At 43.1% G+C, this 57,671-nt stretch carries 56 protein-coding genes, 1 tRNA gene and 4 pseudogenes (1 of these 61 running past the window's edge); 53 read left to right on the top strand and 8 right to left on the bottom strand.

Features of this window, described 5'->3' with window-relative positions; translation table 11 throughout:
• The 4 genes from J2S25_RS15330 to rsmI all read left to right on the top strand — a co-directional run.
• Nucleotides 1–411 carry the final stretch of a PSP1 domain-containing protein gene (locus J2S25_RS15330; RefSeq protein WP_044391055.1) on the top strand. The gene continues 420 nt to the left of window position 1, outside the view, so only the last 411 of its 831 coding nucleotides appear in the window; its start codon lies beyond the left edge, outside the window; it ends in the stop codon at nt 409–411.
• Nucleotides 412–424: 13 nt separating this feature from the next.
• A complete protein-coding gene (gene yabA, locus J2S25_RS15325; RefSeq protein ID WP_044391056.1) occupies nt 425–793 on the top strand; it encodes a DNA replication initiation control protein YabA in 369 nt (122 codons plus the stop codon).
• Between the two features lie 148 nt (nt 794–941).
• Nucleotides 942–1,730 carry a tRNA1(Val) (adenine(37)-N6)-methyltransferase gene (locus J2S25_RS15320; RefSeq protein ID WP_044391058.1) on the top strand — a complete coding sequence of 263 codons (789 nt, stop codon included), beginning with the start codon at nt 942–944 and terminating at the stop codon, nt 1,728–1,730.
• Nucleotides 1,708–2,589 carry a 16S rRNA (cytidine(1402)-2'-O)-methyltransferase gene (gene rsmI, locus J2S25_RS15315; RefSeq protein WP_044391060.1) on the top strand — a complete coding sequence of 294 codons (882 nt, stop codon included), beginning with the start codon at nt 1,708–1,710 and terminating at the stop codon, nt 2,587–2,589. Before J2S25_RS15320 ends, rsmI begins: the two co-directional genes overlap by 23 nt.
• A 52-nt stretch (nt 2,590–2,641) precedes the next feature.
• Here the strand turns inward: rsmI and abrB are convergent, their stop codons facing one another.
• On the bottom strand, nt 2,642–2,929 hold the full coding sequence (gene abrB / locus J2S25_RS15310) for a transition state genes transcriptional regulator AbrB (protein ID WP_044391062.1): 288 nt from the start codon (nt 2,927–2,929) through the stop codon (nt 2,642–2,644).
• A 309-nt stretch (nt 2,930–3,238) separates the two neighbouring features.
• Between abrB and metG the strand changes: the two genes are divergently transcribed.
• The 26 genes from metG (at nt 3,239) to J2S25_RS15180 (ending at nt 28,528) form a co-directional block, all read left to right on the top strand.
• Entirely contained in the window at nt 3,239–5,188 is a 1,950-nt protein-coding gene (metG, locus tag J2S25_RS15305; RefSeq protein WP_044391063.1) for a methionine--tRNA ligase, read from the top strand.
• A gap of 262 nt (nt 5,189–5,450) precedes the next feature.
• The gene (locus J2S25_RS15300; protein ID WP_044391064.1) at nt 5,451–6,218 is read left to right on the top strand and encodes a TatD family hydrolase; all 768 of its coding nucleotides are present in this window, start codon (nt 5,451–5,453) and stop codon (nt 6,216–6,218) included.
• Between the two features lie 238 nt (nt 6,219–6,456).
• Entirely contained in the window at nt 6,457–7,641 is a 1,185-nt protein-coding gene (locus J2S25_RS15295; RefSeq protein WP_307192302.1) for a resuscitation-promoting factor, read from the top strand.
• A 179-nt stretch (nt 7,642–7,820) separates the two neighbouring features.
• Nucleotides 7,821–8,375, top strand: a complete 555-nt coding sequence (gene rnmV, locus J2S25_RS15290; RefSeq protein WP_044391066.1) for a ribonuclease M5 — start codon at nt 7,821–7,823, stop codon at nt 8,373–8,375.
• Between the two features lies 1 nt (nt 8,376).
• Nucleotides 8,377–9,258 carry a 16S rRNA (adenine(1518)-N(6)/adenine(1519)-N(6))-dimethyltransferase RsmA gene (rsmA, locus tag J2S25_RS15285; protein WP_307192299.1) on the top strand — a complete coding sequence of 294 codons (882 nt, stop codon included), beginning with the start codon at nt 8,377–8,379 and terminating at the stop codon, nt 9,256–9,258.
• A gap of 170 nt (nt 9,259–9,428) precedes the next feature.
• The gene (gene yabG / locus J2S25_RS15280; protein WP_307192301.1) at nt 9,429–10,295 is read left to right on the top strand and encodes a sporulation peptidase YabG; all 867 of its coding nucleotides are present in this window, start codon (nt 9,429–9,431) and stop codon (nt 10,293–10,295) included.
• Nucleotides 10,296–10,491: 196 nt separating this feature from the next.
• Nucleotides 10,492–10,755 carry a biofilm formation stimulator Veg gene (gene veg, locus J2S25_RS15275; protein WP_023613322.1) on the top strand — a complete coding sequence of 88 codons (264 nt, stop codon included), beginning with the start codon at nt 10,492–10,494 and terminating at the stop codon, nt 10,753–10,755.
• A gap of 155 nt (nt 10,756–10,910) precedes the next feature.
• On the top strand, nt 10,911–11,090 hold the full coding sequence (locus J2S25_RS15270) for a small, acid-soluble spore protein, alpha/beta type (RefSeq protein WP_044391069.1): 180 nt from the start codon (nt 10,911–10,913) through the stop codon (nt 11,088–11,090).
• A 335-nt stretch (nt 11,091–11,425) separates the two neighbouring features.
• On the top strand, nt 11,426–12,295 hold the full coding sequence (gene ispE, locus J2S25_RS15265) for a 4-(cytidine 5'-diphospho)-2-C-methyl-D-erythritol kinase (protein WP_044391070.1): 870 nt from the start codon (nt 11,426–11,428) through the stop codon (nt 12,293–12,295).
• A 55-nt stretch (nt 12,296–12,350) separates the two neighbouring features.
• A complete protein-coding gene (gene purR / locus J2S25_RS15260) occupies nt 12,351–13,175 on the top strand; it encodes a pur operon repressor (protein WP_307192298.1) in 825 nt (274 codons plus the stop codon).
• 31 nt (nt 13,176–13,206) lie between these two features.
• A complete protein-coding gene (locus J2S25_RS15255; protein ID WP_307192297.1) occupies nt 13,207–13,581 on the top strand; it encodes a RidA family protein in 375 nt (124 codons plus the stop codon).
• A 232-nt stretch (nt 13,582–13,813) separates the two neighbouring features.
• Nucleotides 13,814–14,104 carry a septation regulator SpoVG gene (gene spoVG / locus J2S25_RS15250; RefSeq protein WP_044391077.1) on the top strand — a complete coding sequence of 97 codons (291 nt, stop codon included), beginning with the start codon at nt 13,814–13,816 and terminating at the stop codon, nt 14,102–14,104.
• Nucleotides 14,105–14,321: 217 nt separating this feature from the next.
• A complete protein-coding gene (gene glmU / locus J2S25_RS15245; RefSeq protein ID WP_307192296.1) occupies nt 14,322–15,698 on the top strand; it encodes a bifunctional UDP-N-acetylglucosamine diphosphorylase/glucosamine-1-phosphate N-acetyltransferase GlmU in 1,377 nt (458 codons plus the stop codon).
• Between the two features lie 19 nt (nt 15,699–15,717).
• Complete coding sequence (locus J2S25_RS15240) at nt 15,718–16,674, top strand: ribose-phosphate diphosphokinase (protein ID WP_044391081.1); 957 nt, start codon at nt 15,718–15,720, stop codon at nt 16,672–16,674.
• A 121-nt stretch (nt 16,675–16,795) separates the two neighbouring features.
• Entirely contained in the window at nt 16,796–17,428 is a 633-nt protein-coding gene (locus J2S25_RS15235; RefSeq protein ID WP_044391083.1) for a 50S ribosomal protein L25/general stress protein Ctc, read from the top strand.
• Between the two features lie 137 nt (nt 17,429–17,565).
• On the top strand, nt 17,566–18,126 hold the full coding sequence (pth, locus tag J2S25_RS15230) for an aminoacyl-tRNA hydrolase (protein ID WP_044391085.1): 561 nt from the start codon (nt 17,566–17,568) through the stop codon (nt 18,124–18,126).
• A 134-nt stretch (nt 18,127–18,260) separates the two neighbouring features.
• Entirely contained in the window at nt 18,261–18,491 is a 231-nt protein-coding gene (fin, locus tag J2S25_RS15225; protein ID WP_044391087.1) for an anti-sigma-F factor Fin, read from the top strand.
• Nucleotides 18,492–18,618: 127 nt separating this feature from the next.
• Nucleotides 18,619–22,155 (top strand): transcription-repair coupling factor, encoded by a 3,537-nt coding sequence (mfd, locus tag J2S25_RS15220; RefSeq protein ID WP_044391088.1) that lies wholly within the window; start codon nt 18,619–18,621, stop codon nt 22,153–22,155.
• A gap of 265 nt (nt 22,156–22,420) precedes the next feature.
• Nucleotides 22,421–22,957, top strand: a complete 537-nt coding sequence (spoVT, locus tag J2S25_RS15215) for a stage V sporulation protein T (protein ID WP_044391090.1) — start codon at nt 22,421–22,423, stop codon at nt 22,955–22,957.
• A 167-nt stretch (nt 22,958–23,124) separates the two neighbouring features.
• Nucleotides 23,125–24,729, top strand: a complete 1,605-nt coding sequence (locus J2S25_RS15210) for a putative polysaccharide biosynthesis protein (protein ID WP_044391092.1) — start codon at nt 23,125–23,127, stop codon at nt 24,727–24,729.
• 30 nt (nt 24,730–24,759) lie between these two features.
• Nucleotides 24,760–26,223: a bifunctional methyltransferase/pyrophosphohydrolase YabN gene (yabN, locus tag J2S25_RS15205; protein WP_044391094.1), complete on the top strand. Its 1,464-nt coding sequence runs from the start codon at nt 24,760–24,762 to the stop codon at nt 26,221–26,223.
• A gap of 39 nt (nt 26,224–26,262) precedes the next feature.
• The gene (locus J2S25_RS15200) at nt 26,263–26,535 is read left to right on the top strand and encodes an RNA-binding S4 domain-containing protein (RefSeq protein ID WP_044391095.1); all 273 of its coding nucleotides are present in this window, start codon (nt 26,263–26,265) and stop codon (nt 26,533–26,535) included.
• Nucleotides 26,536–26,621: 86 nt separating this feature from the next.
• Nucleotides 26,622–26,924 carry a sporulation protein YabP gene (gene yabP, locus J2S25_RS15195; protein WP_044391096.1) on the top strand — a complete coding sequence of 101 codons (303 nt, stop codon included), beginning with the start codon at nt 26,622–26,624 and terminating at the stop codon, nt 26,922–26,924.
• Nucleotides 26,921–27,556, top strand: coding sequence for a spore cortex biosynthesis protein YabQ (gene yabQ / locus J2S25_RS15190; RefSeq protein ID WP_044391097.1), 636 nt, complete (start codon nt 26,921–26,923; stop codon nt 27,554–27,556). The genes yabP and yabQ overlap by 4 nt, the downstream gene beginning before the upstream one ends.
• Nucleotides 27,557–27,599: 43 nt before the next feature.
• Nucleotides 27,600–27,998, top strand: a complete 399-nt coding sequence (locus J2S25_RS15185; protein WP_044391099.1) for an FtsB family cell division protein — start codon at nt 27,600–27,602, stop codon at nt 27,996–27,998.
• A gap of 74 nt (nt 27,999–28,072) precedes the next feature.
• Nucleotides 28,073–28,528, top strand: coding sequence for a S1 domain-containing RNA-binding protein (locus tag J2S25_RS15180; protein WP_044391100.1), 456 nt, complete (start codon nt 28,073–28,075; stop codon nt 28,526–28,528).
• Nucleotides 28,529–28,719: 191 nt separating this feature from the next.
• Here the strand turns inward: J2S25_RS15180 and J2S25_RS15175 are convergent.
• The 5 genes and pseudogenes from J2S25_RS15175 to J2S25_RS15165 form a co-directional block, all read right to left on the bottom strand.
• Nucleotides 28,720–29,390, bottom strand: a pseudogene (locus tag J2S25_RS15175) (IS630 family transposase).
• Nucleotides 29,387–29,557 carry a helix-turn-helix domain-containing protein gene (locus J2S25_RS15170; protein WP_128721481.1) on the bottom strand — a complete coding sequence of 57 codons (171 nt, stop codon included), beginning with the start codon at nt 29,555–29,557 and terminating at the stop codon, nt 29,387–29,389. Before J2S25_RS15170 ends, J2S25_RS15175 begins: the two are co-directional and overlap by 4 nt.
• 367 nt (nt 29,558–29,924) lie before the next feature.
• Nucleotides 29,925–30,200 carry a hypothetical protein gene (locus tag J2S25_RS20070; RefSeq protein WP_369293530.1) on the bottom strand — a complete coding sequence of 92 codons (276 nt, stop codon included), beginning with the start codon at nt 30,198–30,200 and terminating at the stop codon, nt 29,925–29,927.
• A gap of 43 nt (nt 30,201–30,243) precedes the next feature.
• Nucleotides 30,244–30,555 (bottom strand): annotated as a pseudogene (locus J2S25_RS20065) (replication initiation protein); the annotation flags it as partial.
• Nucleotides 30,556–30,671: 116 nt separating this feature from the next.
• A pseudogene (locus J2S25_RS15165) lies at nt 30,672–31,584 on the bottom strand (IS1595 family transposase).
• Between the two features lie 772 nt (nt 31,585–32,356).
• On the opposite strand from J2S25_RS15165, the gene J2S25_RS15160 reads away from it, so the two are divergent.
• The 3 genes and pseudogenes from J2S25_RS15160 to J2S25_RS15150 all read left to right on the top strand — a co-directional run.
• Nucleotides 32,357–33,508 carry a hypothetical protein gene (locus tag J2S25_RS15160; RefSeq protein WP_307192295.1) on the top strand — a complete coding sequence of 384 codons (1,152 nt, stop codon included), beginning with the start codon at nt 32,357–32,359 and terminating at the stop codon, nt 33,506–33,508.
• Nucleotides 33,508–34,329: a multinuclear nonheme iron-dependent oxidase gene (locus J2S25_RS15155; protein ID WP_307192294.1), complete on the top strand. Its 822-nt coding sequence runs from the start codon at nt 33,508–33,510 to the stop codon at nt 34,327–34,329. Before J2S25_RS15160 ends, J2S25_RS15155 begins: the two co-directional genes overlap by 1 nt.
• Before the next feature lie 22 nt (nt 34,330–34,351).
• Nucleotides 34,352–34,550, top strand: a pseudogene (locus J2S25_RS15150) (recombinase family protein); the annotation flags it as partial.
• Nucleotides 34,551–34,616: 66 nt separating this feature from the next.
• Here J2S25_RS15150 and J2S25_RS15145 read toward each other — a convergent pair.
• Nucleotides 34,617–34,901, bottom strand: a complete 285-nt coding sequence (locus J2S25_RS15145; protein WP_307192293.1) for a hypothetical protein — start codon at nt 34,899–34,901, stop codon at nt 34,617–34,619.
• Between the two features lie 551 nt (nt 34,902–35,452).
• On the opposite strand from J2S25_RS15145, the gene J2S25_RS15140 reads away from it, so the two are divergent.
• Nucleotides 35,453–36,313, top strand: a complete 861-nt coding sequence (locus J2S25_RS15140; protein WP_052806964.1) for a LysM peptidoglycan-binding domain-containing protein — start codon at nt 35,453–35,455, stop codon at nt 36,311–36,313.
• A 265-nt stretch (nt 36,314–36,578) separates the two neighbouring features.
• On the opposite strand, the gene J2S25_RS15135 is transcribed toward J2S25_RS15140, so the two are convergent.
• Nucleotides 36,579–36,652, bottom strand: a tRNA-Met gene (locus J2S25_RS15135).
• Nucleotides 36,653–36,926: 274 nt separating this feature from the next.
• On the opposite strand from J2S25_RS15135, the gene spoIIE reads away from it, so the two are divergent.
• The 19 genes from spoIIE (at nt 36,927) to lysS (ending at nt 56,898) form a co-directional block, all read left to right on the top strand.
• Nucleotides 36,927–39,401, top strand: coding sequence for a stage II sporulation protein E (spoIIE, locus tag J2S25_RS15130; protein ID WP_044391957.1), 2,475 nt, complete (start codon nt 36,927–36,929; stop codon nt 39,399–39,401).
• 48 nt (nt 39,402–39,449) lie between these two features.
• On the top strand, nt 39,450–40,253 hold the full coding sequence (locus J2S25_RS15125) for a vWA domain-containing protein (RefSeq protein WP_084221730.1): 804 nt from the start codon (nt 39,450–39,452) through the stop codon (nt 40,251–40,253).
• Nucleotides 40,222–41,247: a serine/threonine protein kinase PrkT gene (gene prkT / locus J2S25_RS15120; RefSeq protein WP_044391960.1), complete on the top strand. Its 1,026-nt coding sequence runs from the start codon at nt 40,222–40,224 to the stop codon at nt 41,245–41,247. Before J2S25_RS15125 ends, prkT begins: the two co-directional genes overlap by 32 nt.
• Nucleotides 41,248–41,412: 165 nt before the next feature.
• Nucleotides 41,413–42,804, top strand: coding sequence for a tRNA lysidine(34) synthetase TilS (tilS, locus tag J2S25_RS15115; protein ID WP_307192292.1), 1,392 nt, complete (start codon nt 41,413–41,415; stop codon nt 42,802–42,804).
• Nucleotides 42,805–42,831: 27 nt separating this feature from the next.
• Complete coding sequence (gene hpt / locus J2S25_RS15110) at nt 42,832–43,371, top strand: hypoxanthine phosphoribosyltransferase (RefSeq protein WP_198528165.1); 540 nt, start codon at nt 42,832–42,834, stop codon at nt 43,369–43,371.
• A gap of 117 nt (nt 43,372–43,488) precedes the next feature.
• Nucleotides 43,489–45,459, top strand: a complete 1,971-nt coding sequence (gene ftsH / locus J2S25_RS15105; protein WP_044391964.1) for an ATP-dependent zinc metalloprotease FtsH — start codon at nt 43,489–43,491, stop codon at nt 45,457–45,459.
• 155 nt (nt 45,460–45,614) lie between these two features.
• Nucleotides 45,615–46,391: a type III pantothenate kinase gene (locus tag J2S25_RS15100; RefSeq protein WP_044391965.1), complete on the top strand. Its 777-nt coding sequence runs from the start codon at nt 45,615–45,617 to the stop codon at nt 46,389–46,391.
• A 46-nt stretch (nt 46,392–46,437) separates the two neighbouring features.
• On the top strand, nt 46,438–47,316 hold the full coding sequence (gene hslO / locus J2S25_RS15095; protein ID WP_044391967.1) for an Hsp33 family molecular chaperone HslO: 879 nt from the start codon (nt 46,438–46,440) through the stop codon (nt 47,314–47,316).
• Nucleotides 47,317–47,337: 21 nt separating this feature from the next.
• Nucleotides 47,338–48,222: a peptidyl-prolyl cis-trans isomerase gene (locus J2S25_RS15090; RefSeq protein WP_044391968.1), complete on the top strand. Its 885-nt coding sequence runs from the start codon at nt 47,338–47,340 to the stop codon at nt 48,220–48,222.
• A gap of 144 nt (nt 48,223–48,366) precedes the next feature.
• The gene (gene cysK / locus J2S25_RS15085; RefSeq protein ID WP_044391969.1) at nt 48,367–49,296 is read left to right on the top strand and encodes a cysteine synthase A; all 930 of its coding nucleotides are present in this window, start codon (nt 48,367–48,369) and stop codon (nt 49,294–49,296) included.
• A gap of 115 nt (nt 49,297–49,411) precedes the next feature.
• Nucleotides 49,412–50,848 carry an anthranilate synthase component I family protein gene (locus J2S25_RS15080; RefSeq protein ID WP_128721498.1) on the top strand — a complete coding sequence of 479 codons (1,437 nt, stop codon included), beginning with the start codon at nt 49,412–49,414 and terminating at the stop codon, nt 50,846–50,848.
• Nucleotides 50,845–51,435: an aminodeoxychorismate/anthranilate synthase component II gene (gene pabA / locus J2S25_RS15075; RefSeq protein ID WP_044391971.1), complete on the top strand. Its 591-nt coding sequence runs from the start codon at nt 50,845–50,847 to the stop codon at nt 51,433–51,435. Before J2S25_RS15080 ends, pabA begins: the two co-directional genes overlap by 4 nt.
• A complete protein-coding gene (gene pabC / locus J2S25_RS15070) occupies nt 51,435–52,310 on the top strand; it encodes an aminodeoxychorismate lyase (RefSeq protein ID WP_044391973.1) in 876 nt (291 codons plus the stop codon). The genes pabA and pabC overlap by 1 nt, the downstream gene beginning before the upstream one ends.
• Complete coding sequence (gene folP, locus J2S25_RS15065; RefSeq protein ID WP_044391975.1) at nt 52,307–53,146, top strand: dihydropteroate synthase; 840 nt, start codon at nt 52,307–52,309, stop codon at nt 53,144–53,146. Before pabC ends, folP begins: the two co-directional genes overlap by 4 nt.
• Nucleotides 53,139–53,498, top strand: a complete 360-nt coding sequence (gene folB, locus J2S25_RS15060) for a dihydroneopterin aldolase (protein ID WP_044391977.1) — start codon at nt 53,139–53,141, stop codon at nt 53,496–53,498. The genes folP and folB overlap by 8 nt, the downstream gene beginning before the upstream one ends.
• Nucleotides 53,499–53,500: 2 nt before the next feature.
• Nucleotides 53,501–54,028 (top strand): 2-amino-4-hydroxy-6-hydroxymethyldihydropteridine diphosphokinase, encoded by a 528-nt coding sequence (gene folK, locus J2S25_RS15055; RefSeq protein ID WP_044391979.1) that lies wholly within the window; start codon nt 53,501–53,503, stop codon nt 54,026–54,028.
• On the top strand, nt 53,980–54,183 hold the full coding sequence (locus J2S25_RS15050; RefSeq protein ID WP_044391981.1) for a helix-turn-helix domain-containing protein: 204 nt from the start codon (nt 53,980–53,982) through the stop codon (nt 54,181–54,183). The genes folK and J2S25_RS15050 overlap by 49 nt, the downstream gene beginning before the upstream one ends.
• Before the next feature lie 42 nt (nt 54,184–54,225).
• Nucleotides 54,226–55,227 (top strand): tRNA dihydrouridine synthase DusB, encoded by a 1,002-nt coding sequence (gene dusB, locus J2S25_RS15045; RefSeq protein ID WP_044391983.1) that lies wholly within the window; start codon nt 54,226–54,228, stop codon nt 55,225–55,227.
• Between the two features lie 186 nt (nt 55,228–55,413).
• Nucleotides 55,414–56,898, top strand: coding sequence for a lysine--tRNA ligase (gene lysS, locus J2S25_RS15040; RefSeq protein WP_044391985.1), 1,485 nt, complete (start codon nt 55,414–55,416; stop codon nt 56,896–56,898).
• Nucleotides 56,899–57,671: the final 773 nt, after the last annotated feature.

The raw sequence follows: 57,671 nt of genomic DNA, 5'->3' as shown, positions 1-57,671 counted from the left end.
ATTGAGCTTCGCCAAATTGGTGTCAGGGATGAAGCTAAAATGCTTGGCGGTATCGGGCCATGCGGCAGAATGCTGTGCTGCTCTACGTACCTTGGAGACTTTGAACCTGTTTCTATTAAGATGGCCAAGGATCAAAACCTCTCACTCAATCCAACAAAGATTTCCGGTCTTTGCGGCAGGCTGATGTGTTGTTTGAAATATGAGAACGATGAATATGAAACAGCAAAAGAACTGCTGCCAGACCTTGGTGAAACAATTGTAACACCGAATGGTCGCGGAAAAGTCGTCGGATTGAATATCCTGGAACGAGTAATGCAAGTCAGCATTCCTGGACAGGAACGCGTTCTGGAATATACACTAGAGGAAATACAGGAAGCAGGAGCTGTATCGTTGCAATCATCCACAGATTAATGAGGTGGAACAGGTGGATAAAAAAAATATTTTTGACACAGTTAGCAATATGGAAGAGCAGATTGGTGATTTATACCGTCAACTTGGGGAGTTTAAACAGCATCTAGCAGAGGTTCTGGAAGAGAATAATGCATTAAAGCTGGAAAATGAGCATATAAGACGCCGTCTGGATCAAACCATTGGAAAAACAGATCCAAATAGTAAGAAAACCGATGAGGACAGCAATCAGCCACAGGCTGACAAAAACGTAGTTGACATCGGAGAAGGCTATGACAATCTCGCCCGCTTGTACCAGGAAGGTTTCCATATCTGCAACCTGCATTTTGGCAGCCCACGGAAAGAGGATTGCTTGTTCTGCCTGTCCTTTCTTAATAAAAAATAATTGGCAGCCTTCCTTTATAGGGAAGGCTATTTTTACAGAATAAGAAAGTATAAAATTCATTTCGAGAATTGTCTAGCTCCAGCGCTTGTCGGGGCTGAATAAGGCGCTTGCGCTTTTTTTATCAGTTCGTTTTGGAGGAACAAATTACATGCTAAGCTTACGAGAAGATGAAAGATTGGATTATCTGCTAGCGGAGAACTTGCGGATCATTCAGAGCCCGAATGTGTTCTCTTTTTCCCTTGACGCTGTGCTACTTGCCAGGTTTGTCTGGGTCCCCATTCAAAAGGGGAAGATTGTCGATCTTTGCAGCGGGAACGGGGTTATTCCGCTATTTTTAAGCGCGAGGACAAAAGGCTCGATTATAGGGGTGGAGATTCAGGAGCGACTGTACGATATGGCAGTCCGCAGCATTCAATACAATAAATTAGCGGACCGTCTACATATGATGCACGGAGATCTGAAGGATGCGCCAAAACAACTTGGCTATGAAAAATATGATGTCGTTACTTGCAATCCTCCTTATTTTCCGACGCCTTCAAGAGAAGAGATCAATATCAATGAGCATTTGGCAATTGCACGTCATGAAATTCTCTGCACACTGGAGGACGCGATTCGATCGGCAAGCCAGCTCGTAAAACAGGGTGGGAAAGTTGCGTTTGTCAACCGTCCAGGAAGACTGATCGATATGATCGAGCTCATGAGGAAATATCGCTTGGAACCGAAACGTATTCAATTCGTCTATCCAAAGGCAGGGAAGGAAGCGAATATGCTGTTAATCGAAGCAATAAAGGATGGCAGTCCAGAGCTTAAGATTTTGGAACCGATGTTTGTTTATGATGAAAATAATCAGTATACCCCAACGATGAAAGAGATGTTGTATGGCAGCAATCAAGTTAATGAAACGGGTGGTTTAGATGATTCAGCAAAAAAGCTTTGAGCGGGAGAAGGAAAAAGGAATATTGTATCTGGTACCAACCCCAATCGGCAACCTGGAGGACATGACCTTCAGAGCGATCAGACTCATGAAGGAAGCGGATCTAATTGCAGCCGAGGATACTAGGAATACGAAAAAGCTGTGTAATTACTTTGAGATCGAAACCCCTGTTACCAGCTATCATGAACATAATAAAGAAAGCAGTGGCCATAAACTGATCGAAAAACTGAAGGAGGGAGCGAAAATTGCCTTGGTAAGCGATGCAGGGATGCCAACGATTTCCGATCCGGGTACGGAGCTTGTAGCTGAGGTGATTGCTGCAGGGCTGACTGTCGTCCCGCTTCCAGGAGCAAATGCAGCGCTTACCGCATTAATTGCCTCAGGGATCCAGCCGCAGCCATTCTATTACTACGGCTTTCTTGAGCGAAACAAAAAGGATAAAAGAAAGGAGCTCGAACAATTAGCCAAACAGGCTGCCACGCTAATCCTGTATGAATCACCACATAGATTAAAAGAGACTCTGGCATTTATGTTGGAAGGCCTGGGTGACCGCAGAATTGTACTTTGCCGGGAACTGACAAAAAAATACGAAGAATTTTTGAGAGGGACAATTTCTGAAGCGATAGAGTGGGCAGAGTCGGGTGAGGTGCGCGGTGAGTTTGTCTTGATAGTTGAGGGGGCCTCTGCTGACTCACTAGAGCTTGAAGAAACTCTGTGGTGGGAAAGATTAAGCGTGACGGAACATGTCGAACACTATATTTCAAACGAAAATAAGAATTCCAAGGATGCCATCAAGCAAACCGCTGTGGATCGCGGCCTGCAAAAACGCGAAGTTTACCAGGCATACCATATAGAAAAATAAACATGCAAAAAGGCCGTGGATGCTATCTACGGCCTGGGGTGTATATACTGAATTAAGCTTCTACACGTTCGAAGCTATCCTGAATTTCTTTAAGGAGCTGCTCAGCACCTTCACGGCTTAAGATCAGCTTGCCGCCAGCCAATGTGATGTTGTTATCAGAAACTTCACCAGTGATATGGCAGGTCATGTTTGGTTTGTATTTCTTCAGGATGATGCGGTCATCGTCAACATAGATCTCCAAAGCATCCTTTTCTGCGATGCCAAGAGTCCTTCTTAATTCGATTGGAATAACCACGCGTCCGAGCTCATCAACTTTACGTACAATACCTGTAGATTTCATTTTGTCTAATCTCCTCTCATTTTCCCATATACGAAGTTCGTCATTTTTCGACAAATTTCTCTTATTGGTTATATAATACCAGCGATTCCAATAACCGTCAATTAAATTGTTTATCTTTTAAAAGAGAAAGAATAATTATTTTTTGTGACCAGGTATAAGTAGTTCTGATGATTGGTTATGATTCTATTATGCAAAAACTAGCAAATTTCCTTTTCGTGCTTCGGGAAAGTGGTAGGAATCCCATTGCAATAACTGGTATAATAACTACTATTAGAAATGAACTAGCAGTTTTAGTTAAGGAGGATCCTCATGGAAGAGAAACGGAAAACTTTTTATCTTACAACCCCGATTTATTATCCAAGCGGCAATTTACATATTGGCCACGCTTATACAACAGTGGCCGGTGATGCGATGGCGCGCTATAAGAGGTTGCGCGGATATGATGTGATGTATTTAACAGGAACGGATGAGCACGGTCAAAAGATTCAGCGCAATGCCGAGGCAAGTGGCGTAACCCCGCAGCAATACGTCGATAAAATCGTAGCCGGAATCCAAGGTCTTTGGGACAAATTGGATATATCTTATAATGATTTTATCCGAACAACCCAGGACCGCCATAAGCAAATTGTCGAAAAGATTTTTGCCCAGCTATTGGAGCAGGGTGACATTTATCTCGATCAATATGAAGGCTGGTATTGCACACCATGTGAATCCTTTTATACAGACAGGCAGCTTGTAGACGGCAATTGTCCTGACTGTGGCCGGCCTGTGGAAAAGGTGAAGGAAGAATCGTATTTTTTCAAAATGAGCAAATACGCAGACAGGCTGCTTCAATACTATGAAGACAATCCAGAATTCATCCAGCCAGAATCCCGCAAAAATGAAATGATCAATAACTTCATTAAGCCAGGATTGGAAGATTTGGCTGTGTCACGGACAACTTTTGACTGGGGCATAAAGGTTCCGGGGGATCCAAAGCATGTGATCTATGTTTGGGTGGATGCGCTATCTAACTATATCACGGCGCTCGGCTATGGAACTGATGATGATTCCAAGTACCTGAACTATTGGCCGGCGGATGTTCATCTTGTTGGAAAGGAAATTGTCCGCTTCCATACGATTTACTGGCCAATCATGCTGTTGGCACTTGACCTCCCGCTTCCTAAAAAGGTTTTTGCCCACGGCTGGCTTTTGATGAAGGACGGAAAAATGTCGAAATCCAAAGGGAATGTAGTAGACCCTGTCACATTAATTGACCGCTATGGTCTGGATGCACTCCGTTATTACTTGCTTCGTGAAGTACCATTCGGTTCGGATGGGGTATTCACCCCTGAAGGTTTTGTCGAAAGAATCAACTTCGATCTTGCCAATGACCTGGGGAACCTGCTAAATAGAACAGTGGCAATGATCGATAAGTATTTCGATGGGGAGCTTCCTGCTTACCGTGGATCGAATGGGGAATTTGCAACGCAGCTTTTAGAAGTGAACAAAGCGACGGTCCTTAAGTATGAAGAAGCAATGGAGAAGATGGAGTTTTCCGTCGCGCTTACGACGGTATGGCAATTGGTCAGCCGCTGCAATAAGTTCATCGATGAGACACAGCCTTGGGTGCTGGCGAAGGATGAAGAAAAGAAAGCCGCACTGGCAGATGTTTTGTTCCATCTTGCGGAATCCTTGCGAAGGGTGGCGATCCTGTTGAAGCCGTTCTTGACAAGAACTCCCGAGAAAATTTTCACTCAGCTGAATGTTGAATCCGAATCTCTTCAGACTTGGGAAAGCCTTGAGGAGTTTGGACAGATTCCGGCTGGCACAAAGGTAGTTCATGGGGAACCAATATTCCCTCGGCTTGATCTGAAGGAAGAAATCGAATTCATCAAGCAAAAAATGCAGGGTTCTGCCCCAGACCCTGTGAAAGAAGACAAACCGGAACTTCCGGAAGAAATCACGATTGATGACTTTATGAAGGTAGATCTTCGGGTCGCTCAGGTTGTTCAAGCGGAACCTGTTAAAAAAGCTGATAAGCTGCTGAAGCTTCAACTGGATCTTGGTTATGAAAAGCGTCAGGTCGTCTCGGGTATCGCAAAGTATTTTAAACCGGAAGACCTTGTCGGCAAAAAAGTAATTTGTGTAACCAATCTTAAGCCGGTCAAATTGCGTGGGGAGCTTTCTGAAGGAATGATCCTTGCAGGAGAAAAAGATGGCGTCATGTCACTCGCATCCGTCGATGATTCCCTAGCGATAGGAGCAAAAATTAAATAAAAAAAGAAAAACCTGAGAATGTTTCATTTGTAACATTTTCAGGTTTTTTAATGATTTTTTTACAGAGGATAGTTTAACAGAGATAGCCAGCAAACAATGTAAACGGAATCAAAAATTTGACTTGGGCATGAGAAAAAAGTTATGATATCGACACAACTTTAGCAAAATAAACGGAACGTGGCATTGCTTCTATTCTCTTTTCCAGGTAGATGGATTAGTGTAAACCTGCATGCCAAGTCCAAGCCAGTAAAGGAGTTAACTCATGCTTTTTGATACCCATGTACACTTAAACGCAGAACAATATGACGAAGATCTTCAGGAGGTCATTGACCGGGCGCTCGCTGAGGGTGTTACCAATATGGTCGTTGTCGGTTTTGATGAGGGGACCATTAAAAAAGCGATGGAGCTCGCTGAAAACTATGACTTTCTTTATGCTAGCGTAGGATGGCATCCTGTCGATGCAATTGATATGACGGAGGAGCATCTGACCTGGCTGAAAGAACTTGCGAGCCACCCTAAAGTGGTCGCTCTCGGGGAAATGGGACTTGATTATCATTGGGACAAGTCACCAAAGGATATCCAGAAAGAGGTATTTCGCAAGCAAATCAGGCTGGCAAAAGAAGTGAAGCTTCCGATCATCATACATAATCGTGACGCAACCGCCGACATCATGACGATTTTAAAAGAAGAGAACGCCGAAGAAGTTGGCGGAATCATGCATTGCTATAGCGGCAGCGTAGAAACGGCACTGGAATGCATCGATATGAACTTCTATATTTCACTTGGGGGACCAGTAACGTTTAAAAACGCGAAAAAACCAAAGGAAGTCGCAGAGGCGATCCCGATGGAGCGTCTATTGATAGAAACCGATTGCCCTTACTTAACGCCGCATCCTTTTCGCGGCAAACGTAACGAACCAGCCTATGTAAAATTGGTTGCCGAACAAATTGCAGAATTAAAAGGGCTAACACTCGCGGAAGTTGCGGGTGAAACGGCGGAAAATGCAAAAAAATTATTCGGCATAAAGTGATAGAGAATGCTGTCGATTAAACAGCAAGGTTGTCCAAAACTTTTCTGTTTCTAAAAAGTTCTACATGTCTCACCCTCGTCATAGGATAACCGTGTCGATAACTCTTGCTTTTCTTTTTATGGTATATCTTGCATAATAGGGACTACGTTTGGGCAGGAGTGTCTGGGTTGACAAGTCGGCAACAACATCTTTATAATCACTCCGAGAAGAGGAGGCGTTTTTCATCGTGATTAATAGTATGAAAAACCTGTTTTCCAAGACTTTGAGTAAGAAGAGGCTAGTGTTATTTTCTGCTAGTTTCCTAGTTTTTGCTGCTGCAATTGGGATCTTCCTGTATGAAGGGACCAAAAAGACAGTCGCATTGACATTGGATGGCGAAGAACGAGTCATTAAAACACATGCTAATACGATCGAGGATCTATTTAATGATCTCAATATTTCACTACGCTCAGAGGATTACTTATCGCTGGCGGCGCATACCGAGGTAAAGAATAACCTTTCGGTTGTGTGGAAGCCGGCAAAACAGGTAGAAGTAATACAGGATCAGGAGACAAAGAAGTATTGGACAGCAGCCGATACAGTCGCGGATTTCCTGAAAGAACAAAGTATCGTTATCAAGGAGCACGACAAGTTAAGCCCAAACCCAGACGCTAAGATAAAGCAAGATGCGAAGATTGCCATTCAAAGAGCTTTCCCGCTTAAGGTTGTCGTAGGCGGAAAAGAGCAAGATGTATGGTCGACTTCGACTACGGTCGCTGACTTTTTATCACAGCAAGGAATCACACTGAACAAAATGGACCGTGTTGAGCCTGCATTAAAGCAAACAGTCACAAAAGATGCCGTGATTAATGTCATTCGAGTTGAAAAAGTCACCGATGTAGTGGAAGAACCAATTAGCTATGCTGTCATTACCAAGAACGACAGCCAACTGGAAAAAGGGAAACAAAAAGTCGTGTCAGAAGGCCAGGAAGGTTTGCTCACCAAGGAATATGAAGTCGTCCTGGAAAACGGCAAGGAAGTATCAAGAAAACTGATCACCGAAAAGAAAGTGAAAGAAAAACAAGATAAGATTGTGGCTATGGGAACAAAGGTTATCACTGCTCAAGTTTCCCGCGGTTCAAGTGAATCGTCTGCGAGGGAATTCTATGTTTCCTCTACAGCCTATACTGCAAACTGCAATGGCTGTTCCGGCTACACGGCTACGGGAATCAATCTTAAGGCAAACCCAAATGTAAAAGTCATTGCTGTAGATCCAAGGGTCATTCCTTTAGGGTCAAAGGTATATGTTGAAGGCTATGGCTATGCCATCGCTGCCGACAAGGGATCAGCGATTAAGGGAAACAAAATCGATGTCTTCTTTGCTTCCCTATCAGATGCTTACCGTTGGGGACGAAAGACAATCAAAATCAAAATTCTAAAGTAATGGCCGAATGCAGGGGAACCTACCTCTGCATTTTTGTTTTTTCCATCCATGTTTAAGGTATAATAAGAAAAGCATTTACCCTTATATAGACGATTATATTTCAAAAATGTTTCATTTATTTCAAAGAAATTTTTTCTTTTTTTAAAAATCTAAGAAAGCAATATCGTAACGGAGGAAATATGAGATTAAAAGAAATCATCGTAGTCGAGGGCAAGGATGATACAACGGCGATTCGGCGTGCCGTCGACGCAGATACAATTGAAACAAATGGCTCTGCTATTAATGCAGAAACAATTGAACGAATCCGGAATGCCCACGAAAAAAGGGGAGTCATCATTTTCACCGATCCTGACTATCCTGGTGAAAAAATCCGCAAAACGATTTCAGAGCAGATTTCCGGCTGCAAGCATGCATTCATTCCAAAGGAAATGGCTAAGCCGAAATCAGGGCGAGGTCTAGGGGTTGAACATGCATTGCCACAGGTGATTCGCGAAGCTCTTAAGGATGCACAGGTGATGGATGAGGAGGCTGTCGAGGAAATTACCAAGGAAGATTTGATTGTTGCCGGCTTGATCGGCGGACCTGGATCAAAGCAAAGGCGGGAGAAGCTTGGCAGGCTGCTGAAGATCGGGTATACAAACGGCAAGCAGCTGCACAAGCGCCTGATGATGTTTCAGGTGAGAAGACAGGATTTCGCAGACGCTCTTGCTGAGATCCTCAAGGAGGAACAATAACATGCGTAAGGATATTGCAACCCCTGTAAGAACGAAGGAAATACTTGATAAATACGGCTTTTCTTTTAAAAAGAGCCTTGGACAGAACTTCCTGATCGATACGAATATCCTAAACCGGATAGTCGACCATGCGGAATTAACAGCTAGCAGCGGAGCAATTGAAATTGGCCCTGGAATAGGCGCATTGACCGAGCAGCTGGCTAAAAGGGCAGAAAAGGTGATCGCTTTTGAAATCGACCAGCGGCTGCTACCAATCCTGGAGGATACATTGTCTCCTTACCCCAATGTGAAAATCATCCATCATGATGTGTTGAAAGCAGATGTCCGAGCGGTTATCGAACAGGAATTGGACCTGGACAAAGATATCATGGTAGTCGCCAATCTTCCTTATTATGTTACAACGCCAATCCTAATGAAGCTGCTTGAGGAAAAGCTGCCGATCAGGGGAATTGTCTGTATGATGCAAAAAGAAGTAGGAGACAGAATCTCGGCCAAGCCGGGCACGAAAGAATACGGCTCGCTTTCGATTGCTGTCCAGTATTACACGAAGGCGGAGACGGTGATGATTGTACCGAAAACAGTGTTCATGCCGCAGCCAAACGTTGACTCGGCGGTTGTCCGGTTGACATTGCATGAGGAGCCTCCTGTAAAAGTAAAGGATGAAGCTTTTTTCTTCTTCGTCACCCGGTCCAGTTTTGCTCAGCGCAGAAAGACGATCCTAAATAACCTGACAAGTCAGCTTCCGGATGGAAAACAGAAGAAAGACAAGATACAAGCAGCGCTTCAGCAAGCTGGAGTGGAAGAATCGCGCCGGGGAGAAACGCTGTCGATTGCAGAATTCGCACAATTGAGCAATGCACTGTATCCATTTTTTCAAGAATAAAACGTTGCAGGTCAGGAATATATCTAGATTAAAGGGAATATATCTAAAATCTAAGGAATAAATCAGCAGAACTCCGAAGCGCAAAAAGCACAGGTCTATAGGTGTTTGCATAGTTTATGAAAGAAAACCACTTAGCGCAGCCTGTGTGCGGGGCAATTGGAGTGAGGATGATGGATATTAACCTCATGGATATCGTCGGCAGGGTTTCGCATCAATGCGATATTATGTTCCGGGTAATCGATATCAGAGAAAATAATGTGATCTTATATGGGGAGGATTTTCGGTTGATCGCGGATGCGCCCTATGATGATCTGGTCAAAATTGATCCGGGGATGCGAATGAGGCTGACCGAGGAATTCCGCTCCTTGGAGGAACAATCGTATAAGCTATTTCGGCAGGATGTTGATTTATTGCAGCAAAAAAAAGAGTATGAGGTTTCCGAGGGGTATAGCAAGTCCTATAACTACTTTCAGATGCCAGGAAAGGTTCTTCATGTTGATGGAGATCCCAATTATTTAAAGAAGTGTCTGACATTATATGAGAAGGTCGGAGTTCCGGTTTCCGGTTTCCATTGCAGCGAAAAAGAAATGCCGGATAAAGTCGGAATGCTGATTGATTATTATCGGCCAGATATCCTGGTCATCACCGGACATGATGCTTATTCAAAGGCAAAAGGCTCGGTGGATGATCTCAATGCATACCGCCACTCGAAGCATTTTGTCCAGACGGTAAGAGAGGCACGAAAGAAAATCCCTCACCGGGACCAGCTCGTCATCTTTGCCGGTGCATGCCAGTCGCATTTCGAATCGCTGATCCATGCTGGAGCCAATTTTGCCAGTTCCCCCTCCAGAGTCAATATCCATGCTCTTGACCCGGTTTATATCGTGGCAAAAATCAGCTTTACCCCATTCATGGAACGGATCAATGTCTGGGATGTGCTGCGAAATACCTTAACGGGGGACAAAGGACTTGGCGGTATTGAAACAAAGGGAGTATTAAGGACAGGGATGCCATATAAAAGGAGCGCGTCGGACTGATTTGCTTATCGTCCGACGTTTTTGAATTTTTGGTACATATTTTCCTGCAAGAAAGGATACTTTATTATTGTTGGATTTTAGAAGAAAAACAAGAAAAAAATCTATTGACTTTTAAATTTAATTACTGTTATAATTTATGTTTTTATTTGACTAAATGATGTCAGCGTGTTATACTTTACACAGTGAGGTGGACCGAATGCCAAAAACATTATCGGATATCAAAAAAGCACTTGATTCAAACTTGGGGAAAAGACTGATGCTAAAGGCCAACGGCGGGCGCAGGAAAACGATCGAACGCTCTGGTGTATTAGCGGAAACCTATCCTTCCGTTTTCGTCATCGAGCTTGATCAGGATGAAAATGCTTTTGAACGTGTTTCGTACAGCTACGCAGATGTTTTAACTGAAACGGTGGAAATTACCTTCTTTGAAGATACAACTGGATCAATAGCTTTGAGCTAATGTATGCTCAAATGCAGTACAGGCAGTGAACTTTCGGGTTAACTGCTTTTTATTTTGTCCATTTTCACAAGGCAATGGATAAATAAGGGGCACATGAAAATTGCTATTCTCAAAAATACTAACAATGCCGTGATGGACAAAAGGAGATGGTAGTATTGGGCAGAAGAAGAGGGGTTATGTCTGACAGGCTGAAGGAAGAGCTTGCAAAGGAGCTCGGCTTTTATGACGTCGTCCAGAAGGAAGGATGGGGCGGAATCAGGGCCAGGGACGCAGGCAATATGGTCAAACGGGCAATTGAGCTGGCTGAACAGCAGCTTGCGAACCAGAATCGCTGATTGTGATCGACATTCTTTGAAAACTACCGAATCACTATTCCTGACAGTGCAAATATCATTTTAAACCCATCACGGTGCCGGAGGCTTTTGCTCCGGCTTTTTGCATTTTATTCCGCGAATGAGCTCCTTTGTAATAGGACTGTATTCTCTAATGAGCAAATGATAATATAGAGGAATGTGTTTCTATTCGTTCAGAGTGTCTGGTTAGTAGGGCAATCGACCTCATAGCAAGCAGTTTAGCGCTTGTGAAGGAGAACAGGGCGTTTGCCGCTTTTCTGCGCTTTTTGTGATAAAATAGGACAAAATGTGGATTTAGGTAAAAGTAGGTGGAAGAAGTGAAGATTTTAGTGAAGGCGCCAGCAAAAATCAATTTGTCACTTGATGTTTTGCATAAACGTCCGGACGGTTACCATGAGGTCGAAATGGTAATGACGACGATTGACTTGGCTGACCGCATTGAACTTAGTTTGTTAGAGGAAGACAGGATCGTGATCCAGTCCCATAATCGATTTGTTCCGGATGACCAGCGGAATCTTGCCTATCAGGCAGCCTTCCTGTTAAAAAAGAAATTCCAGGTGAAAAAAGGTGTCGAGATCGGAATTGAAAAAACGATTCCGATTGCTGCTGGTCTTGCTGGTGGCAGCAGTGATGCAGCGGCGACCTTAAGGGGACTGAACAAGCTGTGGAAGCTTGGCCTATCATTGGACGAGCTGGCGGTGCTTGGCGCAGAAATTGGTTCAGATGTTTCTTTCTGTGTGTATGGAGGAACAGCACTTGCCACTGGCCGAGGGGAAATCATTAAAGCGCTGCCGGCACCACCGACATGCTGGGTTGTTTTGGCAAAGCCCTTTATTGGTGTATCAACAGCTGATGTGTATCGCCGGCTGAATCTGGAAAATATTGTGCATCCGCCTACAAAGCAAATGATCTCAGCGATTGAAGACGGAGATTTTAAAGGCGTTTGCAATAATGTCGGCAATGTACTGGAGAAGGTGACGCTTTCCCTATACCCTGAGGTCGCACAAATCAAAGATCAGATGAAGCGTTTCGGTGCAGATGCGGTGTTGATGAGCGGAAGCGGCCCAACTGTATTCAGTCTGGTGGCTCACGATTCGCGCATGCATCGAATTTATAACGGATTACGAGGCTTTTGTGACCAGGTTTTTGCGGTTAGGATGCTTGGGGAACGTCATACCCTTGATTAAATCCGTATAATAATGATATATTAACCTTAAACATTCGGATTTTGGAGGTTCTGGTATGAAATTTCGACGCAGCGAGCGTTTGATTGATATGACGGCCTATTTACTGGAGTATCCCCGTCAATTGGTGCCGTTAACCTATTTTGCGGAGAAGTATGGTTCAGCGAAGTCCTCGATCAGCGAAGATCTCGGAATCATCAAAGAAACATTTGAACAACGGGGAATTGGGATCCTTCAGACTGTGCCTGGTGCTGCTGGAGGAGTGAAATTTTACGTTCAAGTAAGTGAGAAAAAGGCAAGAGCCGTCATTGAGGAACTTTGTATCATCATGGCCACTCCTGACAGACTGCTTCCAGGCGGGTATCTGTTCATGAACGATATCATTGGCAATCCCGCTATTGTACAAGAGGTCGGACGGCTGCTGGCATCCGCTTTTGCTCGCAAAAACATTGAAGCGGTCATGACGGTGGCAACGAAGGGAATCCCGATCGCATATGCAGTTGCAAATCAATTGAATGTCCCGGTTGTCATCGTCAGAAGGGATAGTAAAGTAACAGAAGGTTCTACTGTCAGCATCAATTATGTTTCCGGGTCGTCCAAAAGGATCCAGACAATGGTATTATCGAAGCGTAGCCTTGCAGAAGGCTCTAAGGTACTAATTGTAGATGACTTTATGAAAGCGGGCGGTACCGTTAACGGTATGATTAACATGCTGGAGGAATTTAATGCAGAATTGGCGGGAATTGCTGTTTTAGTGGAATCGGAAAACATCGAAGAAAGACTTGTGGATGAGTATCTTTCCCTCGTTCGACTTTCCGACGTAGATGTAAAAGAAAGAAAAATCACTGTTAGTGAAGGAAATTACTTTTCCTATAAAGAATAATTGGTTAATAAAAAAATAATGAGGTGACAATATGAAAATTGTACAAACTTCAAATGCACCGGCAGCAATCGGACCATACTCTCAGGGAGTAGCAGTAAACAATCTCTTCTACAGCTCAGGACAAATTCCGTTAACCCCTGACGGCATAATGGTCGAAGGCGATATCCAGGCGCAAACTCACCAGGTTTTCCAAAATCTCCAGGCTGTACTGGAGGCTGCAGGAGCTTCGCTTGAAACAGTCGTAAAAGCAACAGTATTCATCAAGAATATGGATGAATTTGCTCAACTGAACGAGGTATATGCGGAGTATTTCAAAAACCATAAACCAGCTCGTTCCACAGTCGAAGTAGTAAGATTGCCAAAAGACGCCCTAGTGGAAATCGAAGTAGTAGCGCTCGTTAAGTAACGAGCGTTTTTCCTCGTTTGAGAACAGACGGAAAAGTGCGGCTTTATCAACTTGTCAATAGCCAAATAAACACTATTTTAAAAGAGAAACAAAATTGTAAGGGCTTACTCGATGAAAAAGTTCACAATTTAGCCATTTTTCCAAAAAAGTTTTTTAAATAAAGAAGGAGTTTTGATTTTAACGTGGAATTAGTTAACTAGAATTTTATCTATTTGTAAAGGTGGTGAACAGATTGGAAGTAACTGACGTAAGATTACGCCGCGTTAATACAGATGGACGGATGAGAGCGATCGCTTCCATCACGCTTGACAACGAGTTTGTTGTCCATGATATCAGGGTGATTGATGGAAACAACGGCCTGTTTGTAGCAATGCCAAGTAAGCGCACTCCTGATGGCGAGTTCCGTGATATTGCGCATCCGATCAACTCGGGTACACGCGGAAAGATTCAGGACGCTGTGTTGGCAGAATACCACAGATTAGGTGAATTGGAAATTGAATTCGAAGAAGCCGGTGCTTCCTAGAATATAAACGTTTATAACACCAAGAGCCTGCTGCATAAGTAAGGCTCTTTTTATTTACCCCGATTCCTCCCCGTTAAACCTGTTTTTCTCCGTCTCCTCCAGTAAATCGTTTACCCGCTAAAATGACAAATAATTGTACTTGTTCATCTATTCTTGAAATGACCGGCTATTTAAGATATATTCGTAATGGATAAAAAGGTAAATTGGAGGCCTGCTAATGTCTAATCGTTATGCAATCATTTTAGCAGCCGGTCAGGGAACAAGAATGAAGTCCAAATTGTATAAGGTGCTTCACCCTGTATGCGGCAAGCCAATGGTACAGCATGTTATCGACCAGGTGAAAAGTCTTGATATAAACGAAATCATTACCATTATCGGTCATGGTGCCGAAAAGGTGAAGGAGCAGCTAGGCGAGGATAGCCAGTATGCCCTGCAGGCAGAACAGTTGGGTACAGCTCATGCTGTTTTGCAAGCTAGAGAACTGCTTGCTGATAAGGAAGGGATCACCATTGTTGTCTGCGGCGATACACCGCTGATCAAGCGAGAAACAATGGAAGCCCTTTTCAAGCACCATGAAGAAACAAGCGCAAAGGCGACCATTTTGACCGCAAGAGCAGACGATCCTGCTGGCTACGGTCGTATCATCCGAAATGAAGATGGCTTTGTCGAGAAAATTGTCGAGCATAAGGATGCGAATGAGCACGAAAGAGCAATCAATGAAATCAACACTGGTACTTATTGCTTCGACAACAAGATGCTATTCGAAGCAATCCGAAATGTGTCGAATGATAATGTTCAGGGAGAATACTATCTTCCCGATGTCATCGAAATTTTGAAAAACCAGGGTGAAACTGTATCAGCATATGTTACGAATAACTTCGCGGAAACGCTAGGGGTAAATGATCGCGTCGCCCTTGCCGAGGCAGAGCGCACGATGAAAAAGCAAATCAATGAATTTCATATGCGCAATGGAGTGTCCATCATTGACCCTGATCATACATATATCGGACCAGATGTTACAATTGGACAGGACTCCGTTATTTTCCCAGGAACGACACTTTCCGGCAACACTAGCATCGGTTTCGAATGCCGGATTGGGCCTAATTCGGAAATTAGTAATTGCAAGGTTGGAAACAATACAGTAATCCGCCAATCAGCGGCGTTTGACAGCAGCATCGGTTCTGAAGTTGCAATTGGGCCTTTTGCGCATATCAGGCCAGACTCAAATATCGACGATGAAGTGAAAATCGGCAATTTTGTAGAGGTTAAAAAAGCGGTATTTGGCAAAAGAAGCAAGGCTTCCCACCTCAGCTATATTGGCGATGCAGAAGTTGGTGCGGATGTGAACATCGGCTGCGGTTCGATCACTGTGAATTATGACGGCAAAAACAAGTTCCTGACCAAGATTGAGGATGGCGTATTCATTGGCTGTAATGCAAATCTAGTCGCACCGGTGACAATTGGCAAAGGTGCATATGTTGCGGCAGGTTCAACAATCACGACAGATGTTCCCGGTGAAGCGCTGGCGATTGCCCGTGCCAGCCAAATTAACAAAGAAAATTATGTAGGGAAAATGAACAAAAAAAAGAAATAAGAGTCCTTGGAGGTCCCAAATGTCAAACCAATATCTTGATCCAAATTTGAAAGTCTTTTCACTTAACTCCAATATAGAATTAGCCGAGGAAATTGCCAAGGTTATCGGGGTCGAACTCGGAAAATGTTCTGTATCCCAATTCAGCGACGGAGAGATCCAGATCAATATCGAGGAGAGCATCCGCGGCTGTGATGTATATGTTATCCAGTCTACCAGCTCACCGGTAAATGAGAACATCATGGAATTGCTAATCATGATCGATGCGTTAAAGCGTGCGTCAGCAAAAACGATCAATATTGTAATGCCTTATTATGGCTATGCGCGGCAAGACCGGAAAGCGCGAGCTCGTGAGCCAATCACGGCGAAGCTTGTAGCGAACCTGCTAGAGACTGCAGGTGCCACCCGCGTGATTACCCTTGATCTTCATGCTCCGCAAATTCAGGGCTTCTTCGATATTCCTATCGATCACCTGATGGGTGTGCCAATTCTTGCGGACCATTTCAAAAGCAAAGAATTGAACGGAGACGTTGTCGTTGTATCTCCTGACCACGGTGGAGTTACTCGCGCAAGGAAGATGGCTGAAAGACTGAAAGCGCCAATCGCGATTATCGATAAGCGCCGTCCAAAGCCAAATGTCGCCGAAGTCATGAATATTGTTGGGAATATTGAGGGCAAGATTGCGATTTTGATTGACGATATTATTGATACTGCTGGAACGATTACATTGGCGGCAAACGCATTAGTTGAAAATGGCGCACAAGAAGTGTACGCTTGCTGTACGCACCCTGTGTTGTCGGGTCCTGCAATGGAGCGAATCGAAAACTCGAAGATTAAAGAACTGGTTGTGACAAATTCAATTGCGCTTGCTGAAGAAAAACGCATTGAAAAGATCCTCCAGCTGTCAGTTGCTCCGCTGATCGGGGAAGCGATTATCCGCGTCCATGAAGATCAATCGGTCAGCACCTTGTTTGATTGATGTATGAAAGGGGTAAAGGTTTTCTATTCTTGCGTTTTCTAAGGAAAACGTTTAGACCCTTCTTTTTTCGGGCATTTTTTATAGAGACAAGTACTTATAAAAAAGAAAGGGGACAAGAATTATGACTGCAATATTGAAAGCAAATGAACGCAAAAATGGTCAACAATCGGCCTTAAGGAAATTACGAGCGGAGGGCCATATTCCAGCCGTATTGTACGGAAGGAATACGGATAGCCAGTCGATTTCCGTGGACAGCATAGAATTTGTCAAGACGATTCGGGAAAACGGGAGAAATGGTGTTATTTCCCTTGATTTTGGCGACAGACAGCATCGCGTTATGCTGACGGATTATCAGGGAGATCCTATTAAAAATGAAATACTCCATGCTGATTTCCTTGTTGTCGACAAGAGTTCTAAGGTTCATGCAAGCGTCAGAATCAACCTGGTCGGCGAGGCGGCAGGTGTGAAGGATGGTGGGGTCATTCAGCAGCCGCTCCATGAGGTGAATATTACGTCTTCACCGGAAAATATACCGGAATCGATTGATGTCGATGTCTCGAACTTGAAGGTCGGCGAAAACCTGACACTCGCTGATATTAAATCAGGTAATTATGAAGTAGACGATGAGGAAAGTACGGTAGTCGTTTCCATCCTTCCTCCTAAGGTAGAGGAAGAAATCAACTCCGGTGAACAACAAGAACCGGGAAAGCCTGATAAGGAAGAAGGAAGAGAAACGGCAGCAAGCAAAGAATAAGAGTAGCAATAGACGTAGCCTTCAAATGGTTACGTCTTTTGCGATTTTCATCTACAGAAAAAGGGATGGTTTTTCTGGCAATTCCCACCGAAGGGGCAAGCTGAAAATCATAAGCCTTTTGGTTAGGAGTGTGGAAAATGAGGTTATTCGTGGGGCTTGGGAATCCAGGAAGACAATACGAGCAAACAAGGCATAATATCGGCTTCGAAGTCATTGATGAATTATCCAAACGCTGGAATATACCGTTAGATCAGGCAAAACATAAAGGGTTATATGGAAAAGGATTTGTCGGCGGAGAAAAGGTCATTCTTCTGAAGCCGTTAACCTATATGAATTTGTCGGGTGAGTCCATTAGGGCGATGATCGATTATTATTCAATCGATATCGAGGAGCTCCTGTTAATTTATGATGACTTGGATATGCCAGCAGGCAGGATTCGATTGCGTCCAAAGGGAAGTGCAGGAGGCCATAACGGAATTAAGTCTACCATCGCCCATACAGGAACACAGGAATTTAAAAGGATCAGGGTAGGCATTAGCCGTCCGACGAACGGAATGGCGATCACCGATTGGGTACTTGGACGTTTTTCCGAGGAGGAGAAGGAGCTGATGAAGGAAGCTGTGCTGAAATCAGCAGATGCTTGTGAATTATGGATCAAGAAACCCTTTTTGGAAGTAATGAATACGTTTAACCAGTGAAATGGTGCAAAAATCTATGGCGATCTTCTAATTCAGTAATATAATGTTAAAATAGAATCATACACTAGTCTAAGTGCATAAGTTCCTGCTAATAGGTCAATAATGTATAATGACTTAACTCGGGAGGGACGGGCATGGCTATACATTATCATTGCCGTCATTGCGGCACGAATATCGGTTCTTTGGACAGATTGTCTGTCTACAGTGAAAGCTTAGGGTTGCACAAGCTGACAGAGGAAGAACGTCAGGAGATGGTGTCTTACTCAGGAGACGGTGACATTCATATACAATCGATCTGTGAAGACTGTCAGGAAGCACTGGAACGTAATCCGGACTTCCATCAGCATGACTACCTAATTCACTGACAAGCTTTGGATTCTATCATCCAAAGCATTTTTCTGTTTACCCTTTTTCAAGTCTAAAAAGGCAATGGCTCTGATCAATAGTACAGTTATTAGAGTAAGATTTTTAACAAGAGAGGGAGAGGTTTGGATGCAAGGGCTTAAAGCTCTTTTTAGTCAACAGGATGATGTCCAATCTGTCATTTCCGGAATGGATGCAGGGCTTAAAGAACAGCTCGTTGCAGGTCTGTCCGGTTCGGCAAGGACTGTCTTTTTAGCGGCGATTTACGAACAGACAAAGCGTCCAGTCCTGATTGTGACACATAATTTATTGCAAGCTCAAAAGCTATATGATGACCTGGTGAATTTAGTAGGCGAAAAGGACGTGTATCTTTATCCAGCTAATGAGTTGATTGCTGCTGAGATCAGTATTTCCAGCCCCGAGCTAAAGGCGCAGCGGATCGAAGTGTTAAATCACTGGAGCAAAAAGAAAACAGGGATAGTGATTGTTCCGATGGCGGGTTTGAGAAAGATATTGCCGCCGAGGGAGCTTTGGTCAAGATTTCAGTTATCATTCAAGCTTGGGGATGAAGTAGAACTCGAATCGTTATGGAACCGCTTTGTCAGCATGGGTTATGTTAGGGCGGAAATGGTATCAGCGCCGGGCGAATTTAGTGTTCGAGGCGGAATCATTGATATTTATCCGCTTACATCCTCGGACCCGATCAGGATGGAGCTGTTTGACACGGAAGTAGATTCAATCAGAACGTTCTCGCTCGAGGATCAGCGTTCGAAAGAAAAAATGAAGGCTGTCGAAATCGGGCCAGCGACGGAAAATCTAGTGGAGCAGGAGCATCTGGATCGGCTAGTTTCGGGCCTTGAGGATGGTCTGGCAAAAAGCCTGCAAAAACTTAAAGATGACAAAGTGAAAACGCTGATGTTGCAGAATGTCGGCTATGAACTGGAACAGCTCCGCAATGGCCAAAAGCCGGATCAACTATTCAAATACTTATCGATTGCTTATGAAAAACCTAGGAGTTTACTAGATTACTTGCCGGCGAATGGTTTCCTGTTTATAGATGAAATCAGCAGGGTCCAGGAGATGAATGAATCACTCAGCAAGGAGGAGGCGGAGTGGTATACTAGCCTCCTTGGCGAAGGGCAAATTATCCATGATTTGAAAATTTCCCATCATCTTCCTGACTTGATGAGTAAAACGCAAAAGCCAATTGTCTATTTATCTTTATTTTTACGGCATGTACCAAACACAAGCCCGCAAAACATTATCAATATTTCCTGCAAACCGATGCAGAATTTTCATGGACAAATGAATGTGCTGAAAGGCGAAGTGGATCGCTGGCGCAAAGGAAATTATGCAGTCATTTTCCTTGGCTCGGATGCCGACAGGGTGAAGAAGCTCGAGCGCGTCCTCGAAGATTATGAGATTCATGCAGCAAAAGTGGGGAGCAAGCAGGAATTGCTTCCGGGCAAGGTGCAAATTACTCAGGGAAGTTTGAATACAGGCTTTGAATTTCCAATTCAGAAGATTGCCCTGATCACGGAAGAGGAGCTTTTCAATAAGAAAACAAAGAAACCAGCAAGACGGCAGAAGCTTTCGAATGCCGAGCGAATCAAAAGTTATTCGGAGCTGAAAATTGGTGATTATGTCGTCCATGTCAATCATGGAATCGGGAAATACCTTGGCATTGAAACGCTGGTCATCAATGGCGTCCATAAGGATTATCTCCATATTCGCTATCATGGGACAGATAAGCTGTATGTACCTGTCGAGCAAATAGACCTTGTTCAGAAGTATGTAGGCTCTGAGGGGAAAGAGCCGAAGATCTATAAGCTCGGCGGAAGCGATTGGAAACGTGTTAAGAGCAAGGTGCAATCCTCTGTTCAGGATATTGCGGATGATCTAATCAAGCTATATGCAGAGCGGGAGGCAAGTGTCGGCCATGCGTATTCACCGGACGGCGAGATGCAGCGGGATTTCGAAATATCGTTTCCTTATCAGGAAACAGAGGATCAACTCCGTTCCATCCAAGAAATCAAGCGGGATATGGAGCGGGAACGTCCGATGGATCGCCTGTTATGTGGGGATGTTGGCTACGGGAAAACAGAGGTGGCCATCAGGGCGGCATTCAAAGCGATTGCGGAAGGCAAGCAGGTGGCATTCCTTGTGCCGACGACGATCCTTGCGCAGCAGCATTATGAAACGCTTCGCGAACGGTTTCAAGACTTCCCGATCACTATCGGCGTGATGAGCAGATTTCGGACACGCAAGCAGCAAACGGAGACAATTAAGGGCTTGAAAGCTGGTAGTATTGATATTGTCGTCGGGACGCACAGGCTTTTATCAAAAGAAATCACTTATCGTGATCTCGGATTGCTGATCATTGATGAAGAACAGCGGTTCGGGGTTTCCCATAAAGAGAAGATTAAGCAGCTGAAAACAAACGTCGACGTCTTGACTTTGACGGCAACTCCGATCCCGAGAACCCTCCATATGTCGATGCTTGGTGTTAGAGACCTGTCCGTCATTGAAACGCCGCCAGAAAACCGTTTCCCGGTCCAGACCTATGTCATGGAATACAATGGGGAACTTGTTCGTGAAGCAATCGAACGCGAACTGGCGAGGGATGGACAAGTATACTTTCTATATAACTGGGTCGAGGACATTGAACGCAAAGCCGAAGAAATTTCGATGTTGGTTCCGGATGCACGCGTTACGTATGCTCACGGCCGGATGAATGAAAATGAGCTTGAATCGGTAATGCTTGGTTTCCTTGAGGGAGAGTACGATGTCCTCGTCAGCACGACGATTATTGAGACAGGTGTGGATATACCGAACGTAAACACCTTAATCGTTCATGACGCAGATCGAATGGGACTTTCCCAGCTTTACCAGCTGCGTGGAAGGGTTGGCCGCTCCAACAGGGTGGCCTATGCCTACTTTACGTACCGAAAAGACAAGATACTTACAGAAGTGGCGGAAAAACGCTTGCAGACGATCAAAGAGTTCACCGAACTAGGCTCCGGGTTTAAAATCGCGATGCGCGACCTGTCCATTCGAGGGGCCGGGAATCTGCTTGGTGCCCAGCAGCATGGTTTCATTGATTCAGTCGGTTTTGACTTGTATTCGCAAATGCTCAAGGAAGCTATCGAAGAACGCAAGCCTGAAAAAGAACAAATCCGCAAACCATCTATTGAAATCGATCTGGAGCTTGATGCCTATATCCCGGAAACTTTTATTTCTGATGGTCATCTTAAAATTGAGATGTATAAGCGTTTTCGTGCGATCGAGACTTTGAAAGATATTGATGAACTGAAAGAAGAAATCACCGATCGGTTCGGGGATTATCCTCAGGAGGTTGAAACTCTTTTCAAGGTGGCAGAGCTTAAAGTATATGCAATTACTGCAGGGGTGGAATCCATCAAACAGGGAAAGGATGTTGTGACGATTCTTTTAACTGAGGATGGCAGCACCCTGATTGACGGGCAGAAGGTGTTCAGGCTGAGCAGCCAGTACAGGAATGCAGTAGGTCTTGGAATGGATGGGGATAAGTTGAAGATAGTCATCCATACAAAATTACTGAAGGATCATCATTGGTTTGAGATTACTTTCAAGATGGTTCAAGGACTTCATGACTCCCAAAAAGAACAGGAACAGACAGGATCATGACGTGTGGAAAAATTTTGTAATATAAATGTAAAACAAGAAAGTGTTTCAATAAAGATAGACAAGGGTAAATTTCTGGTGTACGCAAAAATCGACTGGAAGGTTTATCCGTTTTTGGCACCTTTATCACTTCAAAGAAATTCACAATCAGAAGTGTATAGAACTTTCCATATGAAAGATACTAAGTTCAAATCTTGGTAAGGATGATTAAATAAGCCATTATCGTTACCAAAAAAATAATCATCAGATGAAAGTGAGGCAACATTGGATGAAAGCAACTGGTATTGTTCGTCGAATCGATGATTTAGGTCGTGTCGTTATTCCTAAAGAAATTAGAAGAACCCTTCGAATTCGTGAAGGAGATCCACTGGAAATTTTCGTAGATCGCGATGGGGAAGTAATTCTTAAGAAATATTCTCCCATCAGCGAATTGGGAGATTTTGCGAAGGAGTATGCAGAAGCGCTGTATGACAGTCTTGGCAATCCGGTATTAATTTGCGACCGAGATACTTATATCACAGTGGCTGGTGGTTCCAAGAAAGACTACTTGAATAAAAGCATTAGTGAACATGTTGAGAAGACAATGGAAGACCGTACTCCTTCGCTTGTGAACCAGCAATCTACCTTCGAGCTTGTAGAAGGGAACGAAGAGGCGATTTCTGCGTATACAATCGGTCCGATCATCGCAAACGGGGATCCAATAGGAGCAGTGATCATCTTCGCGAAAGAAGGATCCTTAGGAGAAGTTGAACAAAAGGCAGTGGAAACAGCAGCTGGCTTCCTTGCAAGACAAATGGAGCAATAACGGAGTTCTATCCCGCTTTTCTTATCATACCTGAATGGGCAGCTTTCTAAGCTGCCTGTTTTTTCATTTCGCAATTTTCCTTGTAGAGTGGTCTTTATCGCTTGGAGCTGGCATGTTCGTATTATGATATAATACGGTTGAAACTGATTATTGGAAGGAGCTGGGCGATGAAGCCCGTTGTAGATTCAATCGAATTAATGAAGGGCGCCATGATTTTGACCGTGGCAGCACTGGTTACCAAAATATTAAGCGCTGTTTACCGTGTCCCGTTCCAGAACATTGTCGGAGACATTGGTTTTTATATTTATCAGCAAGTCTATCCTTTTCTGGGCATCTTCACGGTTTTATCTACATATGGATTTCCTGTGATCATCTCTAAATTATACACAGAGGAGCAGGCAAGTGGTTATCATGGCAGGGCGGACAGGCTATTGGCCTTGTCGCTTTTGATTCTCGGTATGATGGGGGGACTGCTTTTTGCCTTTTTCTTTTTTGGCGCGTCTTGGATTTCCGGAAAAGTCGGAGATCCTGAATTAACGCCACTGTTCCAAGTTGTTGCAGTTCCGTTTTTGTTTTTCCCATTCATCTCGGTATTGCGGGGGTATTTTCAAGGGAAGGGAAATATGGTTCCGACAGCGATTTCCCAGGTTTCTGAACAATTCTTTCGCGTCACGACTATCCTGATCCTATCGGCAGTGTTTGTGCAGCACGGCCTATCCCTATATGTAACAGGAACCGCAGCAGTATTCGGATCAATAATCGGAGGACTTGTATCGGTGCTACTGCTAGGGTTTTTCTTTTTGAAAAATAGGGGCCAGGCCCCATTCAAGCATTTTTCTATTAAGGACATGCTTCATGATGCAGCATGGGCTGTAAAAGCACTTATGATACAGGGACTTGCCATCAGCGTCAGCGGTATGCTGTTGATCTTGTTTCAGCTAGCAGACTCGTTGAACCTGTATCATTCCTTGCTTGGTACAGGTTTGACGGCTATGGAAGCAAAGTCGGCAAAAGGGGTTTTTGACCGGGGACAGCCGCTTATCCAGCTTGGAGCTATTGTTGCAACCTCGATGTCATTGAGCCTTGTTCCAGCAATTTCTCTGGACAAAACAAACGCCCTTAAAGAAAGAATGCTCTCGAAGGTCCAGCTCGCGCTTCAGGTAAGCTTGGTTTTTGGCGCAGCAGCAGCGGTAGGATTGTCGAGCATCATCGCCCCGGTGAATCGGATGCTGTTTAGGAATTCCGATGGTTCAAATGTTCTCGCAGTACTGAGCCTGATGATCTTATTTGTCTCTGTTATATTGACGATTATGAGCATCCTCCAAGGGCTGGATCATCCGCTATTTCCGGCCGCAGCCGTGCTTTTTGGTTTTTTTCTAAAATATATCGCGAACCTTATTTTAATCCCGTATTTCGGGACGATGGGCGCTGCCTGGGCCACGCTGATAGCCATGCTCGCCGTTCTGCTCGTCTTGATGGCAAAATTACGGCGCGAATTGGGTGGCCCAGTTTTATCCATTCTGTTTATTAGCAAAGTCTTGCTATCTTCGGCTGTAATGGCTGTTTTTTTACGATTATTTTTATGGATAACAAATTTTGGTTATGCGTGGGTAGAACCGGATCGACTCGGAGCTATTTTCCAGGCAGTAAGCTCGGTGGCAATTGGGGCATTTATTTATTTTTTTGTACTGGTTAAAACAAAAGCTTTTCCTGAAGAGGAGCTGGCGTCACTGCCATTCGGAAGCCGGATTGTACAGCTTTTTACCAGGTAATGCCTAATGAAAAATAGGAGGAAGCGAGACATGAAGAAACAGATTGTCATTATCGGGCTTGGCGCTGGCGACCTTGATCAGCTGCCGCTTGGCGTATATAGAACGCTGCAACAGGAGAAGAACCTGTTTTTACGGACAAAGGAGCACCCGGTCGTTGCGGAGCTCGAGAAGGAGGGCATCCAGTTTCATTCGTTTGATGCGGTTTATGAGAAGCACGATCAGTTTGCGGCTGTTTATGAGGAAATCACGGAATTCTTGATGGCAGAAGCAAACAGGGCACCCGTAACGTATGTCGTTCCCGGACATCCTTTGATTGCGGAGCGAACCGTGCAGCTATTGCTTGAACGAGGTCCGAAACGTGAAATAGAGATCGCGATCGGTGGCGGTCAAAGCTTCCTTGATGCGATGTTCCAATCGCTGAAAATGGATCCGATCGATGGATTCCAACTGCTCGATGGCACGGCTCTTGTAAAAGAAGATCTGCTGCTTCGTAGCCATATTATCATCGGCCAGGTGTATGATTCGTTTGTTGCCTCTGACGTCAAGCTAACGCTGATGGAAAAATTGCCGGATGACTATGAGGTATATATCGTCACGGCAGCAGGTAGCAAGGAGGAAGTGGTAAAAAAAATACCATTGTATGAACTCGACCGGGAGATGGAAATCAGCAATCTGACATCGGTATATGTTCCTCCAGTGAAAGATGAGCAAATCCTCTACAAGAACTTTTCGAAGCTGCGGGGAATTATATCAGAACTGCGAGGACCAAACGGCTGTCCGTGGGATAAAAAGCAAACCCATCAATCCTTAAAGAAATACTTGATCGAAGAGTCCTACGAATTGCTTGAAGCCATTGACAATGAGGATATAGACCATATGATAGAGGAGTTGGGAGATGTACTTCTGCAGGTCATGCTTCATGCTCAGATTGGCGAAGATGATGGATATTTCTCGATTGACGATGTCATCGAAGGGTTAACGTCAAAAATGATCCGCAGGCACCCTCATGTTTTTGGCGGCAAGACAGTAGAAAATGAAGCAGATGTCCTGCGCAATTGGCAGGAAATCAAAAAGCAGGAAAAAGGCGGCGCAGTAAAATCAGTGCTTGAGGGTGCCGGCAAAGGACTGCCAAACTTATTGAGGGCATGTGAATTGCAAAAAGAAGCAGCGAAAGTTGGTTTTGATTGGAAGACAGTAGCCCCCATCCTCGATAAGATTAAGGAAGAAATCGAGGAGCTCTCAGCTGAAATGGGCGAGAATAGCCAGTTTGATGACATGGAATTAGAGTACGGCGACCTGCTCTTTGCGCTCGTAAACTTTGCAAGGCATTATAACATTAATCCTGAACAGGCATTACACAAGACAAACCAGAAATTTATTCGCCGTTTTGCTTTTCTCGAACAGAAAGCCGCTGAAAAGGGGCGGAAGCTTGAAGCCCATTCCCTGGAAGAGCTTGATGACTATTGGAATGAAGCGAAGAAACGCGGATTATAAGGTAATAAATACCAATTATTGAAAAGAGGTTTAATTGCATTGAGACTGGATAAATTTTTAAAAGTATCAAGATTGATCAAAAGAAGAACATTGGCAAAGGAAGTATCGGATCAAGGAAGAATTTCCGTCAACGGTGTTCCTGCAAAAGCGAGCACGAATGTAAAAGCCGGCGATGAGTTGGCGATCCGCTTCGGGCAGAAGACTGTTTCTGTCAAAATTGAGCGGATTCAGGAGAATTCTCGTAAGGAGGAAGCGGCAGAAATGTATACAATCCTTGGAGAAGACCGAATTCCCGGAGATGACCAAGAGTAATTTTGCTACATCGTAAGACTTGTTCTATTTTGACTGCTCCCATCATAAGCATGTACAAATGTGCATTATGATTGCGAGGGGTTAAGATGAACCAATATTATGAATCCAACCAAGCGAAAAGCAATTTGCCAGATCATGACTTAGTGATGAGGGGCAGACGGACATTAGAAATCACCGGAGTAAAGCAGGTAGAAAGCTTTGATAACGAAGAATTCCTGTTGGAGACAGTCATGGGATTTCTGGCAATTAAAGGTCAAAATTTACAAATGAAGAATTTGGATGTCGACAAGGGAATCGTCTCGATCAAGGGGAAAATCTTTGATCTGGTCTACCTAGATGAGCAGAATGGGGAGAAAGCTAAAGGATTCTTTAGCAAACTATTCCGATGACACTGTCGACCCAATTTTTGACGATGCTCGCCATGATTGGGATGGGCAGCCTATTCGGAGCTTCACTAGATACTCATAATCGCTTCCTGAAAAGATCAAAGCGGAAATCCTGGATCGTTTTCATCAATGACATCCTGTTTTGGGTATTCCAAAGTTTGTCGATTTTTTATGTGTTATTTTCCGTTAATTTAGGGGAATTGCGTTTTTATATCTTCCTGGCATTATTATGCGGCTTTGCGGCTTATCAAAGCTTGTTTAAGACAATGTACCTGAAACTGCTCGAGCAGACAATCACCGTTACGATCAATATGTATCTTTTCTTCGTCAAAGCTGTAATGATCCTCCTAGTTAAGCCGCTGCGAGTGCTTGTCACTACTGCTCTATCACTCGTACTCCTTATGGGGAGAGGGCTTTTTTCTCTGCTGAAATGGATTCTTTTCGTTACGTTATCGCTGCTGAAAAACCTCATTTTGAAGCCAGTTAAGATGATATTGCTGTTTTTTTGGAAACTTTTGCCGAAAACAGTTAAAAAAAGCGTCGAGAAGTTATATAATAAATGGGCAGGATTTCTAAATGTCGTAAAGAATTATGTTACTAAGCCGATAAAATGGATAAAGAACTTTAAGAAATAGATACCATAAAAGTGAAAAATACATGTTAGGGGGACTGCGGGGAATGAGTGTTATCAGGAAAAGGAATATAGCCAGGATGGAGAACCAATACGTACAGCAGCACAAAAAAGCGGGTATAGCACAAACAAGGAAGCGAAAACTGCTGTTTAGGCGCCTCGCAGTCTTTGCTCTATTCGTATCGATCATCTCCTATTTGATGATCTCCACCTTCGTATCCCAGACGGCTGCGCTGGAAAAGAAGCAGACGGACAAAGCGCAGCTAGAGCAAAAATTAATAAGCCTAAAGAAAAAGCAGAAAATTCTCGATGAGGAAATTGTCAAATTGAATGATGACGAATACATAGCGAAGCTTGCCCGCAAGGAATACTTCCTATCCGAAAAGAACGAAATCATCTTCAACCTTCCAAAAGAGAAAAAGAACTCCCAGGATTCGGCTTATTGACACTCTTTTTTGATATTCTGTATAATATAAAGTAAGTTTGATTTTTTATATCTTTAAGGAGGCAAAACTTTTTTATGTCAATCGAAGTAGGCAGCAAGCTACAGGGAAAGGTAACAGGTATTACAAATTTCGGGGCGTTTGTGGAACTGCCGGGAGGCTCAACTGGACTGGTCCATATCAGTGAGGTTGCAGACAATTATGTCAAGGATATCAATGACCACCTCAAAGTGGGCGACCAGGTTGAAGTAAAGGTAATCAATGTTGAAAAAGACGGGAAAATAGGTTTATCAATCAAAAAAGCGGTGGACCGTCCAGACCGACCAGAGCGGCCTGCAAGACCAGACCGACCAGACCGACCTTACTCTCAGCGTCCTCGCGGTGGCGGAAGAGGAAATGACACCCGAAATGTCCGTCCTGAAAATTTCGAGTCCAAAATGGCGAAATTTCTGAAGGATAGTGAAGACCGTTTGTCAACTCTGAAACGTGCTACCGAATCCAAGCGCGGTGGTAGAGGAGCCAGAAGAGGGTAACTTGCTGCTAAGTGACGATATATAATAGCAGGTAATATGCTATACCAAGACAAGTCGATTGCTGGCTTGTCTTTTGTCTTGTTTAGAAAATTATTTAGTTGTGGATTAAAATGAAATTTCTATATAGAATGCCAAAAAGAATCCCTATAAATGAATGCAAAGACGTTCTACAACGTTTGACAAATCTTTGCTTATCTCTTCAAGGAATGATTTGACGGCAACCCTAATTTTTTTACCGAAGAAAAGAAGACGTTATGGGTCACAGACTTTTTTAGCCAGCCCCACAGGCTTTCAACCAGATTTAGCTGCGGACTATATGGAGGAAAACAAATTTCAGTTTGTCCTTATTTTCATCAAGGAACGGCTGGATCATCTTTGCATAATGGATGCGGGCATTATCTAGAATCATGACGGTCTTTCCCGTCGGATAGGTGGCAAGGAAATTCTTCAGGAAGCCAAGGAAGACTTCGGCATCGTACTTGCCATGTTCCTCGAAGTAGACATCGCCTGTCTCATAGTCCAGGGTTGCGAGCAGTTTTGCCCCTTCGTGCTTCCCATACGTGGGAATGATCTTTTGCTCTCCCTTCGGAAACCAGGTTCTTCCGATTGCCTGGTAATCCCTGATCATGCATTCGTCCTCGAACACGATTCGATCAATTTCGCCATGAAGCAATTTTTTTAACTGGTCGAATTCCTGTTTGAATTCTTCCTGTTTTTTTGGGTCTGCCATCGCAAGAGAATAAGTCGGGCGGGTATTGCTAAAGCCAAGGCGGTGGAGCAGCCAGTTCGTTCCCCTTCCTGAATAAGTGACCTGAAACTCTTTTTCAATCCAGGCTGCAAGAAGGGACGCGGTCCAGTTCATTGCGGCAGTTGCCCTACCTCCGCAGGCGTCTTATCCCTGACTGTTTCATACACTTTCTGTTCCTGTTCAGGAGTTAGCATCGGACGTCTTCCAGTGGAACAACCCATATCAAGGCCAGCAAGACCGGATGTACGGTAGGCTTTCACATAGTCACCAATGGAAAACATTTCGTCAATCTATATATATTGTTCAACAAACTCTAATTTAACTGGAGCAATCCTTGAAATTCAATATGAACTTATATAGTTTATTTCTTTTCTTTTTTAGTTCTGTAAATCACATATTTTTCTATGCCATGTCCTATGAATCCAATTATAATCCCTAAAAGAAGACCACTAAAAACAGGGCTTGATAAGTGTTTAGACAAGTAGATTGAAAAAAATGATGATGCCAGTATACACCGAGATCTATTGAAACCGACATAAAATCGTGCAAAATAAGGATTCATAAAGTTCCATACGACTTGTCTCAAAACTCTTACCGTTGTAAATCCGAATTTTCCTGATACTCCCCCATAGAGGAGCTCATGTTTTTTTAATAAGGTATTTCAGTATATTCTTTGGCCTTTGCTGGATCTAGACGTCGTTCAATAACATTTTGAGCGAAAATTTTTTCTGTTTCACTTTTTGGGAAAATGTTGAATTTCACTTCAAACACGCTACATCCTTTCTTAATTGGACTGTATCTGACACTAATGTCTGTTAATTCGTTAGTTTTCTTCATAGCTTGTTCAATTACAAAACGTTTAAAATCAACCCATCGTGGCAAGGTGTCTTTTGAAATGCATAGGAGCTTTCTTAATTCATCTATTTCATATATGATTCCTGAATTATTTTCGTACGACTTTAATAATTCATACCACCGTACTGTACTGCCTTTTCCTAGTCATAATATACAAATAATTGTATTTAGTGAAGAAAGCTTTTAGCTGCAACAAGTATGGCTTCAAATCACTATCAAGTTCAACGTCTATTATCCCCTTACTTGGATATACACGGACTTTTCGATAACCAGCTCATTAGCACTTCACTTTCATCCTCTAGTGCTATCCAAAAACTCTTATCTCGAGCGCTCTCAGAGATTTTTTTATCTTTATGTAGTTCCCTCCATTTTCGCGGTCAATACCACATACATCGCAGTACTCCTGAATCGAAAATCGGTATTTTTTAAAATCTTCATACTTGTTGAGTTAATTGAAGAAACCTTTCTGCATCTGACTGCCTAATTTTTCTAATTTTCACTGTAATTACCACTGGGCTTGTACTGAATTATAAAATCTGATTATCCAACTAGCTCAGTATAGGTTACAGTGGTTGATGAAACACAACATTGAGCCAATCGGTTAAACAGTTCGTTTTTTATTGCTCGACGGTTGAATCGATAACAGAATTCATCCAGGTATGCTTGCAAATGTTTGGAATCCAACCCATGATAGGTCCCGCCAATAAAGGCTTTAGCATTGGAGATGACCGTATGAAGCCACTTTAGATGATCTGGGTTATCCACTGGATTAAAGAGTTTGGCTTCATGATTAAACCCTTCTTTCGCCAAAGCTTTATAAGATCGGTACTTATCACTTGTAATGGTTGATCCAGACTCGATGAACTTTTGTGCAAAGGTAACAAGTGTAACACCTTTAACGTCAGGAATCACTTGCATCTTAAGATATTTAGGATGACCTTTCTTATCAAGCGAGAGAGCAACAAGGACGGGGGTTTGATCCGTACCGCGCCCGCGCTTGCCGCCTTCTGTGGGCGCTCCGAAAAAAGCATCATCTAGCTCTACAATGCCAGCTAGGGTATACATGCTATCACGCTCTCCCATTGCTTTACGGACCTTATGTTGGATCGTCCAAGCGGTTTGATAGGCAACGCCAAGTTCATCAGTAAGGAACGTTGCAGAAACCCCACGCTTGTCATGAGCGATGAGGTAAATCGCCCAAAACCATTTTACAAGGTCTGTGCGAGTTTTCTCCAACACAGTACCTACAGTGACCGTTGTTTGATGGTGGCAATTCGTACACTCATACAAAGGAAGTTTACGGGTTTTGATTTCATAAGCCCGATCGTGCTGACCACTTTGGGCAACGGAATCCATCAGACCACTTCATCTTGTATAAATGCTGATGGCACGCATCTTCCGTTTGAAATGCTTTTTGAAACTGTATCAAATTCATAGATTCCTTTTTAGCCATCTAAATCACTCCTTAACCAATATTTGATTTCAGTATACCAAACATTCGTTCGTATGAAAAAAGGAAACTGAGCTAAATGGATAATCAGATTATAAAATAATAAATGCTAATTCAATTCAACTATGAAATATAGATATTTGAAATAACTCGTCCAATTAATCTTACTATTCTATTTATTAATAATTTTTTATATTTTATAAAAAATGCTTGATTAATAATATACTCTTTGTTAATATATTAAATATAGCCAAAAATTATAAAATATGGCTATAAATGCAGCTTTGAGAGGAGATAAAGGGCATGAAAGTTCAAACTTTCAAAAAGTCTTCTAAGAAGCAAGCAGCTGAAACTTGCTACAAATAAGATAGACTACTACATAAAGGCGTAAATACAGTTAGCTGTGTTCATGCCTTTCATATTGCCCTAAAAACAATGACGATTCTTAGTTCTGAAGAAATATTTAATATTTATGTTTCCGATCAATTAGATAAGTTTTCATTGGCATTATATGCAAATGTTCCCTCTTTATCTTCTTTACCTGAGGAAACCATAAAGAGAATTTATAAAGAATATTATAATTTTGATTGCGAATTTAGTTTTTACTTTTGGTTAGAAGTTATTAAACTTTTGAAAGAGAACAATTATACGAGGGTGTCAAGAGATGCTGCAGAACATTTACTTATGTCCTTTGAGGAGTCTAATTATGGAATCATAATATCAGGGAATAACACACATTATCTTTATATATCTTTAAAAGGTTATGGTGAATTATATGAATTTAAGTCAGTTGATGAATGCAAAAAATTTGCAAAGTCGCAAAGGGAGATTTTTGCAGTGTACGTTGCGTAAAAACAATTCTCAAAAGATAACTTTTCTTTATCTATTAGCTATACTATCGTCGGGACTATTCTATTCGTACGCTACGACATGGTTAATAGTAGAAGATCTGGCAACGGTTTTTCTAATCTTATTTTTAAGTTCTATAATTGATATGTTTGTATTTTTTGATGTGACTTTCTTCAAGAAGGTATCTAAAGTTTCCTCTCGGAACTTAACTCTTATTAGCATTGTTTTTTTAATTGCTACTCTCATATTTTCTAATAGTAACTCTCTTTTATTTTTAGTCATTTTATATGTATTTTGTACTCTCTCCTTCTCTTTCCATTTGCTTTCTTTTGAGCAAGAGTTATTACGTACAAAAAATAATATAAGATCTGGATTAATAAATATAACTTTACTGCGTAATTTCTCTAAGATTATCGGTTTTGCAATTGGTGCCTGGATATATAAAATGCAGCTACAAGAATATATTTTTATATTGCTTATTTCGTTTTTGTTCTTTTTATTTATAAACATTCAGCCCGAAGTAGAACAAAGTCAAAAAAAAATAAGCATTAAAGCACTTAAGGGGAAGGTATACATATTTGTTTTATCGTTACTGGGTACTACAGCTGTATTTTGGATTCCTCTATTTGTAGCCGAACTCACGGAAAAGAAACTACTTAATCTTTCAAGTATAGTGTTTACACTGCCTGGTATCGTTTCAGTTGCATATTTGAATTTAATAAGTAGAGAGAAATTTGATATAAGTTTAATGGCTAAAAATAAGCTACATATCTTATTTCTTATTTCCTTCGGTATTTTAAATTTTATAGAGGCTTACTTGATAATAAGAATCATACTATTTAGTTTTATAGTAGCGTTAGGAATCTCAATTAGTGTTGAAGTTAGGTCAAGGTTTATGAATGTTAATAACCATATTGATACAAAGGTAACTCTGCAAACTTACAATTTAATAAGTGCAGTATCCTTGTTAATATTCACTTTGCTGTCGATTTACTTCAATGAGTTTCCATTTTACTTATTAGGGTTAAATGTGGTAGCCTCACTTATTATTTTAACTCATCGAAAGGAGTTTATATAATGAAGGTTGGCTTGTGTTATAGAGATTTTATCCATGGGGAATGGATTGAAGAGATTTTTCCGAACATAGATTTTATTGAAATAATGCCGGACATAACTAATGTGAAAACAATGAATAAATTGGTTGAATTAAGTAAGAGCCACGAAGTAGAAATCGGATTTCATTGTTTAAAATCTTCATTAGGGTCTAAAGAAGGTATACATATTCCTTCCCTGGAAAACTATTATTATCAGTATAAATACTGTAATGCTGATTATTTTTCTGATCATGTTGCATTTTCACATATACAGGGACGTTATTTATCTACAGTAAATGCCATACCTTATTCGAATGAATATGTAGATATTCTTGTTAATAATCTCGAATCATTACAAGGTTATTTTGAAAATCTTATTTTAATTGAGAATATTACTCAAAATGAATTGAATAAAGAAAATCAGTTTTCAGAGGGAAGGTTTTTCAGTGAGGTAATGAAAAAAACGCCAGGCAATGTAAAGGTAATGTTTGATATTACTAATGCTTATGTGACGGCAATTAATAACAATATAGACTTTCTAACATACATTTCGGATTTTCCTTTTGAAGATATCGTATGTGTTCATGTATCCGGATATGAAAAATTACCAAACGGCAAGTTGAGAGACTCGCACTCTCAGACCCTTGATACTGAAATTATTGAAGCTACGAAATTAGTATTAGATAAATGTAAGCCCAAATATTTACTATTAGAGAGAGATTTTGGAGTTGAAACATTAAGGGACACCTTAGTGGATATAGATAAATTAAATGGAATAGCAACCGAACACCTTATCTTTAAGTAAAATAAAAGGTTTTTAAACAGGAATTAGAGTGAAAATTATAGATCTTCCTACTACAATGCAGGACGTTCCAAAAAGGTCAAGAATGGGTTATAGATATGTTCAACAAAATCATTATTGAGGTTTATACATCGATTGCAGAACAGGAAAGGTTGAACATTAAACAACGCCAGAAGGAAGGGATAGCTGTTGCTAAAGCTAAAGGGGGTCCTGCCGACAAACCGCATTTATCTTAATTTCGATGTGAGAACTATTGGAATTCCAATGGTCCTCACATCGTTTACATGTATTCAATGTAGAGGTGATGTATATTTTTGCTTTTTAAGATCGGTAATTTCTTCTAGTAATCTCCCAATCATAGTTTGATCATCAATGCCTTCCTTAAAGGCTCTACCTTCCAATCTGTATGTTTCTATAAATCTATAAACTTCTTCCTCCAAAACTTCGTATGCTCCACCGTTTTCAATGCTTTTAATATTCCCCTCACTTATCCAATGGCTTACCATTTCTGTGTCACATTTGAAACCATACGAGTGTAACAGAGCCGTTGTTTCTTTTAGGTTGAACGTATTCATGATTGTTGGATCCTCCTGATTAATGATGTTTTTTCAAGTCTTTTCTGCTTATTAAGAGAACCATTGATTACGGCCAAGGGTTTTTACCACCTCTGCCATCTTTTGTACCACTCATTGACAAATAATTTACCATCTGTTGACTCCCCGTTTACCATAAAAACTTTACGTAACCGTTAAAGGCGTGGCAATCGCTTCTATCGGCCGTTCCAATATTTTGAGCGTAGACAGGAGATAAATCTATGAGCATAAATGAGATAGTGAAAATGAGGAGCACAAGATATTTTTTCATACTCTCTGTCCTTTCTGGGATTCATTAGCTTTTTATTAGTGTGTGATAACCAGAGAGAAATATTCTAAATCTTTGTACTCCGGTTGATGGTATAAATCAAACCCGAACAGTAAAAACGGACTTTCTTTTCCTGTTAAAACCGTTATTCTTTCTAACTGGGGAGTCAAATAAATATCTTCACAGAGATTCTAAAAAAAAACCTCATATGATCACTTACCGTCGAATAAATATAAGGGATGCTATTAAGGGAAGGGGTTGTGTTATGCCAACTCATGTCGTGCAGCCAGGGGAAAGTTTATGGCAAATTGCACAAATATACCATACATCCATCCAAGAAATCATCAGGGTGAATACTATTCAAAATCCGAATATAATTTATCCAGGGACCGCACTGATTATTCCTGAAAGGACAGTAGGTGTTCACAATTATTACCTTCCGTTAGAAAATTCAAAGCCAAGAACAGAAAATATAACGCATATTGTAATTCACTTCATATCCAATGCAGCCAATAATCCGCAAAATCCTTACAATCTCCAAGATATTTACCGCATTTTTTTAAACAGTGGGGTTTCTTCCCATTACCTGATTGGGAGGAATGGGGAGATTTATCGATTTGTCGATGAAAATCGTGCTGCATTTCATGCCGGGAGGGGGAGCCTTCCGGGATTTCCACAACTCGATAACCGGTTAAATGAATCTTCAATTGGGATAGAATTAATGGCAATTGGAACCCGTAGAGAAATGTTGCCTTTTTTTCCATCCGAGACATACGATTTGATCTCTCCCTCAGATATTGGCTACACAGATGCACAGTATCGCTCATTAAACTTGCTTCTGGATGAAATCTTAAAGCGCCATCCATTAATAGTGAGAGAAAGACAGCATGTTGTTGGGCATGATGAGTACGCCCCTGGCAGGAGAACGGATCCAGGAAGGTTGTTTAATTGGTCACAATTAAAGGCCATAGGGCAGTTCGTTCACATTGTCAGAAAGGGTGATACATTGTGGTCAATCGCTCAAAGGTACGGCAGGACTATCGATGTGATATCCCGATGGAACAACATTGATACAAACGCTTATTTATATATCGGTCAAAGAATTTTAATTCCCGTTAGAGATTAAAAAGTCTTGCATTTTTAGTTTATATTCAGTTTTCAATTATCGATAGCATCTTAAGAAAGCCTGTATTCTTGCAGGTTCTTTTTTGTTCGGGCGGACTTCACCATAAAAAACCTCGTTCCTATTAAAGGAACGAGGTTTTTTAGCTTTGCTGTATGACCCTAGAAACTCCGAAACTTCCACTCCACCAGCAGATGCAAAAAGCATATCTTCTTTTGGAGTCTCCCGTTTCTGCGTTTCTAGGCAGTCGGCTATACTTTTTCGTCAGTAGCGGCGGAGGGGATCGAACCCCCGACCTTACGGGTATGAACCGTACGCTCTAGCCAGCTGAGCTACACCGCCATATCGATATTGTTTTTAAGGCACAAGAAATATAATACATAGATATTAAAATAGTGTCAATCAATATTTTCAAAAGAAAAAAATAAAACAGTTTAAGGACTGCGCGAAATTTCAACAAGATGCGAAACGAATCCGGGATATTTCGAGTGATTGCTTTATCCACGGGGAAATGCGTCGAACGAAACTTGTATGCTTGTCCTTATTTTTGACAAACTTCTGGATGACTCGCTTTTATAATAATCAGCAACAATAAAAAAAGTGGGGAGTGTAGTAAATGCAAAAGGTAGAAAGGAACTTGATAGAACCGATCGGTGAAATTCGCTTCGAGGAATCCCGATTCAGGCTGGCAAAAGGCATGTCGAAGCTGCAATCCAAGATCGAAACCGTTCTCTTGAAAAAAGGTTACTTATTTTTGATTATTGGATTCTTGCTTGGCCGTGCCTTGATACTGGAGCAATTGACTCCTTTTAGCCTGCCGTTTTTTGCCGCTGTATACCTCATCCGTAAAGACATTGCTCCAATCGCATTGTTTGGTTTGGTTGCTGGAGCTGCAACCCTATCATTTACAGCTGCCATTTTTACTTTTGGGTCCGTATTCTTATTCTTGCTGTTATACAAGCTGTCAAAAAAGTGGATCAAGAATAATCTGAAAGTGATGCCTTTCTATATATTTTTTACTATCTTAATAGCCAAAACGGTAAAAACTCTTGTTTTATCAGGAACGATAACCATGTATGAAGGGATGATGACAGCAGTTGAAGCAGGTTTGGGCCTGGTGTTAACGTTTATTTTCCTGCAAAGCATTCCATTGATGACTTCGGGCCTTCGCAAGCAAACTTTGAAAACAGAGGAAATTGTCTGTTTGATCATCATGCTGGCTTCCGTGATGACGGGGACCATTGGCTGGACGATTTATGGCTTATCCGTTGAACATGTCATGTCGCGTTATTTGATCCTCATTTTTTCATTTGTTGCCGGAGCGACGGTGGGATCGACAGTCGGTGTCGTAACAGGATTAATATTCAGTCTTGCAAACGTGTCTAGTTTTTACCATATGAGCCTGCTTGCCTTTTCAGGGCTGCTCGGCGGCTTGCTGAAAGAGGGAAAGAAGCCAGGGGTAGCCTTTGGACTGTTCATTGCCACACTTTTGATAGGCATGTATGGCGAGGGCGGAGGAGCTATTAGTCAGACATTGACTGAGTCAGCCGGAGCTGTCTTGCTCTTCTTCCTTACGCCTCTTTCCCTTACGTCACGGATCGCCAAACATATTCCCGGGACAGCGGAGTACTCAGCAGAACAGCAGCAGTATATGAGAAAGATGAGAGATGTGACAGCACAGCGTGTCGTCCAGTTCTCCAATGTATTTGAGGCATTGTCGAAAAGTTTCTCCGCTTTGCAAGTCAAGGATGAAACGGTTGAAACGGATCGTGAAATGGATTACTTCTTAAGCAATGTCACCGAAAAGACTTGTCAGACTTGCTTTAAGAAAGACCATTGCTGGACAAGGAACTTTAATACAACCTATGACTATATGAGTGAAATTATGCAGGAGATGGATCAAAATTCCGGGACGGTGCCGCAAAAACTGTCCCGGGAGTGGGACAAGCATTGCACGAGATCGAAGAAAGTTCTTGAAATTATGCAGCAGCAGCTGACCTATTTTCAGGCTAACCGGAAGCTGAAAAAGCAGGTTCAGGAAAGCAGGAGGCTTGTTGCTGATCAATTGCTCGGTGTATCGGAAGTAATGGGCGATTTTGCGAAAGAAATCCAGCGGGAGCGCGAGAACCACTCTAAGCAGGAAGAGCTGATCCTTGAGTCTCTTCAGGATTTTGGCATTCATATCGAGCAAGTGGAAATCTACAGTCTGGAACAGGGCAATGTCGACATCGATATGACGATCCCATATTGCCAAGGACTCGGGGAATGCGAAAAACTGATTGCACCGATGCTATCGGATATCCTAAAGGAAAATATCATCGTCAACTCGGAAGAATGTTCGACATTCCCGAACGGTTTTTGCCATGTGACATTCCGATCTGCCAAAGCGTTTGTCGTATCGACAGGAGTCGCGCATGCTGCTAAAGATGGGGACCTTGTTTCCGGAGACAGCTTTTCAATCATCGAACTAAGCGGCGGAAAGTTTGCGATTGCGATAAGCGACGGTATGGGCAATGGAGAAAGAGCGCATTCGGAGAGTAGAGATACATTGTTATTGCTGCAACAAATCCTGCAATCGGGAATTGAAGAGAAAGTGGCAATCAAGTCAGTGAACTCCATATTGTCGCTAAGAACAACAGATGAAATCTTCTCGACTCTCGACCTCGCTATGATTGACCTGCAAAATGCATCGACAAGGTTTCTGAAAATTAGTTCCACCCCGAGCTTCATCAAACGCGGTTCCAATGTATTGAAGGTTCAGGCGAGCAATTTGCCGATGGGCATACTTCATGAATTCGAAGTGGACGTCGTCGGCGAGCAGCTGAAGGCTGGAGACTTGTTAATCATGATGAGCGATGGTGTTTTCGAAGGGCCAAAACATGTCGAGAATTACGATTTATGGATGAAGCGGAAAATCAATGAGCTTCAGACAGATGATCCACAGGCGATCGCCGATTTAATTATGGAGGAAGTCATCCGTTCCCGCGGGGGATCAATTGAGGATGACATGACCGTCGTTGTCGCAAAGATCGATCACAATATCCCGAAATGGGCATCGATCCCGATGACTAATTATCAAAAAAGAGCTTAATCGCGCTTGCGCTTTTCTAATGTATATTTCTCCTCTGCTTCGTCTAAAATGGTAACAAATTTATTATTGGCTTTACTAGATTGTAATAGTAGAGCTAAAAGTGAGGGGAACCGTATGAAAACAGGTACGATCAGGCAAATATTGCTCATTACCGATGGCTGCTCAAATCAGGGGGAAGATCCAATCGCAATGGCTGCGTTAGCAAAGGAGCAGGGAATAACGGTAAATGTCATTGGCGTGATGGAACATGACGTGATAGATGAACAGGGAATGAAAGAAATTGAGGGACTTGCAATGGCTGGTGGCGGCGTTAGCCAAATAGTCTATGCGCAGCAGCTTTCTCAGACTGTGCAGATGGTTACCAGAAAAGCGATGACCCAGACGCTTCAAGGTGTGGTTAATAAGGAGATTCAGCAAATTCTTGGCGGCGGCAGAACAGTAGAAGATCTCCCTCCGGAACAGCGAGGGGAAGTCATGGAAGTGATAGACGAGCTTGGGGAGACGGTTGAATTGGACGTATTGATTCTTGTTGACACGAGTGCGAGCATGAAGCAGAAGCTCCCGACTGTGAAGGAAGCCTTGCTGGACCTGAGTTTGAGTCTGAATGCTCGATCCGGAGATAATCACTTTTCTGTATTTGTATTTCCCGGGAAACGAAAGGATGTCGAAAAATTGCTGGATTGGACACCTAAGCTGGAGTCGTTGACTAGCATTTTTGCCAAGCTGACGACCGGTGGGATTACCCCTACTGGCCCAGCTCTTCGTGAAGCTCTTCCCTATTTCGATAAAAAAAGATCTTTAAGGAGCTTTTTGAACCGTGATGATGAATCCTTCTTTGAAGAATCTGTCTAAGATCAGTTCCGGGACAATTATTGAAGGGAAATGGCATCACAATCGTTATACTATTATTAAGCAGCTTGGATTTGGAGCGAATGGGATAGTTTATTTAGCCAGGCATGACAGTAAACAAGTTGCGTTGAAAATGAGCGACAATGGAATGTCGGTCACTTCTGAAGTCAATGTATTAAAAGCTTTTGCGAAGGTCCAGGGATCTGCCCTCGGGCCTTCTTTACTGGACGTGGATGATTGGGAAACATCTGAGGGAAAAGTAAGTTTTTATGTGATGGAATTTATAAAAGGACCGGATTTCCTCTCTTTTTTGAAGCAAAAAGGACCTGATTGGACAGGAGTGATGGTCCTCCAGCTGCTGGCGGATTTGCAGCTGCTGCATGACAATGGCTGGGTTTTTGGGGACTTAAAACCGGAAAATTTGATCGTTACCGGACCGCCCGCGAGAATCCGCTGCATCGACGTTGGCGGAACAACGATGCAGGGGCGTTCTATCAAAGAGTTCACAGAATACTTTGACCGTGGCTACTGGGGACTTGGAAGCAGAAAGGCAGAGCCTCGGTACGATTTATTTGCAGTCGCGATGATCATGATTAACACGGCCTTTCCGCAACGATTTACGAAAAAATCAGGTGGGCTCGAGGAAATCATGGAAAAGGTAAAGCAAAGCCCTGAGCTGACGAGATATGAAAAAATTATTTCCTACGCACTGTCTGGGAAATTTCTGTCGGCAAACGAAATGCGCATGGAAATAATTCAAGTACATCTTCCAGATGCGCCATCAAGAAGCAATCGCCAGCAAAAAACAGCCAAACAGCCCCCATTTCCGAGGCAACCAGCAAGAAGCCCGGTGAAAAAGGCTAAATCTTCAACATCCGTGCAAACACGAAAACAATTTAACAAGGGCAAGAAGAAATTCGCGGCACTTGAAACCATCACGATCATCTTGGTTATCTCGCTAATGTATTTTTTCTATATATATAGCCAGATTACCTGATATTTGTGAAACTTTTTAAGGATCCGTCCGTATATAAGGAAAAAGTGCCCTCATTTTTGATATGAACAACAGAAAGTGTTAAGCTAAAAAAACAAACCCATTTAGAAGATTATTAGCTTGCCGGCTTGGGTATAGGGTTTAACCGACAATGCAGTAAGGAAGAGCATGATGATTGAGATGAAAGTGGATGTCTTTCTTGAAAGGCATGGTTTTCAGCTGAATAACAAGTCAATCGCGGTTGGTGTTTCCGGAGGACCAGATTCGCTAGCTTTGCTTCACTTTTTATCTGAGCAGCGGAATCGGAAATCCCTGAGGCTTATTGCTATCCATGTTGACCATATGTTCCGTGGCGATGAATCTTATCAGGATGCATTGTTTGTAAAAGAGTTTTGTGAAAACAGGGGCATCCCCTTTGAGGGAAGAAGAGTTGATGTGCCAGCTTATATCAAAGAGACAGGGCTAAGCTCGCAACAAGCGGCTCGCGAATGCCGATATGCCTTTTTTGAGGAAGTGATGAACAAACATCAATTTGAATACCTTGCACTGGGGCATCACGGCGATGATCAGATAGAGACGGTATTGATGAGACTTACAAGGGGCAGTTCAGGAGCTGCAAGAGCAGGCATTCCTTTTTCTCGTAAACTGGGAACCTTCACGATTTTCCGGCCGTTTTTATGTCTGACTAAGAAGGAACTAGGGGACTATTGCATGGAGAATTCCCTGGAACCAAGGATCGATCCCAGCAATGACAAAGCATACTACACGAGGAACCGATTCAGGAAAACCATCTTGCCTTTTTTAAAAGAAGAAAACCCTGGTGTTCATGAACATTTCCAGCGCTTCAGCGAGGAACTGCAGATGGACGAAAAGTATCTTCTTGAATTAACAAGGATAGAATTGAATAAAGTAATGAAGAAAGAGGACCAAATGGTCACGGTCCCTATTCGTTTATTTCGGGAAATGCCAATGCCTTTACAAAGGAGAGCGATTAAATTAATATTAAATTATCTTTACAATGATCGACCTGCTTCTCTTTCCGCTATACATATTGAAAAGATTTTTTCAATAATTCGCAATCCCCATCCGTCAGGAACTCTTGATTTCCCCAGCGGTTTAAGAATCATACGATCGTATGAAAATTGTCATTTCACCACATTGAATCTGCCAGAAAGGCAAAGTTATTGCCTTGAAATGACAGGTCCAAAACAGCTGATTTTGCCGAATGGTGACATCATTGATGCCCAATGGCTCGCTGCTGTTCATGACATCGATCTTTCTAATTATCATTTCATCGTGAACCTGGAGGAAACGGATACTCCCTTGTATATCCGCACGAGGAAAGATGGGGACAGGATGTCCTTGAAGGGGATGAAGGGGTCAAAAAAGCTGAAAGATATTTTCATCGATAGGAAAATTCCGTTAGGGCAGAGAGATCAATGGCCAGTCGTCACAGACAAGAATGACAGGATCCTTTGGCTTCCAGGCCTGAAAAAATCAAATCATGAAGCAAATCAACAAGGCAATAGGTTATTACTCTTAACTTATATAAAGCATTGATATCATCCAGGGGGCACAATGATCATGATGAAAAATGATATTGAAAAAGTTTTGTTTACAGAAGAAGAGATTCAGAAAAAAACGCAGCAGCTGGCCGCTCAGTTAACGGAAGAATACAAGGACCGTTTCCCGCTTGCGGTTGGGGTTCTGAAAGGCGCAATGCCTTTTATGGGTGATTTGCTTAAGCGTGTGGATGCTTACCTTGAAATGGATTTCATGGATGTTTCAAGTTATGGAAATGCTATGGTATCATCCGGTGAAGTTAAAATTCTCAAGGATTTGGATACTTCCGTTGAAGGACGAGATATTCTGATCATTGAGGACATCATCGACAGTGGCTTAACTCTCAGCTATTTGGCTGAGCTGTTCCGATACCGCAAGGCAAAGTCGATCAAAATTGTTACGCTGCTTGATAAACCAACAGGGAGAAAGGCTGACATCGCGGCGGACTATGTTGGGTTTATTGTTCCGGATGAGTTCGTGGTCGGGTATGGCCTCGATTATGCGGAAAAATACCGTAATCTTCCTTATATTGGAATTTTAAAGCCGGAAGTTTATTCGAAATAAAGAAATTCAATCACAATCCGCTTTTCAATCAAATTTCTGAATGTTAATTTCTTGTATTAGCATAATTCACTATGATACTATTTAGTATAGTTTGTCTACCGTGGGAGGAGGTAAGGGATGAATCGGATTTTCCGTAATACCATCTTTTATTTATTAATATTTTTAGTCATTATCGGAGTAGTAAGCTTCTTTAATGGGAATAACCAGCCAACAGAACCAATCTCTTACGATACATTCATGCAGGAGCTTGAGGCCGGCAATGTTTCAGGAACACTGACGTTGCGGCCTGAACGAGGGGTGTATGAAGTAACGGGCCAGATGAAGGGTCAGGAACAAGGGAAAGGCTTTATTACTTATGTATGGAGCAACCCTGATACCTTAAACCGCATTGAACAGACTGCAGCTGATGTCAATGTTGATATCAAGCCAGCGAAGGAAACAAGCGGATGGGTAACGTTCTTTACATCGATCATTCCGTTTATCATCATTTTCATCTTGTTCTTCTTTTTGCTTAACCAGGCTCAGGGCGGTGGCAGCCGTGTCATGAACTTCGGCAAGAGCAAAGCAAGGCTGTATAATGAGGAAAAGAAAAAAGTGCGCTTTAAGGATGTTGCGGGCGCAGATGAAGAAAAACAAGAGCTTGTTGAAGTGGTTGAATTCCTTAAAGACCCTCGCAAGTTCACCGAGCTAGGAGCGCGCATTCCAAAAGGGATCCTGCTAGTGGGACCTCCGGGAACTGGTAAAACTTTGCTTGCGCGTGCAGTTGCTGGAGAAGCAGGAGTACCGTTCTTCTCCATCAGTGGTTCCGACTTCGTAGAAATGTTTGTCGGTGTCGGTGCATCACGTGTGCGTGATTTATTTGAAACAGCTAAAAAGAATGCGCCATGTATTATCTTTATCGATGAAATTGATGCTGTTGGCCGCCAGCGTGGTGCTGGACTTGGCGGAGGGCATGATGAGCGGGAACAGACGCTCAATCAGCTGCTTGTTGAAATGGATGGATTTGGTGCTAACGAGGGCATTATCATTGTAGCGGCTACTAACCGCCCTGATATCCTTGACCCGGCATTGCTCCGTCCAGGACGTTTCGACCGCCAGATCACAGTCGACCGCCCGGATGTCATTGGCCGTGAAGCTGTATTGAAGGTGCATTCGAGAAATAAGCCACTTGATGACTCGGTAAACTTAAAGAGCATTGCGTCTCGTACTCCAGGCTTCTCTGGAGCGGATCTTGAAAACTTGCTCAATGAAGCAGCGCTTGTTGCTGCTCGAAGAAATAAGAAGAAGATTGACATGTTGGATTTGGATGAAGCAACCGACCGCGTCATTGCCGGTCCTGCCAAGAAAAACCGTGTCATTTCCAAAAAGGAAAGAAATATAGTGGCCTTCCATGAAGCCGGTCATACCGTCATCGGAGTTGTCCTTGATGAGGCAGAAATGGTCCACAAGGTAACGATTGTACCGCGTGGCCAGGCCGGAGGATATGCAGTTATGCTTCCTAAGGAAGATCGTTACTTCATGACAAAGCCAGAGCTGCTTGATAAAATCACCGGCCTCCTTGGCGGCCGTGTGGCGGAAGAAATCGTCTTTGGCGAAGTGAGTACAGGTGCTCACAATGACTTCCAACGAGCAACAGGCATTGCCAGGAAAATGGTTACTGAATTTGGTATGAGTGATAAGCTTGGACCATTGCAGTTCGGCCAGGCACAAGGTCAGGTTTTCCTTGGACGTGACTTCAACAGTGAGCAGAACTATTCCGATCGGATAGCCTATGAGATAGACGTAGAGATCCAAACGATTATTAAGGAATGTTATGCAAAGGCGAAGGAGCTTCTTACAGAGCATCGTGAAAAGCTTGATATTATCGCAAATACGCTTCTTGAAGTGGAAACACTCGATGCAGTACAAATCAAGCATTTGATCGATCACGGACGGCTTCCAGAGCGAAAAGTCAGCCTGGATAGTGACGATCTGAAAGTGAATATCAATACAAAAAAGGATGAACTGCCTGCAATTGAAGAGACCGATACGAAAATCGACTCAGTCATCGACAACCCAAAGGCAATTGACGAAAATCCAAAAGAATAAATCAATAGCAGGTGTCCTGTTACAGGGCATCTGCTTATTTTTTTAATTGTACTAACAGATAGGATTCGGTTGACTATATTTAGTGAATTTCTGGCGATTATGATATGATATTTGCAGTATTGATTTAGAAAACTATTGATAAGTTGGTGAATAGCTTGATTTTTGTTTTTGACGTCGGGAATACAAATATCGTATTGGGTGTTTATGAAAAAGATGAGTTGAAACACCACTGGAGAATGGAAACAAACCGCCATAGAACAGAAGATGAGTTTGGAATGATCGTCAAAAATCTTTTCGACCATGTCAATCTCCGTTTCTCTGATATAGATGGAATCATCATATCGTCCGTGGTACCGCCAATCATGTTCTCGCTTGAGAGAATGTGCCAGAAGTACTTCCAGCTGAAACCATTAGTCGTTGGGCCTGGCATCAAAACGGGTCTGGACATTAAATACGAAAATCCGCGGGAAGTGGGAGCTGACCGAATCGTCAACGCGGTTGCGGCTATCCATGAATATGGCAGTCCGCTGATCATTGTTGACTTCGGCACTGCGACTACCTATTGTTATATCAATGATCATAATCAGTATATGGGCGGAGCGATTGCCCCGGGAATTGGTATTTCTACCGAAGCCCTTTATTCGCGCGCTGCCAAGCTTCCGAGGATTGAAATCACACGCCCGGATGACGTGATTGGCAAAAACACTGTATCTGCGATGCAAGCAGGCATTTTGTTTGGATATGTTGGCCAAGTAGAGGGAATAGTTAAGCGGATGAAGGCGAAGAATCCGGTTACGACGAAAGTGATTGCGACAGGGGGACTGGCGCAGTTAATCGCCGAGGAAACAAATATCATTGATGTCGTCGACCCGTTTTTGACATTAAAAGGATTGCAGCTTATCTATAAGCGCAACATGAATAAAAATAGTTAAGCCTGAAGGAGGCTTTACTTGTTACAGCATGAAAGGGAGTAGAATAATGAGCGATTATTTAGTAAAAGGACTTGCGTTTGATGGACAGGTTAGGGCGTATGCTGCCAAAACGACTGAAACTGTTGGAGAGGCACAGCGCCGCCATTATACATGGCCGGTGGCATCGGCTGCGCTGGGCCGCACGATGACTGCTAGTGTAATGATGGGTGCGATGATGAAAGGCGAAGATAAATTAACGGTTAAAATCGAAGGCGGCGGTCCGCTTGGATTGATTCTCGTTGATAGCAATGCAAAAGGGGAGGTCAGAGGCTATGTTTCGAATCCTCATGTCCACTTTGACCTGAATGAACAAGGCAAGTTGGATGTAAGACAGGGGGTCGGAACAGACGGAACGCTTACCGTTGTAAAAGATCTTGGCTTGCGTGACTATTTTACTGGTCAAGTGCCGATTGTTTCAGGAGAAATCGGGGAAGATTTCACCTTTTACTTCGCAACAAGCGAACAGGTGCATTCTTCCGTTGGTGTCGGAGTCCTTGTCAATCCGGATAACACCATTAAGGCAGCAGGCGGTTTCCTTATTCAATTGATGCCTGGAGCGACAGAAGATACCATTTCAGCCATCGAGCAACGACTAGAATCGATGCCGCCGGTCTCAAAATTGATTGAAAACGGGCTTTCTCCTGAGGAAGTCCTCGAAGAGCTAATGGGCAAGAATAATGTCAAATTCCTTGAGTCGATGCCGGTGTCATTCGTGTGCAACTGTTCCAAAGAGCGGTTCAGTCAGGCATTGATCAGCCTCGGAGCGGAAGAAATCCGTGATATGATGGAGACAGAAGGCCAAGCTGAAGCGCATTGTCATTTCTGTAACGAAAAATATTTGTTTACAAAAGAAGACTTGGAAGAGATAGAGAAAGACGCAAAATAAGCTGATGCTGGGGGAAGAAAAGTGAAAAAAAAACAGCTTTGGTATATTATTGCTGGATTAACTATATTGAACGTGATCACGCTGTTAATGCTTCTGGGCAAGCCTGCTATTCTTGAAGGAAAGAAAGAGACAGTAGCGGAAGTTGGCAAGGAGTCGATCACCCGCCAGCAATGGCTCACCGAGCTGGAACAACGATACGGACAAGAGACTCTCAGGGACATGGTCGACCAGCGAGTAGTCGTGCAAATGGCGGAGAAATATGGCATTAAATTATCCGACGATGCAGTCGAACGGGAACTGACTATTTATAAGGCAATGTATTCGTCGCCAGGAGAAGAGCCGAAAAGCGAAGAAAGATGGAAGCAGCAGATCGAATATAGTTTGCTGCTTGAAGAGCTGCTGACAAAGGATGTTAAAGTATCGGAAGATGATAAAAAAGCCTTCTATGAACAAAACAAGCATCTTTTTGATGTCCCTTCCTCTTACCATCTATCACAAATCATTGTCGAAACAAAACAAGAAGCAGAATCAGCGGCACAGGAGCTAAAAGACGGATCCAGCTTTGCCGCATTGGCTATGGAGCGTTCCATCGATGAATTTTCTGCGAATGACGGCGGCGACATCGGCTTTGTGACCGAAGAGGATGAGCTCATTTCTCCAGAAGTCATTACAGCGGCAAAGTCCCTGAAGCCGAAAGAATGGACCGAACCTGTAAAAACAGAAGATGGCTACGCGATCGTATACCTTCATGAAAAGCTTGCAGGCAAGAGCTATAGCTTTAGCGAGGTAGAGAACCAGATTCGCAGACAGATTGCCCTCGAACAAATGGACATCCCTGTCTCTGCCCGTGCATTCTGGAACGATGCTGAAGTAAGCTGGTTCTACGGAGAGACGAGCAAAAAATAAGGGAGATAGCACCAAGGTTCCGTAACCGGTGCTTTCTTTTGTTGGATCGCGGGTTTTGTCGAAGCATTCTGATTGACATAGTTGAAAAGCACTGGTAGATTTTAATAAAACCAATTAAAATACTCGGATTAAGAGGTGGATAATATGGTACGTATAGCGAACTCCATTAATGAGCTAATCGGTCAAACACCAATTGTGAAATTGAACAGGCTAGTTGATGACAAAAGTGCGGATGTGTATCTGAAGCTGGAATACATGAACCCTGGAAGCAGCGTCAAGGATCGCATTGCGCTTGCGATGATTGAGGATGCCGAAGCAAAGGGCTTCCTAAAGCAAGGAACGACAATCATTGAACCTACTAGCGGCAATACCGGAATCGGTCTTGCCATGGTGGCCGCTGCTAAGGGATACAAAGCCATTCTCGTCATGCCCGAAACGATGAGCATGGAGCGCCGCAACCTGCTGCGGGCGTATGGGGCAGACCTTGTGCTAACTCCAGGCTCAGAAGGAATGGGCGGAGCGATCAAAAAGGCAGAGGAACTTGCCAAGGAAAAGGGCTATTATATGCCACAGCAATTCGAGAATGCAGCCAATCCTAGCATCCATGAAAGCACAACCGGTCCAGAAATTGTGGAGCAAATGGGTGACCAGCTTGATGCGTTCATTGCGGGTATCGGTACAGGGGGCACCATCACTGGTGCAGGCAAGGTTCTTCGTGAAAAGTACAAGAATATCAAAATTGTTGCCGTTGAACCGGCAGACTCTCCGGTTTTATCAGGTGGCAAGCCAGGACCCCATAAAATCCAGGGGATTGGTGCTGGTTTCGTGCCTGGAGTACTTGACACCGATGTGTATGATGAAATTATCAAGGTGGAAAACGAACAGGCATTTGAATATGCCCGCCGTGCGGCAAAGGAAGAAGGCATCCTTGGCGGAATTTCTTCTGGTGCAGCGATCTATGCAGCACTTGAAACGGCAAAAAAACTGGGAAAAGGCAAGAAAGTCCTTGCGATCATTCCGAGCAACGGGGAACGTTATCTAAGCACCCCGCTCTATCAATTTGATATTGAATAGGATGGCAGGCAGGCTTTCTCGCTTGCCTTTTTTCTTTGTTTTTTTGTAAAAAACCACCCCTTTTTTTAGCATAATCATGATTTTAGAAATGAAAGTGGGCCGTTCATCATGTATGATGGAAAAAGAGAGAAAATTAGGGGTGACGAGCTTGCTGCAATACCATGTTCTTACTCGAACGATTCCTTATTCAGCTTCACGTTTTTTTCATCAATACGACTATATTGCCCAACAATATAATGAGCACATCATCCTCGAAAGCGGACGGGGCGGGCGGTACAGCATCGCTGCATTCCAACCCGATGTCGTTTTTTCAGGAAAAAACCATACATTAACGATTAAAAAAAGCGGTATATTAACAACGCTTAACGGAAATCCGCTTGCATTAATGAAGCAGGAAATGGAAGCCTTCAGGGTCCCGGAAGTGGAAGGTCTGCCAGATTTCCAGGGTGGGGCAATTGGCTATATCAGCTATGATTATGCCCGCTACATTGAAAAGCTGCCGCAAATGGCAAAGGATGATTCCGACATCCCGGAGATTTATTTTCAGGTTTTCCTGGAGTGGTTTGTGTTTGATCACCAAACAGAAACATTATGGATCATGGCCCTTAGTGAATTAGGTAGAGAAGAGCAAACAAAGGAAAGAATGTCGGATTGGCAAAAACGCTGGGAGGCCAACATCCCGATTTTTCACAAGGAAAAGGCGAACAAGTCCAGCGCAAATGAACTGCAAGTATCTATGGAGGAGAGTGAGTTCAACCAGGCAGTGGAGAGGATTCAGCAATATATTTCGCAGGGCGATGTCTTTCAAGTCAATCTATCTGTCAGGCAGTCAAAGCCAATCAAGACAGAAGCACTTGAAGTATACCGCCAGTTGCGCAAGCTGAATCCCTCTCCATATATGGGCTATCTGCATACAGCAGAATTCCAGCTCGTTAGCGGCTCGCCCGAACTTTTAGCAAAAGTAAAAGGGTCGGAGGTTTCTACAAGGCCGATTGCTGGCACGAGATCGAGAGGCAGGACGGATGAGGAAGATTTGCGGCTTGCTAGTGAACTCATCAACAATGAGAAAGAACGCGCCGAGCATGTCATGCTTGTTGACCTGGAAAGGAACGATCTCGGAAGGGTCTGCAAGTACGGTACTGTCGAAGTCAATGAGTTCATGATCATTGAAAAGTACTCGCATGTCATGCATATTGTCTCAAATGTCAGAGGCGAGCTTGCAGAAGGGAAGACGTGGTTTGACGTTGTTAATGCGGCCTTTCCCGGCGGAACCATTACGGGTGCCCCGAAGGTTAGAACGATGGAAATTATTGAAGAACTCGAACCGGTGAGGCGGGGGGCATATACAGGTTCGTTAGGCTGGTTTGGATTTAACGGCAATATGGAATTGAACATTATCATCCGCACCATGCTTGTCAAGGATGGGCTGGCACATGTCCAGGCAGGAGCGGGCGTCGTCATCGACTCCATCCCGGCAAATGAATACAAGGAATCACTAAAGAAAGCTATCGCGCTTTGGAAGGCAAAAGAGCTGGCGGAGGGAAACTCATGATTTTAATGATCGATAATTATGATTCTTTTACCTATAACCTGGTACAATACCTGGGCGAAATGGGTGAAAAACTGAAGGTTATCCGCAATGACCAGGCATCCATTCAGGAAATTGCCGAGATGGACCCAGAGTTTTTGATGATTTCTCCGGGACCGTGCAGTCCGAATGAAGCGGGCATCAGTTTAGAAGCCATTAAAAATTTCGCTGGCAAAACGCCGGTTTTTGGTGTCTGTCTTGGTCATCAGTCCATTGCCCAAGTATTTGGTGGCGACATTGTGCGTGCGGATCGACTCATGCACGGGAAAACGTCGATGGTTTACCATGACGGAAAGACGATTTTTGAAGGGGTGGAAAATCCATTTCCAGCAGCACGTTATCATTCTCTGCTAGTCAAAAATGAAACCCTTCCAGACTGCCTGGAGGTATCAGCCTGGACGGCAGAGGGAGAAATCATGGCCATCCGCCATAAAACCTTGGCTGTGGAGGGCGTTCAGTTCCATCCGGAGTCTATTTTGACGGCTCCCGGAAAGCAGCTGCTGCGGAACTTCCTTTCACATTACCATGCAACGAAGGAAGTATGCTTTTAATGAAACTCTACTTAAATGGCCGATTTGTTGATCACAGGGACGCTGCGATTTCTCCTTTTGACCATGGATTTTTATATGGTCTAGGTGTATTTGAAACTTTCAGAATCTACAATGGTCACCCGTTTTTGCTGGATGACCATCTGGAGCGGCTGAATGCGAGTCTAGCGATCCTTGATTTTGAAGCAGAATTCACGAGAGAGAACGCGCTCAAGATTCTCAAAGGCCTCTTGGCCGAAAACGCCCTAAGGGACGCTTACATTCGTTTTAATGTCTCAGCTGGAAATGCCGAAATCGGCTTGCAGACGGAAAGCTATAAAGCGCCAAATGTGATTGTGTTTGCGAAACCTTTGCCTCCTGCAGGTGAGATGTATGAGAAACAGGCCGTGCTGCTTGAGTTACGACGCAACACGCCAGAAGGTATTGCCCGCTTGAAATCGCATCACTATCTCAATAATGTGCTGGCCAAGCGTGAGGCAGGCCCCGCAATGGATACAGAAGGCATTTTTTTGAATGAGGATGGATTCATGGCCGAAGGAATAGTATCCAATCTATTTTGGTTCAAGGAAGGGGTCTTGTTCACTCCGGCCGTCGATACCGGAATCTTGAATGGCATAACGCGCAGGTTTGTCATCGAGATCGCTCGTACAGCAGGCATCGAGGTGCGTGAAGGCTTTTATAAAAAAGAAGCTGTTCAAGGAGCTGACGAAATTTTTCTGACGAACTCCATCCAGGAAATCGTCCCGGTCACTTCCTTTTCTAGGAAAAGTTTTCCTGGGAAATTTGGTGAGGTAGTCCAATCTTTATTCGGGCGATATAAAGCACAGCGGGAAACGCTATGGAGCAGAACACAATTGGACGGGAGGCAAGCAAAATGAATCCGAACACGGTGATAAAAGCGGGACCATTCACTTTGGATTATGGCTTGCAAACGCTGATCATGGGAATTTTGAATGTAACGCCCGATTCGTTTTCAGACGGCGGCAAGTACAACCAGCTTGAAGCTTCCGTGCAACGCGCGAAGCAAATGATAGGGGACGGTGCACATATTCTCGATATTGGTGGTGAATCAACCAGACCTGGTTACGAACGGATTTCGGATGAAGCGGAGATTGGCCGGGTGGTGCCAGCCATCGAGGAGATCTTAAAGGAAATTCAGGTGCCAATTTCAATCGATACCTATAAATCCAAGGTTGCCAAAAGTGCGATCGACGCCGGAGCCGTGATGATCAATGATATTTGGGGTGCAAAGGATGACCCTGAGATTGCAGACGTCGCAGCTGAATCGGGTGTGCCGATCATCTTGATGCATAATCGGAAAGATCGAAATTACACTCATTTCATTCGCGACGTACTGAATGATCTGTTTGAAAGCATCACCATTGCTAAGAAGGCAGGTGTACGTGATGAGCAAATCATCCTCGACCCGGGGATCGGCTTCGCAAAAGACACGGCAGAGAACTTGGAGATGATGCGCCATTTAGATGCTCTCGTGTCACTAGGTTACCCAGTGCTGCTGGGCACCTCGAAAAAATCGATGATTGGCAACGTGCTCGATCTCCCTGTTACAGAACGGACGGAAGGAACAGGGGCAACAGTTTGTTTTGGAATGGAGAAGGGCTGCCAGATTGTCAGAATCCATGATGTAAAAGAAATATCACGCATGGCAAAAATGATGGACGCCTTGATGGGAAAGGGTGTGTTCAATGGATAAGATACATGTCAATCAGATGGAATTTTACGGCTACCACGGAGTATTTCCTGAAGAAACAACGCTTGGCCAGCGATTTGCAGTAGACTTGACGGTAGAACTGGACCTTTTGAAAGCTGGCAAAAGCGATCAACTTCAAGATTCGATCAATTATGCTGACCTATATCAAGTCTGCAAGAACATATTGGAAGGCAAACCATATAAGCTTGTAGAGGCGATTGCCGAACAAATTGCCTCTGTAATTTTAGAAAAGTTTTTGCTTGTCGATACTGTTCATGTAAAAGTAATTAAGCCGGACCCGCCAATACCGGGACATTATAAATCGGTTGCAGTTGAAATCACAAGGAGAAGATAAAAGTGGAAAACAAAGCATATATTGCACTTGGATCGAATCTCGGTGACCGATTTGGTTATTTGACACAGGCGATCATTCTCCTTGAGGGACAAGAGAAGATTTCCGTGATAAATACTTCTTCCATCTATGAGACCGACCCAGTGGGGTATACAGAGCAAGATCAATTTTTAAACATGGTCATCAAGGTAGCGACAAGTTTGTCTCCTGTTGAACTGCTCGATACATGTCTTGACATCGAATTGAAACTTGGTAGAAAAAGGGAAATAAAATGGGGTCCGAGAACGTTAGACCTTGATATCTTGCTGTATAATCATGAAATTGTGGAAACAGAGAAGCTTACATTGCCTCATCCCCGGATGAGCGAACGTGCATTTGTAATACTTCCATTGCTTGAAATGGATCCATATATCAAGCTCCCAAACGCCAGGGAACCGCTGGCAAACGATTTACTAAGAATGCCGGACAGAGAAGGAGTACGAATATGGAAGCAGAAAAATGGGGAAGACGTATTCGCGCTTATCGAAAGCTGAAGGGGTATACACAAGAAGGTCTTGCAAAAAAGCTTGGTATGTCCGTTTCGATTCTCGGAGAAATCGAACGGGGCAACAGAATGCCGGATGCAAAATTGATTGCCAAAATCGCGGATTTTTTAAACGTCGAATTGGAAGAGTTAACCCCCCAATAGGGATAATTCAACAGCACGAAAAGAAGGGGGAATAGCAAGGATATGCTAAAGATTGGCGATATTGAAATGAAGAACCAGGTCGTGCTTGCGCCAATGGCTGGCGTCTGCAACTCTGCGTTCCGTCTGACGGTAAAAGAATTCGGTGCAGGACTTGTATGTGCGGAAATGGTCAGCGACAAAGGAATTGTTTTGCAAAACGACCGGACCCTCGAGATGTTATATATAGATGAACGTGAAAAGCCCCTCAGCCTGCAGATTTTTGGCGGCGAAAAAGATACGCTTGTCCAGGCTGCCGAATACGTGGACAAACATACGAATGCCGATATAATAGATATCAATATGGGCTGCCCAGTACCGAAGATCACTAAATGTGATGCAGGTGCGAAATGGCTGCTAGACCCAAACAAAATTTATGAAATGGTAGCTGCCGTTGTAGCTGCCGTTAAAAAGCCGGTAACAGTTAAAATGCGCATGGGCTGGGATGACGAACATGTTTTTGCTATAGAGAATGCTCGTGCTGTAGAAAGAGCAGGCGGTCAGGCAATCGCACTTCATGGGCGAACACGTGTCCAGCTGTATGAGGGACAAGCAGACTGGGATATCATCCGTGACGTCAAGCAGGCAGTCACGATTCCTGTAATCGGCAATGGAGATATCCAAACCCCTCAGGATGCAAAGAGAATGCTGGAGGAAACAGGCGCGGACGGAGTGATGATCGGACGTGCTGCTCTCGGGAATCCGTGGATGATTTACCGCACGGTTAAGTATCTTGAAACAGGCGAATTGATCGGGGAACCAACCGCCCGCGAGAAAATCGATGTTAGCATCCTTCACCTCGACCGGCTGATTGCGCTGAAAAATGAACACATCGCTGTTCGCGAAATGCGCAAACATGCTGCTTGGTATATGAAAGGAATCCGCGGCAACGCGAGGATTCGCAATCAAATCAATGAATGCACAACAAGAAATCAATATGTCCGCTTAGTAACAAACTTCGCAGCAGAAATAGAAGCGGAAGATCAATATGCAAACCACGTTGGATAAAAATTGACAGAAACCATCGCGTTTCCTATTAATACCTTTAGCAACTGCCAGGGTGTTAAACCGGCAGTTTTTATTTAAAAAAAGATTTTAATGTCTGAATACGTTAGTTTGTGTAAAATAATAAAAGTATCCACTAAACATAAGGATTACCTTTTAAATTTACTTATATATTGGAGTGAAGGCGACATGAGTCATGAAGAAGTAAACGACCAGTTTAGAGTCAGAAGGGAGAAAATGAGTGCATTGCGTGAAAAGGGCATGGACCCGTTCGGAAAAAGATTCGAGCGCACTCATCTTACCGAAGAGCTGATCAGCGAATATGGTGAATGGGAAAAAGAACAAATCGAGGAAAAAAAAGTCGCGGTGAAGATTGCTGGCCGGATCATGACGAAGCGCGGAAAAGGAAAAGCAGGTTTTGCGCATCTCCAGGACTTAGCTGGACAAATCCAGATTTATGTTCGTCAAGATGCAGTAGGGGAAGAGCAGTACGAAGTTTTTAATTCAGCAGACCTTGGTGATATTGTCGGTGTTGAGGGTACGCTTTTCAAAACAAAAGTTGGCGAACTTTCCATCAAAGCTGACAACTTTGTGTTCTTGACAAAAGCATTGCGGCCGCTTCCGGAAAAGTTTCATGGTCTTAAGGATGTCGAGCAGCGTTATCGCCAGCGCTACCTTGACTTGATTACTAGCAACGAAAGCAGGACAACGTTTGTCAACCGCAGCCGCATCATCCAATCTATGCGTCGTTATCTTGATGGCCAAGGATACCTTGAAGTAGAAACACCATTAATGCATTCTATTGCCGGCGGGGCTTCTGCACGTCCTTTCATTACCCATCATAACGCGCTGGACATGCAGCTTTACATGCGAATTGCAATCGAACTTCATCTGAAGCGTCTAATTGTCGGCGGCCTGGAAAAGGTATATGAAATCGGCCGCGTATTTCGTAATGAAGGCGTTTCGACAAGACATAATCCAGAGTTCACAATGCTTGAACTTTATGAAGCATATGCGGACTGGAGAGACATTATGTCCTTAACCGAGAACATGGTTGCCTACATTGCTCAGGATGTTCTAGGAACCACGACAATTCAGTACGGGGAATACGAAATCAATTTGAAGCCAGAGTGGAGAAGGGTTCACATGGTTGATGCGATTAAAGAACATACTGGAGTAGACTTCTGGCCGAAAATGACCACAGAGGAAGCGCGTGCGCTTGCAAAAGAACACGGAGTGGAAATCACTGAACATATGCAGTATGGACATATCGTCAATGAATTCTTTGAGCAAAAAGTGGAGGAACACCTAATTCAGCCTACCTTCATATATGGTCATCCAGTTGATATTTCTCCTTTGGCAAAAAAGAATGCCGAAGATTCACGTTTCACTGACCGTTTTGAATTGTTCATTGTTGCTAGGGAGCATGCAAACGCGTTTACTGAGCTGAATGATCCGATCGATCAAAGAGAGCGGTTTGAAGCTCAGCTTAAAGAAAAAGAACAGGGAAATGATGAAGCGCACGAAATGGATGAGGATTTTATCGAAGCATTGGAATATGGAATGCCGCCAACAGGAGGCCTCGGAATTGGAATTGACAGACTTGTAATGCTTCTGACAAATTCACCATCGATCAGAGATGTGCTGCTATTCCCATTAATGCGTCATCGTTAATACTGCTAAAAGTAAAAAAACAAAACGGCAAACGTCGTTTTGTTTTTTTACTTTTTATACTTAGCACTTTATTGTCAATTCCCATTGCTTATTATTTTTACGGTGCTGAAAACTTCCTAAAGCTATATTTACGTTTTCCCCATTAATCCCCTTCTTTTTTTTAGTGTTTATTGTTATTAGAATTAAATCAACCTAATCAAAAAGAAACCTCTTGGAGGTTTCTTTTTGATTCTATTTTCGATCAATTAGTTTCAATATCTAAATCAAGTGTTAAATAGCTTTCTCCACTTCGAGTCCAGTCGACAAAATAATCGTAGGTTCCGTTGTTTAAAGCAGTCATTGTAATTGTGTGATGAACATTAGTTATTTTGGTGTTATCCAGAAAATCATAAAGGCGCTTGTGCTTTTCTTACTATCAGCAATGAATTTGAGACATAAATACGAATTATCTTTCTTTTACTAGATAGCAATAAAACCGAAAAAAGATGTTGCTATTGTAGATTAAAGGTGCTATATTTATATCTGTTGCTGAGAGCTACTTGGTTAGCAACAAAGAATTTCTTAAAAAAATATTGACATCAGGTATTGATCCTGATAATATATAAGAGTTGCTTCTGACGGAGCAATAATGAAAAATTGTTCTTTGAAAACTAAACAAACAAGCGTCAACAAACAATTAATTATCATGGCTTCTATTATAGAAGCTCATGAGCCAACGTTTTAACTTATGAGCTAAACTCATACTCTTTTTTGGAGAGTTTGATCCTGGCTCA

Source organism: Mesobacillus stamsii, assembly GCF_030814065.1.
Classification (GTDB): domain Bacteria; phylum Bacillota; class Bacilli; order Bacillales; family Cytobacillaceae; genus Mesobacillus; species Mesobacillus stamsii.
Note: the sequence above shows the minus strand (reverse complement) of the source record. Positions and strands in the feature narration are given on the sequence as shown.

Bases quoted from the DNA above. Each gene is read 5' to 3' on its own strand.
- ftsH (WP_044391964.1), top strand. From the start codon at position 43,489: ATGAATCGGATTTTCCGTAATACCATCTTTTATTTATTAATATTTTTA.
- folP (WP_044391975.1), top strand. From the start codon at position 52,307: ATGAATCCGAACACGGTGATAAAAGCGGGACCATTCACTTTGGATTAT.
- J2S25_RS15255 (WP_307192297.1), top strand. From the start codon at position 13,207: ATGAAAATTGTACAAACTTCAAATGCACCGGCAGCAATCGGACCATAC.
- pabC (WP_044391973.1), top strand. From the start codon at position 51,435: ATGAAACTCTACTTAAATGGCCGATTTGTTGATCACAGGGACGCTGCG.
- mfd (WP_044391088.1), top strand. From the start codon at position 18,619: ATGCAAGGGCTTAAAGCTCTTTTTAGTCAACAGGATGATGTCCAATCT.
- J2S25_RS15170 (WP_128721481.1), bottom strand. From the start codon at position 29,557: ATGTTTTCCATTGGTGACTATGTGAAAGCCTACCGTACATCCGGTCTT.
- yabN (WP_044391094.1), top strand. From the start codon at position 24,760: ATGAAGAAACAGATTGTCATTATCGGGCTTGGCGCTGGCGACCTTGAT.
- spoVT (WP_044391090.1), top strand. From the start codon at position 22,421: ATGAAAGCAACTGGTATTGTTCGTCGAATCGATGATTTAGGTCGTGTC.
- pabA (WP_044391971.1), top strand. From the start codon at position 50,845: ATGATTTTAATGATCGATAATTATGATTCTTTTACCTATAACCTGGTA.
- J2S25_RS15080 (WP_128721498.1), top strand. From the start codon at position 49,412: ATGGAAAAAGAGAGAAAATTAGGGGTGACGAGCTTGCTGCAATACCAT.
- spoIIE (WP_044391957.1), top strand. From the start codon at position 36,927: ATGCAAAAGGTAGAAAGGAACTTGATAGAACCGATCGGTGAAATTCGC.
- rsmA (WP_307192299.1), top strand. From the start codon at position 8,377: ATGCGTAAGGATATTGCAACCCCTGTAAGAACGAAGGAAATACTTGAT.
- pth (WP_044391085.1), top strand. From the start codon at position 17,566: ATGAGGTTATTCGTGGGGCTTGGGAATCCAGGAAGACAATACGAGCAA.
- J2S25_RS15320 (WP_044391058.1), top strand. From the start codon at position 942: ATGCTAAGCTTACGAGAAGATGAAAGATTGGATTATCTGCTAGCGGAG.
- rsmI (WP_044391060.1), top strand. From the start codon at position 1,708: ATGATTCAGCAAAAAAGCTTTGAGCGGGAGAAGGAAAAAGGAATATTG.
- J2S25_RS15295 (WP_307192302.1), top strand. From the start codon at position 6,457: ATGAAAAACCTGTTTTCCAAGACTTTGAGTAAGAAGAGGCTAGTGTTA.
- lysS (WP_044391985.1), top strand. From the start codon at position 55,414: ATGAGTCATGAAGAAGTAAACGACCAGTTTAGAGTCAGAAGGGAGAAA.
- J2S25_RS15125 (WP_084221730.1), top strand. From the start codon at position 39,450: ATGGTAACAAATTTATTATTGGCTTTACTAGATTGTAATAGTAGAGCT.
- metG (WP_044391063.1), top strand. From the start codon at position 3,239: ATGGAAGAGAAACGGAAAACTTTTTATCTTACAACCCCGATTTATTAT.
- purR (WP_307192298.1), top strand. From the start codon at position 12,351: ATGAAATTTCGACGCAGCGAGCGTTTGATTGATATGACGGCCTATTTA.
- yabG (WP_307192301.1), top strand. From the start codon at position 9,429: ATGGATATTAACCTCATGGATATCGTCGGCAGGGTTTCGCATCAATGC.
- J2S25_RS15155 (WP_307192294.1), top strand. From the start codon at position 33,508: ATGAAGGTTGGCTTGTGTTATAGAGATTTTATCCATGGGGAATGGATT.
- yabP (WP_044391096.1), top strand. From the start codon at position 26,622: ATGAACCAATATTATGAATCCAACCAAGCGAAAAGCAATTTGCCAGAT.
- J2S25_RS15050 (WP_044391981.1), top strand. From the start codon at position 53,980: ATGGAAGCAGAAAAATGGGGAAGACGTATTCGCGCTTATCGAAAGCTG.
- J2S25_RS15240 (WP_044391081.1), top strand. From the start codon at position 15,718: ATGTCAAACCAATATCTTGATCCAAATTTGAAAGTCTTTTCACTTAAC.
- folB (WP_044391977.1), top strand. From the start codon at position 53,139: ATGGATAAGATACATGTCAATCAGATGGAATTTTACGGCTACCACGGA.
- rnmV (WP_044391066.1), top strand. From the start codon at position 7,821: ATGAGATTAAAAGAAATCATCGTAGTCGAGGGCAAGGATGATACAACG.
- J2S25_RS15210 (WP_044391092.1), top strand. From the start codon at position 23,125: ATGAAGCCCGTTGTAGATTCAATCGAATTAATGAAGGGCGCCATGATT.
- J2S25_RS15145 (WP_307192293.1), bottom strand. From the start codon at position 34,901: ATGAATACGTTCAACCTAAAAGAAACAACGGCTCTGTTACACTCGTAT.
- J2S25_RS15140 (WP_052806964.1), top strand. From the start codon at position 35,453: ATGCCAACTCATGTCGTGCAGCCAGGGGAAAGTTTATGGCAAATTGCA.
- J2S25_RS15300 (WP_044391064.1), top strand. From the start codon at position 5,451: ATGCTTTTTGATACCCATGTACACTTAAACGCAGAACAATATGACGAA.
- abrB (WP_044391062.1), bottom strand. From the start codon at position 2,929: ATGAAATCTACAGGTATTGTACGTAAAGTTGATGAGCTCGGACGCGTG.
- prkT (WP_044391960.1), top strand. From the start codon at position 40,222: ATGATGAATCCTTCTTTGAAGAATCTGTCTAAGATCAGTTCCGGGACA.
- yabQ (WP_044391097.1), top strand. From the start codon at position 26,921: ATGACACTGTCGACCCAATTTTTGACGATGCTCGCCATGATTGGGATG.
- fin (WP_044391087.1), top strand. From the start codon at position 18,261: ATGGCTATACATTATCATTGCCGTCATTGCGGCACGAATATCGGTTCT.
- hslO (WP_044391967.1), top strand. From the start codon at position 46,438: ATGAGCGATTATTTAGTAAAAGGACTTGCGTTTGATGGACAGGTTAGG.
- veg (WP_023613322.1), top strand. From the start codon at position 10,492: ATGCCAAAAACATTATCGGATATCAAAAAAGCACTTGATTCAAACTTG.
- J2S25_RS15180 (WP_044391100.1), top strand. From the start codon at position 28,073: ATGTCAATCGAAGTAGGCAGCAAGCTACAGGGAAAGGTAACAGGTATT.
- hpt (WP_198528165.1), top strand. From the start codon at position 42,832: ATGAAAAATGATATTGAAAAAGTTTTGTTTACAGAAGAAGAGATTCAG.
- dusB (WP_044391983.1), top strand. From the start codon at position 54,226: ATGCTAAAGATTGGCGATATTGAAATGAAGAACCAGGTCGTGCTTGCG.
- J2S25_RS15185 (WP_044391099.1), top strand. From the start codon at position 27,600: ATGAGTGTTATCAGGAAAAGGAATATAGCCAGGATGGAGAACCAATAC.
- J2S25_RS15160 (WP_307192295.1), top strand. From the start codon at position 32,357: ATGAATTTAAGTCAGTTGATGAATGCAAAAAATTTGCAAAGTCGCAAA.
- glmU (WP_307192296.1), top strand. From the start codon at position 14,322: ATGTCTAATCGTTATGCAATCATTTTAGCAGCCGGTCAGGGAACAAGA.
- cysK (WP_044391969.1), top strand. From the start codon at position 48,367: ATGGTACGTATAGCGAACTCCATTAATGAGCTAATCGGTCAAACACCA.
- J2S25_RS15235 (WP_044391083.1), top strand. From the start codon at position 16,796: ATGACTGCAATATTGAAAGCAAATGAACGCAAAAATGGTCAACAATCG.
- tilS (WP_307192292.1), top strand. From the start codon at position 41,413: ATGATGATTGAGATGAAAGTGGATGTCTTTCTTGAAAGGCATGGTTTT.